The following is a 57186-nucleotide window of genomic DNA, read 5'->3' on the forward strand; positions in this document are numbered from 1 at the left end:
ATAGCGCGCACCGCAGCCGCGCCGAAAGGAAATCGACATGGGCTACTGGCTGGCGCCGCCGGGCAGCGCGAAGCAAATCGGGTTCGTGAAGCGATTCGATCCGCGCTTCTGGACCGTCAACTTCCCGCGACCGATGATGGCGTCCGTGGTGACGACCGCTCCGGACGCGCTTCGGGTGGACTGCGTCTTCTACCGCGAGGACGACCTGGCGGGGCTGATCTGGGAGGCGGAGGACCGGCACGACCATCCGCTGCTCGCTTATGAGACGGCGCGGGACTTTCGGGAGTGCCGGCTGTCGTTCCGGTGGCGGTCGGGGGGCGTGGTGCCGCTCGACGCGGTCAACGGTCCGACCTTGACGATCGAGGGGCGCGACGCGGACGGGCATCCACGCGCCTGGTATGTGCGGTTGTGGAATTACGCGGTCGGAACGCCGGAGGATGCGAGCGTCGCGATCGACTTCGCGCGCGTCGATGGCGGGTTCGTGCTGCCCGGAGAGGCGGACCCGGTCTGGGCGGGGGATGTCGACCGGATGTTCGTGTCGATGGTGCCGCCGGGCTATGACGGGGTCGACGCGGCGCTGCCCCAGGCGGCGGAGGGGTGGGTCGAGCTGACGGGGGTCGCCTGCGAAGGGCCGGGATCGGTGATCGCGATCGGCGACGCCGTGGTGCCGCCGCATGGAGCCGGGATCGCGGGGGGTTATGACGACAGCTATAATCTGACGCCCGCGCGGCTGCTGCGCCAGGCGCTGCATCTGGGCTATCGGGGCAGCCTGATCCATTATGTCGGCATGAGCCATTATTTCCGGTTGGGGCCGGACGGGATGGCGACGTTGGAGGGCGGCGCGCTGAACGTGGCGTGCGCGGCGTGGCACCGCGACTTCGCCGGGCGGGCGCGGGAGCTGGGGTACGAGCCGATCTGGTCGCTGAGCTTCGAGCTGTTCGACGCGCATTGCCCCGAGGGGTGGAAGCAGCGCGCGGCGGACGGCTCGCCCGCGCTGACGGGGTGGGTGCCGCCATCGACCCTGCTGTCGCCCGCCAATCCGCAAGCGATGGCCTATCTGCACGGCGTGGCGCGGGCGTTCCTGGCGATCGGGGAAGCGGCGGGGATCGCGCCCCGGCTCCAGATCGGCGAGCCCTGGTGGTGGGTGACGGGAGACGGGCGGCCGTGCCTGTACGACGCGGCGGCGGTGGCGGCGTTCGCGCCGGTGGCGGTGCCGAACGTGCGCGGCGCGCTGTCGACGGCGCGGCGCGCGACGCTCGACCGGGCGGGGGCGAGCCTGGCGGCCGCGACCGCGGGGCTGGTCGCGGCGGCGCGCGACGCGGCGCCGGGGTGCGAATGCCTGTTGCTCGCCTATCTGCCGAGCGTGCTCGACCCGGAGGCGCCCGAGATACGGCGCGCGAACCTGCCGATGGGATGGGCGCGGCCGGCCTTCGACGTGCTCCAGCTGGAGGATTATGACTGGGTGACGGCGGGCGACGCCGCGCGGACCGCCGCCGGCGTGGCCGAGGCGGGGGCGCGGCTGGGCTATCCGGTGGCTGAGCAGCATTACCTGTCGGGCTTCGTGCTCCGGCCCGAGGATCGCGGACAATGGGCGCCGATCGAAGCCTCGCTTGGGGCCGCGCGGAGGCGGGGCGTCGCTGCGGCGTTCGTCTGGGCGCTGCCCCAGGTGGCGCGCGACGGCTTCGTCAGATGGGATGGGGAGGACGAGATGCAGGCGTTCGACGATGTGCAATTCCCGCTGGCGCTGGGACGTGAGGTCGAGGTGGCGCCGGGCTTCTCGACGGCCGTGCTGACGGGGGCTGGCGGCGCGGAGACGCGCAACGCCGCCTGGGCGGAGGCGCGCACCACCTATGACGTGGGACCGGGAATACGGTCGGAGGCGGACATCGCGACGCTGCTCGCCTTCTTCCGGGCGCGGCTGGGGCCAGCGCGGGGATTCCGGTTGCGCGATCCGTTCGACTGGGGGGTAGCGGACGAGCTGCTGGGGGTCGGCGACGGGGTGCGGCTGCGTTTCGCGCTGGTCCGGCGCTATGGCGAGCAGGAGCGGCGGATCACGCGGCCGGTGGCGGGGAGCGTCGCGGTGCGCGTGGGCGGCGCGGCGGCGCAGGGCTTTTCGGTCGAGCCGGGCGGTGTCGTAATCCTCGACCAGGCTCCGGGCGTGGGGGTGGCGGTGCGGGCCGGGTTCCGGTTCGACGTGCCCGTGCGCTTCGCGGAGGATCGGTTGCGGGTGAGCTTGGCGACGTTCCTGGCGGGGGAGGCGGCGAGCGTGCCGCTCACCGAGATCAGGGAAGCGTAGCGGGCCGCCGACCCGGCCGGCGGGCGGCTTGGCCGACCCGTTCGACGTCACGGGGCGAGGCCGTCCTGGCTCCGGTGGGCGGGGGTGCGTGTTGAACGGGAGATGCGGCGGGGGTGGTGCGGGTGGTTTCACGGCCACCCACCCCCAGCCCCTCCCTGTTCCAGGGAGGGGAGCTAATATGGACTGGTTGCGGGAGGAGCTGACGACGCTGGCGTTCTGCTGGCGGGTGGAGCGGACGGACGGGGTGGCGATCGGGCTGACGTCGCACGACCGCGATCTGCTGGTCGACGGGCTGGTGCACCGGGCATCGCCGGGGATGACGCCCTCGGCGATCCGGCGCGAGGCGGGGCTGGACGCGGATACGAGCGATGTCGCGGGCGCGCTGAGCGCGGCGGCGATCGGGGAGGCGGACCTGCTGGCGGGGCGCTGGGACGGGGCGCGGGTGGCGCTGTTCGCGGTCGACTGGACCGACGCGGCGCGGCGCGTTGCGCTGGGCGAGGGGACGATCCGCGCGGTCGAGCTGGGCGATGACGGCTTCACCGCCGAGCTGCGCGGGCCGACCGCCGCGCTCGACCGGGCGGTGGTGGAGGAGACGAGCCCCGAATGCCGCGCCGAGCTGGGCGACCGGCGGTGCCGCGTGCCGATGGCGGGGCGGCGGCGCTTCGTGCGGGTGGTCGGGGCGGAGGGGCCGACCCTGACGGTCGATGCCGCCGAGCCGGCGGCGGACGCCTATGGCGGCGGGCGGCTGCGCTGGTTCGGGGGCGCCAATGCGGGGCTGGAGGCGGGGGTGGCGCGGTCGGCGGGCGCGACGCTGCGGCTGCGCGCGCCGCCGGCCTTCGCGGTCGAGGCGGGGGCGCTGGTCGAGTTGGTCGAGGGGTGCGCGAAGAGCCTGGCGGTGTGCGCGGGGCGGTTCGGCAATGCGGTGAATTTCCGCGGGGAGCCGTTCCTGCCGGGGATGGACCTGCTGACGCGCTATCCGGGCGCATGAGCGCGGCCGAGCGCGCCGAAGCCGCGGCGCTGGCGGCGGTGGGCGCGCGGTTCCGGCTGCATGGGCGGTGCACGGAGACCGGGCTCGATTGCGTGGGGCTGGCGGCGCTGGCGATGGCGGCGGGCGGGCATGAGCGCGCGGTGCCGACGGGCTATCGGCTGCGCGGGGGCGACCCGGAGGCGGTGCGCCGGGCGGTCGGGGCGGGGCTGGTGCCGTGCGACGGCGCGGCGCCGGGCGACCTGCTGCTCCTCCAAGCGGGGCCGGGGCAGCTGCACCTGGCGGTGCGGACGGGGCGCGGCATCGTCCATGCCGATGCGGGACTGGGGCGGGTGGTCGAGCGGCCGGGGGCGGCGCCCTGGCCGCTGCTGGGCGCGTGGCGATTGGAGGGCTGAGCGATGGCGACGGTGGTGCTGACGGCGGTGGGCGGCGCGGTGGGCGGGCCGATCGGCGCGGCGATCGGCAGCGTGATCGGGAGCGCGATCGACCAGCGGATCTTCGCGCCCAAGCGGCGCGAGGGGCCGAGGCTGACCGAGCTGGCGATCCAGACATCCTCCTATGGCACGCAGATCCCCAAGCTGTTCGGGACGATGCGCGTGGCGGGGACGGTGTTCTGGGCGACCGACCTGATCGAGCGGCGCGGGCGGTCGGGCGGCGGCAAGGGACGCGCGGCGACGACCGAGTACAGCTATTCGGCCAATTTCGCGGTGCTGCTGTCGGCCCGGCCGATCCTGGCGGTGCGGCGCATCTGGGCGGACGGCAAGCTGCTGCGCGGGGCCGCCGGCGACTGGAAGGTGCGCACGGGGTTCCGGGTGCATCCGGGCGGCGAGGACCAGGGGGTCGATCCTTTGATCGCCAGCGCGGAAGGGGCCGGCACGCCCGCGGCGCGGGGCTGCGCCTATGCCGTGTTCGAGGGGCTGGAGCTGGCGGATTACGGCAACCGCATCCCGTCGCTGACCTTCGAGGTGGTGGCGGATGCGGGCGCGGTGCGGATCGACGCGGTCGCGCGAGCGCTGGCGGAGGAGGTGGACGGCGCGGTGGGGGCGACGCTGGACGGCTTCGCCGCGTCGGGCGGGAGCGTGCGCGCGGTGCTGGAGGTGCTGGCGCGGGCGGGCGGGGCGAGCGTCGCGACGCGCGGGTCGCGGGTCGAGCTGCGCGACGCGCCGGGGCGGGTGGTCGAACTCGCCGATGCGGGCGTGGCGGCGGAAAGCCGAGCGGCGCGGCGCAAGCGGACGCTCGCCCCCGCCGACACCGTGGCACGGGTGGTGACGGTGGCGCATCATGATCCGGCGCGCGATCATCAGATCGGGGTACAGCGCGCCGCGCGGCCGGGCGGCGGCGGGCGTACCGAGGCGGTCGAGCTGGCGGCGGCGCTGGGGGCGGACGCGGCCAAGACGCTGGCCGAGGCGCTGCTGGCGCGGGGCGAGGCCGGTCGCGCGCGGCGGACGCTGTCGCTGGGCGCCGAGGGGCTGGCGGTGCGGCCGGGCGACGGGGTGCGGATCGCGGGCGAGACGGGGTTGTGGCGCGTCGCGTCGGTCGAATGCGAGCGGCTGGCGACGGCGGTCGAGCTGGTCGCGGTCGAGCCGGGCACGATGCCCGCCACGGCGAGCGCGGGGCGGGTGCTCGGGGCACCCGACCGGGTGGCGGGCGCGACGACGCTCCACGCGTTCGAGCGGCCGGCGGAGGGGGAGCGGGGCGCGGGACCGCGGCTGACGATCGTCGCGGCGGGCGCCGCGGGGTGGCGCGGCGCGGCGTTGCTTTACTCGATCGACAACGGGGCGAGCTGGATCGCGGCGGGCGCGACGGCGGCGCCGGCGGTGATCGGTACGGTCGAGGTGCCGCCGGTGACCGCGCCGGCGACGCTGGTCGACCGGCGGTCGGCGGTGGTGGTCGCGCTGGCGGCGCATATGGAGCTGGGCGATGCGGATGACGCCGCGCTCGACGCGGGCGCGAACCTGGCGTTGCTGGGCGACGAATTGGTGCAGTTCGGGCGCGCGACGCCGCTGGGCGCGGGGCGGTGGCGGCTGGAGCGGTTATGGCGCGGTCGGTTCGCGACGGAGGGTGCAGGACCGGCGCAAATGGGCGCGCGCTTCGCGTTGCTGGAGGCGGAAACAGCCCGGACGGTGGAGCTGCCCGCCGAGGCGATCGGCCGCGAGGTGCGGGTGCTGGCGTCGGGCGTGGGCGACGCGGGCGGACCGGTGGAGGCGCGAGCGTCGGTGAGCGGGCGATCGGTGCTGCCGCTCGCGCCCGTGCCGCTGCGGCCGACGCTCAGGGCGGACGGCGGGGCGCGGGTGAACTGGATCCGGCGGAGCCGGGCCGGATGGGGCTGGATCGACGGCGTCGACGTGCCGCTGGGCGAGGAACGAGCGCACTGGGACATCACGGTCGTGCGGGCGGACGGAAGCGTGCGCACGGCGACGCGCGACGAACCGGTGATCGAGATCGACTCGGCGGAGCGCGCGGACGGGGCCGTGTCGGTGACGGTGCGCCAGCTGGGCGATCGGGGCTTCGGAGCCGCGGCGATGATCGTCGTGCCGGAGCGGGATGGGTGAGGAGGAACGGATGGAGCAGGACAGGACCCCGCGACTCGGGCTGCCGTTGCTGGCGACGGGTCAGGCGCAAAAGGAACTGACGCATAACGAAGCGCTGGCGCTGCTCGACCTGGCGGTCGGGAGCGCCGTGACGGCGGTCGGCCCGAACGCGCCGCCCGCCGCGCCCGCCATCGGCCAGGCCTGGATCGTCGGAACGGCGCCGGTCGGTGACTGGATCGGTCACGCGGGGGCCGTGGCCGGATGGACGGCCGCCGGGTGGCGCTTCGTGGCGCCGTTCGAGGGGCTAAGCGTCTGGATCGTTGCCGAAAAGCTTCATGCGCGATATGTCGCCGGCGCCTGGGTCAGGGGTGAGGTGCGTGCCGAGCGGGTGCTGGTCGGCGGCGTCGCGGTGCTCGGCGCGCAGGAGCCCGCCATCGCCGGAACCGGCGGCGGGACGGTGGTCGATATGGAAGCACGCGCCGTGCTGGACCGGGTTCTCGGGGCGTTGCGCGCGCACGGCTTGATCGCGCGGTGAGGCGGCGACGACGTCGCGCCGCCGGCGGGCTGTTGCCCCGGGGCAACAGTTCGGGCTTTTGTCGCCTTGCGTCGAAACCAACCGTCCGGTAGTGGGTTTGCTCTGTCCGTAGGGACAATCTGGAAAGGGGTTTTATATGCGGAAGCTTGCCGTTCTAATGGCACTCGCCTCCACCGCGCTCGCCTCGCCCACACTCGCCCGCGACAATGCGTGGTATGTGGGCGTCGAAGGCGGCGCGATGATCGTCGAGGATCTCGATTACGACGTGACCACCGCCGCCGGCGTGCGCACGGGTGACGCGCTGACGGTCGATCACGATTACGGGTATGATGTCGACGCCGTCATCGGTTACGACTTTGGCGGTTTCCGCCTGGAGACCGAGGTCGGTTACCGCAATGCGGTCGTCGACGGCTTCACCTCGACGTTGCGGCTCCCGGTCGTCACCGGCACCGGCGCCAATTCGTCGATCGGCGCGGGCCAGTTCAGCTATGGCGGCGGGCGCACCACCGCGCTCAGCTTCATGGTCAACGGCTTGCTCGACTTCGGCCCGGATGACGGGCTGCAGGGCTTTGTCGGCGGCGGCGTCGGTGTGGCGCGCGTCAAGGCCGACAGCTATGCGCTGAACACCAATGCCGATTTCCTCGACGATTCGGACACGGTGTTCGCCTATCAGGGTCTGGCGGGCATTCGCGCGCCGCTGACCGACACGGTGGACGCGACGTTGAAGTACCGCTTCTTCAACGCCGACAACGTCAAGATCATCAACTCGGTCGGCAGCCAGAACGAAACGCGGTTCCGGTCGCACTCGATCCTGGGTGGTCTGACCTTCAACTTCGGCGAGCCGCCGGCACCCCCGCCGCCGCCGCCCCCGCCGCCCCCGGTCGAGGCTCCTCCGCCCCCGCCGGCGCCGCCCGAGCCCGTCCCTCAGTGCTCGCCCGGACCGTTCATCGTGTTCTTCGAGTGGGACAAGTCGGACATCACGCCGGAAGCGTCGTCGATCCTCGACAACGCGGTCACCCAGTACACCAATTGCGGCAACGCGCAGGTCATGCTGGCCGGCCATGCCGACAAGTCGGGTTCGGCATCGTACAATGTCGGTCTGTCGCAGCGCCGCGCCGATGCGGTCCGTGGCTATCTGACCTCGCGGTCGATCCCCGAGGGTTCGATCTCGACCGAAGCGTTCGGCGAGAGCCGTCCGCGGGTCGACACCGCCGATGGTGTGCGCGAAGTGCAGAACCGTCGCGTGGAAGTCATGTACGGACCGGGCGCGGGTCAGTAAGACCGACGCACGACGTGCAACGAGAAATGGGGAGGTCGGGAAACCGGCCTCCCTTTTTCGTCGGGTGAGGAAGCGGCCGCGATGCGACTGCTTCCTCACCCGACCGGCCGACGACCGTCCGGCCGAACCGGATCTGTCGGTCGACGGCGCGGCTTCACCGCGACGTGGGTCAGGGGTATATGGGGTCGGGCCGGAACCCACGGCCTGTCGTCGACGGCCGTTCAGCAGGTCGCATCCGCACACGCGATCGCCGTCGCGTGAATCGCGCTCGATCGTCCGACGAGTTCAGGACTCCCGCGGACGGATAGACGAGCCGGTGCGCGCTGCCGCCCCGCTCGCGACCCGAGCCGAGCGACGACGCACGCCGTCGAACCGGTAGCCGACAGCGCACAGATGTTGCGCGACGGGTCAGGCGGGCGCGTACCAAGGCATGGGCGCGGTCCAGTAGCGCAGGCGTCCGACGCCTCCCGGGTCTGCTCGCTCGCCGCCAAGCGTCACATCGGCGGCGATCACCCCCTCCTTCCCGCCGAGCCGGGCCTGGATCTCGCCCCCACCGCTCACGATCGAGGACAGGCCGGGAAAGCGTGTCGCGAATCCCGCGACTTCATGATCGCCACACATGTTGGCCATCACCACGGGGACGTCGAGCGCGCGGGCATGATCTTCTGCCAACCGCGCGAGCATCGCGTCGAACGCCGCCGCGCCGTGCGCGCCGATCGGCCAGGCAGCGGGCGGGGTGGCGGCGGCGGTCGGTTGCAGAACCAAGGCTGGCGACGCCTGCGCGAGCGTCCGCAGCGGCCCGGCGAGATAGTTCTCGTAGCAGATGCCGACGCCGATCCGGCCAATGGCGGTGTCGATCCCATGGGGGCCGCGCATGCCCCGATATCAGCGCGCTTCGACCCAGGCCGGGCGCGATTTGCGGGCCACGCCCGCGATCTCGCCCCCGGGCGTGGCGAGCAGAAAGCTGTTGGGGAGATGATCGCCCGCGGCCTCGATCAGCGTCGTGCCGAGATGCAGGCGATAGCGGCGCGCGGCATCGCACAACCAGCGGGTGAGGGGTCACCGATCGGCTCGGCTTGCGTCCAGAGGCCGGCGCTCAGCACGTAACCGTTCAACGCCAGCTCGGGCAGCAGGGCGAGCTCGGCCCCTGCGCCGCGGCGCGGGCGAGCATCGCGTCCGCCTTTTCGCGGTTGCCGTCCACGTCCCCTGGAACGCACGCCATCTGGATCGTGGATCGCGGCGGCGCGCAAGGAACGGGCTTCGCGCAGCGACTCAGCCCGCCATGCCCGCGCTCAGCGCTGCTGCGAGCCACGCCGGACGCAGCGCGTCGCCGAGCGACTCGACGCGACGATGCTCGACCATCACGCCGAGCTCGGGATAAAGCGCGCGGGTGCGGTCCCCCGGATCGGCCAGCGGCGCGACGACGAGGCGGCGGTTGACCTTGGCGCGGTGGTGCATCCGCGCGGTATTCTCCTGGCCGACATAACAGCCCTTGGTGAAGCTGACCCCGTTCAGCTCGCGCGCGTTGCATTCCAGCCAGAGCGTCTCGCCCGAGCCGAGCTCGCCCACGCCCTCGGTCACGCCGAGCGACAGGCGGTGCGCGTGCCAGCCCCGCGCGGGAGTGCCGGCGGGCGCCAGCCAGCGAAAGCCGAGTTCCGCCAGGCGAGGGTCGTGCAGGCTGCCATTGTCGTGTCGCGACCAGTGGACGCTCAGTGGGTCGCGCCCGATCGTGATCGCGCGGCGCAGGCGATAGGCGCTCAGCCGCCGGGCGAGCGCATCGGCCTGCGCGTCCTCGCAATCGACGAGGATGTCGCCGCGATCGTCCCACAGGATGAAGTCGAACAGCGCCTTGCCCTGAGGGCTCAGCAGGCCGCACCAGAGCGGGGCTTCGTGGCCGAGCAGGCCCAGATCGTTGGTGACGAGCCCCTGGAGAAAGCCGCGCAGGTCTTCCCCGCTCAGCCGCAGCACGGCGCGGTCGGGGAGCATGCCGGGACTGGGATCGATCATGGCTGCCAATCTAAGGTGCGGGCGGGCGAAACCCAAATGTCGCGGTCGCGCTCTCGCTCGGCTAGGGAGGGGTCATGACCGACCGCCTGACGATCCGCCGCCCCGACGACTGGCATGTCCATCTGCGCGACGACGCGATGCTGAAGGCCGTGGCGCCCCATACCGCCCGGACGTTCGCGCGCGCGATCGTGATGCCCAACCTGACCCCGCCCGTCACGACCATGGCGGCGGCGAAGGCGTACCGGACCCGGATCGTGGACGCGGTGCCGGCGGGGGCGGACTTCACCCCGCTGATGACCTGCTACCTGACCGACGACGCCGATACGGGGGAGATCGTGCGCGGGCACGCGGAGGGCGTATTCACCGCGTGCAAGCTTTATCCGGCGGGCGCGACCACCAATTCCGCGCATGGCGTGACGGACGTGCGCAACATCCGCGGCTTGCTGGCGGCGATGGAGCGCGCGGGGATGCCGCTGCTGGTGCATGGCGAGGTGACCGATCCGGCGGTCGACATCTTCGACCGCGAGGCGGTGTTCATCGAGCGGGTATTGACGCCTTTGCTGCGCGACTTTCCGGCGCTGCGCGTGGTGATGGAGCATATCACCACCGCCGAGGCGGCCGAGTTCGTGGCCGGCCATGGCGACACCCTGGCCGCGACGATCACGCCGCAGCATCTTCACCTCAGCCGCAACGCCTTGTTCGAAGGAGGCCTGCGCCCGCACGCCTATTGCCTGCCCGTGCTCAAGCGCGAGCGGCACCGGCTGGCGGTGCGGCGGGCCGCCACGGGCGGATCGCCCCGCTTCTTCCTGGGCACCGACAGCGCGCCGCACGAGATCGGGCGCAAGCAATCGGGATGCGGGTGCGCCGGGGTGTTCAACGCGCCGTTCGCGCTGGAAAGCTATGCGGCGGTGTTCGACGAGGAAGGCGCGCTGGACCGGCTGGAGGCGTTCGCGTCGGTCAATGGGGCGGCGTTTTACGGGTTGCCGGTGAACGAGGCGACGGTCACCCTGGTGCGGGGCGGGGCGGTGGTGCCGGCGCGGATCGGCGAGGTCGTGCCCTTCCATGCCGGGGAGCGGATGGAATGGCGGCTCGCGGTGTAGCAGGGGCATCGCGGCGAAGCCGCGACGTCGGCCGGGCTTTGGCCCGACACGGGCAAAAAACCGTGTCGTCGGTCGCCGCCGCGCTGCGCCGGCCGGGCTTGCGCGAGTTTCGCGCCACTGTGGCGCAAGCCGCGCTGCGCCTTAGAACGGCACCCATTTCTGCTTCTCGCTGAAGCGCATATAGCCGACATTCACCCCCGCGCGCCAACCCACGCCCAGGCGCACCGGGATCAGCACGACATTGCCGCGCCGCAGATAGCTCGCGGCGAACCCGCCCACCGCATATAACCGTCCCTCGGCGGCGGGGAAGCGGCGGAACAGTTCCTGGCTGTCGTGGAGATTGTAGACGAGCACGAACACCTTGTCCGCGTCGCCGCCGAAATCGAACCCGATCGACGGGCCGGTCCAATAGACGGGGCGCTGCCCCTCGACCTTGTGGGTCATCACGCCGGAGCCATAGCGCACGCCGACGACGAACGCCCCCGCCGCCTCGCGGCCCGCGATATAGGCGTTGGGCTGGCCCTGGTCCTTGAGGATGCGCTCGATCACCCCGGCGAACCCGGCGACCCCCTTGCCGAACACACCCTCGCCGGCGGCGAGCAGATCCTCGCGTCGATAGGTATCGGCCGCGCGCGTCGCCGCCTCGGGCGCGAGCGTCTGCGCGGGCGCGGTGGATGCGGGCGCAGGAGCGACCTCGGCCGTTTCCGCCTCGACCGGCTCGTCGGGGACGCTTCGGAGCGGCGCCGGGTCGCGCGCGGGCGGGCGCGGCGCGAGATCGCCGTCGACGGGCTGGTTGGGGTCGACCGTGCGGACCTGTGCCGCGGCAGGCACAGACAGCGCGAGCGCGGCCATCCCCAAATTGATCATCCAGCTTCGCATCATCCACCCCCTGAACCGCCCGAGCAGGACGTTAACCAAGGCCGGCCTTGCCGCGCAATGAACGAATGCGGTCCGGGGCTCGGATATACGCCGGGCGGTTGATCGCGCGGGTCGCCCCGGCTATAGCCCGGCGCCTGCCGTGCCTGGAGACGTGGGTGAGTGGCTGAAACCAGCGGTTTGCTAAACCGCCGTGCGGGGTAAACCCGTACCGAGGGTTCGAATCCCTCCGTCTCCGCCAACCAGCCTCAGCAAATAGCGGAAGGCCCGCAACTGCGCGGCTTTCCGCGCAGTTCCGCGCCTTTCTCACCCCGAACCGGAGTGCGGAGAGGGGTTCAGCTACGCGTCACCCTCAAGACCCGCGCCTCGTTCTCCGGGCCTACCCGCGCCAGTACGGTTTTCCCTGCCATACGCTGCAAAGCCGAGAATTACGAAAATGCGGGCTGTTTGGCGCTTATCTGAGCAGATTAGTGTCGGCATAGCAGAGGCTTAGTGGCAGCTTACGCTTTGTCGGTCGGCAGCGTAAGATCCAGGTTTCGGCAGCGAACCGCGTCGGTCCCGGCACCGTAACTACCTCTGGAGCGCAGATGAAGGTCACAGCCAGGGCGCATCTGCCCCGCGAAAGTAAACTGCCAAAGACTGCCTACCGACGAAAGTAAAGTGACTGAACCTCATACAAGATAACAAGTAAATACCCGACATGTCGCGCAATGCGTATTGACGATGTTCGCAGCACACCCTAGATCCCGATCAGAAGCAGAGGCCATTAGTTTTCGGGTAGGCTGCTTCGTGTTCACGTGGCCGCCGTGATTGGAGGTCTTGTGAATGCGAAAGTCAGTGCTCCCGGCCAACAGATCGAACCGTTCCTCAGCCCAGTGCGAGTGGGAGGAGGTTGAGCTCGCCAAGTTGTCTCCAGCAGCGCGGCGTGTGCGCACGCATCCAAGCCACAAGCGCCGAACCGTGGAAGCCAGTATCCGCGAGTACGGCATCCTTGACCCAGTCACAATCAACAGCGCGGACGTCATCGTCGACGGGCACCTGCGCGTCGAGATCGCGCGCAAGCTCGGCTTCAGGACGGTTCCAGCTATCCGCATCGCTCACCTGAGTGACGCGGAACTGCGTGCCTACGCGATAGCCGCTAACAAGCTACCGGCGGTCGCAAACTACGACGTCGACGCGCTCCGCATCGAGCTGGAAGAGATCAAGGCGGACGCGCCCGCGCTCGACCTGACGCTGACTGGCTTTACCATTGGAGAGGTGGACCGGATCGCGGGCAACCACGCGGCCACTCGCTACGACGATCTCGACGACGACGAACCGCCGCCGACGGAAATCGCGGTCGCCCGCCGTGGTGACCTATATTCGCTGGGCGAGCACCAGCTGATCTGCGGAGACAGTCTCCTGCCCGGCACGTACGAGCGGCTGCTCGGCGCCGACGAGGTTGACTGCTGCTTCACCGATCCGCCTTACAACGTGAAAGGGCGCTGTCAGACCAACGTGACAAGCGCTCCTCGGCCCTGCTAGCCGGCGGGTATGACCCGCCGATCGAGAGCCAAGCCGCCAAGTCCGTTCCGCTGCTTCAACTCGTCGCCGGAGGTGATCCGGCTGGTGGTGCTGATGTACGTGCGGTTCCCGCTGTCGCTGAGGAACGTGGAAGACCTGCTGTTCGAACGCGGGATCGACATCTGCCATGAGACGGTGCGGCTGTGGTGGAACAGGTTCGGGCCGATGTTTGCCGGCGAGATCCGCCGGCAGCGGGTCAACCGGATGCGCGGGTTCCGGCACTGGCGATGGCACCTCGACGAGATGTACGTGAAGCTGAACGGCGAAATGGTGTACCTGTGGCGAGCCGTCGACCAAGAGGGCGAAATCCTCGAAAGCTATGTGACCCGCACCAGGGACAAGGGCGCCGCGCTCGCGTTCATGAAGAAGGCGCTGAAGCGCCACGGCTCGCCCGAGCGGATCACCACCGACGGGCTGCGCAGCTATGGCGCGGCGATGAGCGAGCTCGGGAGCCGCGAGAAGCAGGAGGTCGGTCGCTGGGCCAACAATCGGGTCGAGAACTCCCACCTGCCCTTCCGACGACGAGAGCGGGCGATGACCAGGTTCAGGCAGATGAGCTCACTCCAGAAGTTCGCCTCCGTCCACGCCAACCTCCACAACCACTTCAGCCTCGAACGCCATCTCGTCGACCGACAGACCTACAAGGAACGACGCTCCGCCGCACTGGCGGAGTGGCAGGTTCTCGCGAGCTAAGCCCCGCCCCACCTGCCCGAGGTGCATCGTGGAGAGACGAGTTCGCATTAGACTGACAGCACCGCCAGTGCCGCCCTCTGTGGGCCTTCCAGAATCGCCGGAAAACGGCCGAAGAGCTGGTGCTTAGGTGCGGTGAGCGTCCGTTTCCGTCCGTCGTAATCCGTCCTTGTCCACCGCTTCCGTTGGGACACAATGGGGCTTGAGATTGCGCGGACGCGCTTGGAGTCGGATCTGCGCCGGGCGGTCATCGCGGATCGGGCCGGTCTGGTGGACGAATGCGCGGCCTGCGCTTCTGCCTCAACGCGCGATCACTCGCTCCAATCCCCCGCAGACATCGCCCACCCGCACCGGCTTCTCGTACCGCACGACACCGCGATATTGTTCCGGCAACGCTGCCGCGTCATAGCCCGTGGTGAACACGAGAGGGATGCTCCGCCGCAGAAGCGCGTCGGCGACGGGGTAGCTCGTCTCGCTGCTCAGATCGATGTCGAGCACCGCGCCGTCCACCGTCTCCGCGCCGAGCAGCTTCGGTGCCGCTCCTAGGTCGGGCACCGGGCCCAAAACGGTCGCGCCCGCGTCCTCCAGTTCCTGGCGCAGGTCGTCGGCCAGCATGTATTCGTCCTCGGCGAGCAGGATGCGGCGGTTGTCGAGAATGCGCTCAGCCATGGTCTTCGACACGGGGATGGCAGCGCGGCGACGACGGGGTGCACGTCGGGACCGAGGATTAGGACACGACCCGGTCGCCCACCACCGCCGACCGGATATTCTTCAGGGGGCGATCCATGCGCGTCAGTCCGCTCCCGCGCTCGCCCGAAAGGCGCGGGGCGAGCGCCCGGCGTGGCGGGTGAAGAAGCGCGAGAAATAGGCCGGATCGCGAAAGCCCAGCGCATAGGCGATCTCGGCGGTGCGCAGGTTCGAATAGAGCAGCGCGCGCTTGGCCTCCAGCATGACGCGCGCGTCGATCATGTCGGCGGGGGGCTGCCGCGCCACCGCCGCGCAGGCCGCGCGCAGCCGGGTGACCCCGACCCCCAGCGCGCGCGCATGGACCGCGATCGACTCGCGCCGGCGAAATCCCTGCTCGATCCGCGCGCGGAACCGCGCCACCAGCGCCGCGTCGCGGCTCGGCAGGGCACCGTCCCCGTCCTCGCCCCGTCCGCGCGCGGCGAGGACGAGCAGGCCCAGCAGCGCCGCGTCGACGGCGCCGCGATGCGCCCGCGCGACCCAGGCCAGTTCCTGTCGCAGCCGGGCCAGCCCCGCCTCGGCCTGCGCCGCTTCGTCGGGGGCGAGCGCGACCGTCGTCGCCGCGTCGAACAGCGCTCCCAGATCGGGGTCGATCCGCGCCAGCGAGCCGAGGTGCGAGGTCGCCAGCGTCAGCACCGACCCGCGCGACTCGGCCGTCCAGTCGAACCCGTGGACGATCCCCGCGGGAACCAGCAACAGGCAGGGCGCCGCAAAGGACAGCCGCCGGTCCTCCGCGCGCAGCCACCCGCCGCCCTCGCTCAAATGGAACAGGTGGTTGAGATCGGTGTGGAGGTGCGGGCGGATCGTCCATTCGCCGGGGCGCGACCGATCGTCCAGCGCTTCCAGGTGCACGAACGCGTCGGTCACCGCGCGGTGGGGCTCGCCATAAAGGTAAAAGGCAGGGATCGCGGTCGCCATGATCGGGGTCCGGCAGAAGGAAGCGCGACGGATCGTCCAACTTTTCCACCGCCCTGTCCATTCCCCTTGCGACGGGCACCGACGAGAGGCTCAGGCCGCAGCGTCCGATCGGGCGCACGCGATCGTGAAAGGAGCCCGAAGCTGCGCACGCAAATCGCCATCGTCGGAGCGGGACCCGCCGGCATGTGCCTCGCGCTCCTGCTGCACGCGCACGACGTCGACGTCGTCGTGCTGGAACGTCGCGACCGTGCCTATGTCGAGGGGCGGGTGCGCGCGGGGGTGCTCGAACAGGGCAGCGTCGAACTGCTCGCGCGCCTCGGGGTCGACGCGCGGCTCAAACGCGAGGGGCTGGTCCATGGAGGCATCAAGCTCTCGCAGGGGGGCGAGACCTTTCACGTCGACCTGACCGCGCTGACCGGGCGCAGCGTCACCGTCTATGGTCAGCAGCAGGTCATGGCCGACCTGTTCGACGCCGCCGAGGCGCGCGGCCTCCCCATCGAATGGAACGCCGCCGAGGTCGCGCTCCACGACATCGAGGGCGAGCATCCGTCGGTATCGTGGACCAGGGACGGCACGGCCGCCGCGCTCGACTGCGACTTCATCATCGGTTGCGACGGGTTTCACGGCGTCAGCCGCGCGAGCATCCCCGCCTCGGTGCTGCGCACGTATGAACGGGTCTACCCGTTCGGCTGGCTGGGCATCCTGGCCGATGTGCCGCCGGCGGATCACGAACTCATCTATGCCGGCCATGATCACGGCTTCGCGCTGGCGTCGATGCGGTCGCCGACGCGCAGCCGCTATTACATCCAATGCGCGCTCGACGAGGACATCGCCGCCTGGCCCGACGATCGCTTCTGGGATGAATTGTGTCTGCGCCTCGGCCCCGAGGCGGGCGAACGCGTGGTGCGCGGCCCCGCCTTCGAGAAATCGATCGCCCCGCTGCGCAGCTTCGTCGGCGAGCCGATGCGCCACGGCCGCCTGCTCCTCGCCGGCGATGCCGCGCATATCGTGCCGCCGACCGGCGCCAAGGGCATGAACCTGGCGCTCTCGGACGTCGCGATGCTGGCGGAGGCCTTGCTCCACCGCTACGGGACGGGCAGCATGACGGGTATCGACGGCTATTCGGCGCGCGCGCTGGCCCGGATATGGAAGGCGGAGCGGTTCAGCTGGTGGTTCACCGCGCTGACCCACCGTTTTCCGGAAACGGACGGCTTCTCGCGCCGGATACAGATGGCCGAGCTGGACTATCTGAAGGGCTCGCGCGCCGCCCAGGCGATGCTGGCCGAGAATTATGTCGGCCTACCGATGGAGTGACGATGAAGAGCAAGATCTATCCGACACCGGCCGCCGCGCTCGACGGCGCCCTGTTCGACGGCATGACGATCATGTCGGGCGGCTTCGGCCTGTCGGGCAATCCCGAAAGCCTGATCCCGGAGGTGCGCGCGTCGGGCGTGCGCGACCTGACGGTGATCTCGAACAATGCGGGCGCCGACGGCTTCGGGCTGTGGATGCTGCTGGAAAGCCGCCAGATCGCCAAGATGATCTCCAGCTATGTGGGCGAGAACAAGTTGTTCGAGCAGCAATATCTGGGCGGCGAGCTCCAACTCGAACTCACCCCCCAGGGGACGCTGGCCGAGCGTATCCGCGCGGGGGGCGCGGGCATTCCCGCCTTCTACACCAAGACCGGGGTCGGCACGGTCGTCGCCGAGGGCAAGCCCGTCGAGACCTTCGACGGCGAGGAATATGTGCGCGAGACCTGGCTGCGTGCCGATGTCGCGATCATCAAGGCGTGGCGCGCGGACCCGGCGGGCAATCTGATGTTCCGCAAGACCGCGCGCAACTTCAACCCCAACATGGCGACCGCGGCCAGGCTGACCGTCGTCGAGGTCGAGGAGATCGTCGAGGCGGGGGCTTTCGACCCCGACTGCATCCATGTGCCCGGCATCTATATCGACCGCGTCGTGTTGAGCACGGTCAACGAGAAGCGGATCGAGAAGCTGACCGTCCGCGAAAGGGAGAAGAACTGATGGGCTGGACCCGCGACCAAATGGCGGCGCGCGCCGCGCGCGAGCTGGAGGACGGCTTCTACGTCAATCTGGGCATCGGCATCCCGACGCTCGTCGCCAACCATATCCCCGACGGCGTCGACGTGACGCTCCAGTCGGAGAACGGGATGCTCGGCATGGGGCCCTTTCCCTATGCGGACGAGGCCGATCCCGACCTCATCAATGCGGGCAAGCAGACGATCACCGCGCTGCCTACATCGAGCTTCTTCTCCTCGGCGGACAGTTTCGCGATGATCCGGGGCGGGCATATCGACCTGACCGTGCTCGGCGCGATGGAGGTGTCGGCGGCGGGGGACATCGCCAACTGGACGATTCCGGGCAAGATGGTGAAGGGCATGGGCGGCGCGATGGACCTGGTCGCCGGGGTCAAGCGCGTGGTCGTCGTCATGGACCATGCCAACAAGGCGGGCGAGCCCAAGATCCTGACCGAATGCACCCTGCCGTTGACCGGCAAGGCGGTGGTCGACCTGATCATCACCGACCTGTGCGTGCTCGCCTGCGACAAAAAGGCGGGCGGGCTCACCCTGCTCGAACTTGCGCCCGGCGTGACGGTCGAGGAGGTGGTCGCCAAGACCGCCGCGCCGATCGATACCGGGCGGATGGCGGTCGCGTGACCGGGGTCCGGGGCTATGCGCGCGAGGATGCGGGGGCGCCGCCCGCGCATTTTCCCGATTATCGGTCCACCGTGGCGCGCAGTCCGCGCCAGCCGCTGGTCTGCATCCCCGCCACGCTGACCGAGACGACCGGCCCGGCCGATTGGGACCGGCTGATGGTCGGCCCGTCCGCGATCGACCTGACCGCGCAGCACCGCGCCGCGCCGCAGGGTCAGCGCATCATTGTCACCGGCCGCGTGCTCGACGAACATCGCCGCCCCGTGCCGCGCACCGTGATCGAGATATGGCAGGCCAATGCCGCCGGACGCTATATCCACTCGGCCGATACGTGGAACGCGCCGCTCGACCCCAATTTCACCGGGGCGGGTAATGTCGTCACCGATGACGACGGACGATATCGCTTCGTCACCGTGCGACCGGGCGCCTATCCCTGGGGCAATCACCATAATGCGTGGCGGCCCGCCCATATTCATCTGTCGCTGCTCGGCCCCGCCTTCGCGACGCGGCTGGTGACGCAGATGTATTTTCCCGACGACCCGCTGATCGAGATCGATCCGATCGCCAATGCGGTGCCCATGCCCTATCGCCAGCGCCTGGTCGGCCGTTTCGACATCCGCTCGACCCAGCCCGCCTGGGCGCTGGGCTATCTGTTCGACATTGTGCTCAAGGGCCGGGACCAGACCCCGTTCGAGGCGGGCGACCATGACCGTTGAGGTCGCGCTGGAGCAGCGGGAGTCGGCCCCCCGCCAGGACAATCAGGACCCCGCGCTGTTCGGCCAGACGCCCTCGCAGACGGTCGGCCCCTTCTTCCATTACGGCCTGCCCTGGAAGGGCGGGGCGGACCTGGTCGGCAAGTCCGACATGGGCGCGCGCCCCGACCTGTTCGGCGAGGAGCATTACCTGCTCAACCTGTCTGCGCCCTCGGGGACGCCGACCGGCGAGGTGATCGAGATCGCGGGCCATGTCTATGATGCGGCGGGCGAGCCGATCGTCGATGCCATGATCGAGATCTGGCAGGCCAACGCCGCCGGGCGTTATGCCAGCGCCGACGACATACGCGCCGATGTCGCCATCGATCCGCATTTCGTGGGCTTCGGCCGCGCCTCGGTCGATGCCGATGGCGTGTACCGCTTCCGCACGATCCGGCCGGGCCGGGTGCCGGGGCCGGGCGACACGTTTCAGGCGCCGCACATCGCCGTGTCGGTGATGGGGCGCGGAATACTCAAGCGTTTGGCGACACGATTGTATTTCGGCGATGGGGAGGGGAACGACAGCGATCCCGTGCTCGCGCTGATCCCCCCGGAACGCCGCGATACGCTGATCGCCCATCGCCGTGACGGCCGCTGGTGGTTCGATATCCACCTGCAGGGCGAGAACGAAACGGTCTTCTTCGACCTGTGACCGACCTGCTGCGGACCCGCCCGGTCGCGACGCCCGCCATGCTCGCGCTGTTCGACGATGCCGCGACGATCGCCCATGCGCTGGCCTTCGAGACCGCGCTCGCGCGCGCTGAGGCGGCGGAGGGGCTGATCGACGGAGCGTCGGCCGAGGCGATCGCGCGGGCGTGCGAGACGATCGCCATCGATCCGGCGGCACTGGCCGACGACGCCGCGCTCGCGGGGACGCTCGCCATCCCGCTGGTCGCCCGGCTGCGCGCCGCGGTCGGCGGGGATGCGGCGGCGCTGGTCCATCGCGGCGCGACCAGCCAGGACCTTGCCGACACGATCATGGCGATGCAGCTGCGCCGCGCCGCCGCGTCGCTGGCGGGCGACCTCGCGCGGATCGACGCCGGGTTGACCGCGCTTGCCGAGCGTCATGCGGCGATGCCCGCCATCGGCCGCACCCTGCTCCAGGACGCGCTGCCGATCGGCTTCGGGCTGCGCATCGCCCATTGGCGCGCGGGGATCGTCGAGCCGGCGGCGCGCGTCGAGCGCGAGGTGGGGGCCCATGCCCGGCTCCAGTTCGGGGGCGCGGCGGGAACGCGCGCCGGGCTGGACGGCCGGGGCGCGGCGGTGGCGGCACGGATGGCGGCCCTGCTCGATCTCGCGCCCGCCGAGCCCTGGCATGCGCGGCGCGGCGGGGTGGCGGGCATCGCCGGCGCCGTCGCGATCCTGGTCGGCGCGCTCGCCAAGATGGCGCGCGACGTGTCGCTGTTGGCGCAGAACGCGGTGGGCGAGGCGCGCGAGCCGGTCGTCGCCGGACGCGGGGGCTCGTCGGCGATGGCGCACAAGCGCAACCCGACCGGCTGTCAGGTCGCGCTGTCCGCCGCCGCGCGTGCGCCCGGGCTCGCGGCATCGGTCATCGGTGGAATGGCGCAGGAGGAGGAACGCGGGCTCGGCGGCTGGCAGGCCGAGGGACCCGTGCTCGCCGATCTGTTCCTGCTCGCCGGGGGCAGCGCCGCCGCGATGGCGATCGTGGCCGAGGGGCTTGAGGTGGACGAGGCCGCGATCGCCCGCAATCTCGATGCGGCGGGTGTCGGCGACGATATCGGCGAAAGCGCCGCGCTGACCGCCGCGCTGCTCGCCGTCCATATGGGAAAAGACTGATGCCTTTCGCGTCGAGCGGCGATGTCCGCCTCTACTGGAAGCTGGAGGGGGAAGCCGACCGGCCTGTCCTGGTGCTGCTCAACTCGATCGGCACCGACATGGCGCTGTGGGACCGGGCGGTGCCGCACCTGCTCCCCGCCTTCCGGTTGCTGCGCATCGACACGCGCGGGCACGGGGCGTCGGACGTGCCGGGCGGTGACTATGATCTCCCGACCCTCGCCGCCGATGTCGCGGCGGTGATGGACGCCGCCGGCATTCCTCAGGCGGCGGTCGCGGGCGTGTCGCTGGGCGGGATGATCGCGATGCAGCTTGCGCTCGACCGGCCCGACCGCGTCTCGGCGTTGATCCCGGTCTGCACCTCGGCGGCGCTCGATCCCGCCGCGTGGCGCGATCGCATCGCGGCCGTGCGCGCGGGCGGCACCGCCGCGATCGCCGATCTGGCCATGGGGCGCTTCCTTTCCCCCGACTTCGTCGCCGCCCAGCCCGCGATCGCGGCGAGCATCCGGGCCGGGCTGATCGCGATGAACGCGGACGGTTATGCGGGCGCGGGCGCCGCGATCCGCCACATGGCGATCCTCGACCGCCTTTTGTCGCTGCGGGTGCCGACGCTGGTCGTCGCCGGCGACCGCGATCTCTCCACGCCGTTTCAGGGGCATGGCGATCGGATCGCCGCCGCCGTGCCCGGCGCGCGGACCGTCCACCTCGCCGCCGCGCATCTGGCGCCGGTCGAGGCGCCGGCCGAGCTCGCGGCCGCGATCCGCCGGTTCCTGCTGCCGGACGACGCGCGCGAGGCCGGCGACGCGCTGTTCGAGGCCGGGCTGCGCAACCGCCGCCGCGTCCTGGGCGACGCCTGGGTCGACAAGTCGCTGGCGAACCGCACGCCCTTCAACGCCGATTTCCAGGCGATGATCACCCGCATCGCCTGGCAGGAGATATGGGGCCGCCCGGGCCTGGACGATCGCACCCGGCGGCTGCTGGTGCTGGCCATCACCGCCAGCCTGGGCCGGTGGGAGGAGTTCGCGCTCCACGTCCGCGCCGGGCTGACGCGCCGCGGCTTCACCCAAGGCGAGCTGAAGGAGGTGCTGATGCAGACCGCCATCTATGCGGGCGTCCCCGCCGCCAACACCGCCTTCGCCGAGGCGGGGCGGATCATCGACGAGCTGGAGCGGGACGACTAAAGGCGGGGAGCCATTCGGGCCGGGCGGAACCGTTCAATCCGCGCGGAGCGCCTCCGCCGGCCGGACGCGCAGCGTCGCCAAATTGCCGAGCACGCCCACGATCATCGTCATCGCGCTCGCCGCCGCCAGCGTCGCCGCGACCGCCCCGGCATCGGGCGCGAAGGGCAACTCGAACACGCGGGTGACGACGAACCAGCCCGCGCCGAGACCGACCGCCAGCGCCACCCCGGCGAGCAGCAGCGACAACAGTCCATATTCGACCGCCTGCGCGCCGAGCACCTGCGCGCGGGTGGCGCCGAGCAGCTTCAGGATCACCGCATCGGCCCGTCTGGCCCGCGCGGAGGCGGCGACCGCGCCGACGAGCACCGCGATCCCCGCCGCGATCGTCGCCGCCGCCGCGATGCGGATCGCGAAGGCGATGCGGCCCAGCAGCTCGCCGATCTGCCCGATCACGTCGCCCACCCGCACCAGCGTCACCGACGGCAGCGCGTCGGCGACGACCCGCGCCACCGCGCCGTCGCGCCCCGCGGGCGAATAGACCGAGGCGAGCAGCCCGTGCGGTGCCTCCTCGATCAGGCCGGGGGAGAAGACGATCGCGAAGTTGAGGCCCAACCCGCCCCAGTCGATGGTGCGGAGCGCCGCGATCCGGGCGGGCACCTCGACGCCCAGCACCAGCACGGTGATCTCGTCGCCGATCCTCAGCCCCAGCGCCTGCGCGGCGCGGTCCTCCAGCGACACGAGCGGCGGGCCGCGGTAGTCGGCGGGCCACCAGCGTCCCGCGCTCACCGCGTTGCGCGGCGGGACGGTCGCGGCCCAGGTGATGGTCCGGTCGCCGCGCAGCACCCAGGCACCCTCGGGCAGATCGCCCATCTCGTCGACGCGCCGGCCCTTCAGCGCCACGATCGACCCGCGCAGCGACGGGGTGACCTCGATCCGGCTCGCCCCCGCCGCCCGCGTCACCGCCGCGCGGAACGCGGGCGCGTCGTCGGGCGGCAGGTCGAGCGCGAAGAAGCGCGGCGCCTTGGCGGGCGCGGTCGATCGCATCGCATCGCCCAGCGATGAATTCACCGCCGCCAGCGCGACGAAGATCGAGAAGCCCAGGCCCAGCGCCACGACCAGCCGATCGGTCTGGGCGCCGGGCCGGTGGAGGTTGGCCAGCCCCAGCCGCAACAGCGTGCCGCGCGGGCGCGGCGCCCGCGCGGCCGACCAGCGAACGCCAAGCCCGACCAGCCACAAGGCGAGGATCAGCGCGGCCACGCCGCCGACGAACCACGCCGCCAACCGCCGATCGCTCGCGGTCAGCACCGCCAGCGCGACCAGCGCCGTGGCCAGCATCGCCATCGCGCCGAGCGTCCGGCGCGGAGGCAGCCGCCGTGTCGCGACCGCGTCGCGGAGCAGCATGGCGGCGGGCACCGCGCGCGCGCGGGCCAGCGCGGGCAGAGCGAACAACAAGGTCACGATCACGCCCAGCGCGCCGGCGAGCCCGAGCGGCGCGGGATAGATCCCCGCCCGCGGCGCGATCGGCAGCGCGTCGCCCGCCAGGGCGGTGACGATCGCCGGGGTCACCGCGCCGACCAGCAGCCCCGCCCCGATGCCGACGCCCGCCACCAGCGCCAATTCGAGCAGGAAGGTGGTCGCGATCAGCCCCGACCGTGCGCCGAGCACCTTCAGCGTCGCGATGACGCGCGTCTTGCCCGCCAGATAGGCCGACACGCCGCTGCCCACGCCGACTCCCGCGATGGCCAGCGCCGCCAGCCCGACCAGCAGCAGGAACTGACCAAGCTGGCCGATCCCGCGCCGCAACCCGCCGCCCGCGTCCTCCGACGTGCGCGACGACCAGCCCGCGTCGCGAAACCGCCGCTCGACCGCCTCGCCCAGCCGCTTCGCCTCCCCCGGTTGCGCAAGCGCGACGCGGTAGCGGCTGGCGTAAAGGCTGCCCGGCTGGACCAGCCCCGTGCGGTCGAGCGCGGGCAGGTCGACCAGCACGCGCGGCCCCAGGCTGAATCCCTCGCCCAACGCGTCGGGCTCCGTCGCGATCACCCCGGCGACGCGGAAGCGCGCGGCGCCGATACGCAAGGAGTCGCCGACGCGCAGCCTCAGCCTGTCGGCCAGGGCGCGCGCGACGATCACCCCGTCACCGCGCGGTCGCGGCGAGAGGGCGCCGGGCTCGACCGCGAATTGTCCCACCAGCGGCCAGCGCGCATCCACGCCCTTCAGGTCGATCAGCGCGGGCGGAGCGCTCTCGGGTTCGGCCATGGCGCGCATCGACACCGACTCGGACATCGTGCCGAACCCGGTGAACGCGGCGGCCTCCTCGACGGTGGCGCGGCGCTGCGACACGCGCAGTTCCAGGTCGCCGCCCAGCAAGGTTCGCCCCTGCGTCGCGAGCGCGGCCAGCATGCTCGCCGACACGCTGCCGATCCCGGCCAGCGCGGCGGTGCCCAGGAACAGGCACAATCCCAGCAACACCAGCCCCCGGCCGCTCCGCCGCAGGTCGCGGAGCGCCAGCGTCCAGGCGAGCTTCACGCGGTGCCCGAGCCGGTTGAGCGATCCGACACGATCCGCCCGTCGCCTAGCGTGACGACGCGCGCGCACCGCGCGGCGAGGTTCGGGTCGTGGGTGATGACGAACAGCGTCGACCCGGCGTCGCGACCGCGCGCGAAGATCAGGTTCATCACCTCCGCCCCGGTCGCCGTGTCGAGATTGCCCGTCGGCTCGTCGGCGAACAGCAGAGACGGGCGCGGCGCCAGCGCCCGCGCGACCGCGACGCGCTGTTGCTCGCCGCCCGACAATTGGGCGGGATAATGGGTCAGCCGGTGCCCCAGCCCGACCGCGCGGAGCTCCGCCTCCGCCCGGTCCCAGGCACCCCGCGCGCCGCCGAGTTCCAGCGGCACCGCGACATTCTCCAGCGCGGTCATCGTCGGGAGCAGGTGAAAGGCCTGGAGCACGATGCCGATGCGCCCGCGCCGTGCCACCGCCAGCGCGTCCTCGTCCAGCGCGGCGAAGTCGAGCCCGGTCACCTCGACCGAGCCGCCGGTCGGGCGTTCCAGCCCGGACAGCACCGCCATCAGCGACGATTTGCCCGATCCCGACGGCCCCAGCAACGCCACCGTCTCCCCCGCCGCGACCGCCAGCGTAACCCCGCGCAGCACCTCCACGCTCGCGGGCGGGCGGCCCAGCGTCAGCGTGACGTTGCGCGCGTCGATGACGCTGCTACCTGCGGGCGATGATGAAGTCGGGGAGGTCACTGGCGATGCGATATGGTGCATGGGGCTGGCTTGTCCACTTGGCGGCGTTGTTCCTGCTGCCGGGCGCGGCCCATGCCTCGCCCGAGCGCCCGCTGATCTGGGCGCTGGGGGACAGCCTGTTCGCGGGCTACGGCCTGCCGCCCCGTGACGGCTTCGCGCCCCGGCTCCAGGCCGCGCTCCGCCGCGCGGGGGTGGCGGCGGAGGTGCGCAACGGGGGCGTGTCGGGCGACACGGCGGCGCAGGGCCGCGCGCGGCTGCTCTGGGGGCTGCGCGGACTGAAGGCGCGGCCCGACCTCGTGATGGTGGAACTGGGAGCCAACGACATGCTCCGGGGGCTGCCCCCGGCTCAGCTCGAGAGCAATCTCGACCGCATCATCGTCGAACTCAAGCGGCGGGGGATTCCCGTGCTGCTGGTGGGAATGCGCGCGACGGGCAATCTCGGCCCCGATTATCGCCGCCGCTTCGACGGGATCTATCCGCGCGTCGCCCGCCGCCACGACGTGCCGCTCTACCCCTTTCTGGGCGAGGGAATCGCGGGAAACCGTGCGCTGTTTCAGCGCGACGGGCTGCATCCGAACGCGCGCGGGGTCGCCCTGGTCGTCGCGCGGATGCTGCCGGTCGTGCGCCGCGCGCTGCCGCGATGACCCGTATCAACACGCCCGGCGACCATGTCCTGATCGTGGGCGGCGGGTTTTCAGGGACGTTGCTGGCGATCAACCTGTTGCGCCATGACGGTCCGCGCGCGACGCTGGTCGAGCGGCGCCCGGGCCAGGTCGCGCGCGGGGTGGCCTATAGCGCCGCGCATCCCAGCCACCTGCTCAATGTCCGCGCGGGGAACATGAGCGCGCTGCCCGACGAGCCCGATCATTTCGTCCGCTGGCTGGAGGCGCGCGGCGAGGGCAAAGACGGGGGCAAAGACGGGGGCGGACGCGCCAGCTTCGTGCCGCGCACCACCTATGGCGCCTATCTGCGTGCGCTGCTCGACGCCGCCCGCGCCGGGGCGCCGGATCGGTTGACCCTCGTCGAGGGGGAAGGGGTCGACTTGCGCGAGGAGGCCGGGGGCGTCGTGCTGACGCTCGACACCGGCGAGGCGATCGCGGGCGATGCGGGCGTGCTCGCGGTCGGCAACCTGCCCCCGCACGACCCGCCCGGTCTCGGCGCGCAGACGCTGCCGCCCGCCTGCTACAGCCCCGATCCCTGGGCCGCCGATATCGGCGCGGGGCTAGGCGACGACGACACCGCGGTCCTGATCGGCACCGGGCTGACCGCGGTCGACGCCGCGCTGCTGCTCGACGCGGGCGGGTTCCGGGGGCGCATCCTCGCGCTGTCGCGTCGGGGGCTGGCGCCGCATCGCCACCAGGACGGCCTGCCGCACTGCGCCCCCGTGCTGGAGCGGCCGGCGGGGCCGCTGTCGGGGGTCGTCGCGCATCTGCGCCGGCGCGCGGCGGACGCGGGCTGGCGCACCGCGGTCGACGAATTGCGCCCGATGACGCACATCATGTGGGGTGCCGCGACCGAGGCGGAGCGCGCGCGCTTCCTGCGCCATGCGCGACCCTATTGGGACATCCACCGTCACCGCCTCGCCCCCTCCGTCGCCGATCGCATCGACGCGCTGCTGGGCGACGGGCGGCTGCGCTTCGCCGGGGGCAAGCCGGTCGGGGTGACGGTGCACGACCGGGGCGTGACGCTGCGCTGGCGTCCGCGCGGAACAGCGGACGTGGTGGAGACGCGGGCGGCACGGATCGTCAACTGCACCGGGCCGCAGGGCGACCTGCTCCGCTCGCGCGAGCCGCTGCTGCGCCGGCTGCTCGACACGGGCGCGATCCGTCCCGATCCGCTCAGGCTGGGGCTCGACGTCGACGCCCAGTCGCGGGTGATGGGGCGCGACGGCGCCGCGTCCGACCGTCTCCACGCGATCGGCCCGATGACGCGAGGCGGGGTGTGGGAGATCGTCGCGGTGCCCGATATCAGGTGGCAGGCCTGGAATCTGGCGAGACGGCTTTCCAACGCGCAGTGGGTAGGCGGGGAGGGGCTGTAAGCCCATCCCCGCCCGGTCGGCTTGGGCCCGGCCACGACCGACGGCGCGGCCATGCCGCGACGCCCGCTACGCCACCCGTGCCGCTTTCGGCAGCTCGGCGGGCCAGCGATCGGGTTCGAGCACCGGCAGCCGGTCGAACTCGGCCGCGCTCAGCCGCGTCGTGATCCCCTCGGCCCCCAGCTCAACCGCCTGTGGATCAAGTGGGTGGAGCGCCTCGCCGACCCCGCCGACGCCGCCGCGGCTCGCGACCAGATAGATCAATCTTCCGTCGTCGCGGCTCATCATCGTATCCACGACATTGCCCAATTTATCGCCGTCGCCGTCGCTGATCGTCGCGCCGATTAGCGAACACGCCGAGACCAGGGCCGGCCCCGGCGTCCGCTCCGACCGCTTCATCGCGCGCCGGCTGCCGTCGCCGAAGCGCGCCTGGCGCCCCAGCCAGCGCCAGATGCCGACCAGGTTGACGACCGTGAGGAACGCGTTGGAGATGAGCAGTCCCTGCTGTCCCTGCTGAATGCCCAGGATCGACCAGCAGATCGACCCGACGGTGAACACCACGAACCCCCAGCCGGTCACCCGCGCCCCCAGATTGGCGGCGGTCATCATCGCGGCGATCATGGTCGCGGCGGGGGCGAGATAGCTGGGCAAGTCTTCCATCACGCCCCCAACGTGACCCGTGCCGCGCGCGTTCCCTTGACGACCCTAACCTCCATTTAATCCCTTGATCGTAGCCACGCATCTCCGCCCCCGTTCCGCTCACGAAAGCCGCCCGTCCTTGGACCAGTCCTTCACCGCGTTCCTGCCCTCGTCAGACGGGGAGGTCGTGCTCGATCCGGTTTCGCTCGCGGTCGTGCCGGCGGGCGGAACCGCCGCGGAAGCGATTCTGGACGCGTTGCCCGTGGCGCTGTTCACGACCGATGCCGAGGGCCGGCTCCGATTCTACAACGCCGCCGCCGCCCGGCTCTGGGGGCGGCGGCCACCGCTTGGCGAGTCGCTGGCCGATCAGGATGCGGTGCTCGCCACCGTATTGCGCGATGGTCGGCCCGCCCATGGGATCAAGGCGGTGGCGAGCCATGCCGACGGGTCGTGCACTCCCTTCGCGCCCCATGTCTCACCGCTGTTCGACGAGGCGGGCCACATCACGGGGACCCTGACCGTCCTCCACGACCTCAGCGATCGCGAGCGCCTCGAAGCCTTGCTGCGTGAAAGCGAGCAGCATTACCGCCACACGGTCGACCTGGCCGCGCAGATTCCCTGGACCGCGGACGCCCATGGGCAGATCACCGAATTGTCCGGACGCTGGCTGGAACTGACCGGCCTGACCCCGGACGCGGCACTCGCGGGCGGCTGGCAGGCGGTGGCGCACCCCGACGATCTGCCCGGCCTGCTCGCCAGCGTCCGTCGGGCGTCGGAAGGAAACAACATTTTCGCCGCCCGCTTCCGCATCCGCGCGCGCGACGGCGGTTTCCGCTGGGTCGCATCCAGCGCCCGCGCGCGCTGCGACGAGACGGGAGCGGTGGTCCGCTGGTACGGTACGCTGGAGGACGTCCACGACCGGGTGACGGCCGAACAGGCGCGCGCCGCCGGCGAGGAACGGCTTCGTCTGGCGCTCCGCACCACCGGCCTGGGCGTGTGGGATTACGACGTTCGCTCGGGCCGGCGCGAATGGTCGGACGAACTCAAGGCGATATTGGGCCTTTCGGTCGATACCTCCGCCGGGACCGAGCTCTATTGGTCGCTCGTCCATCCCGACGATCGTGCGCAGGTCATCGCGCGGTACGGCGCGTCGCTGCGGGGCGAACTCGACCACAGGTTCCACGGCGAGTATCGCATCCTGCGCGCGAGCGACGGCGCCGAACGCTGGATCGCGACCGAGGGGCACCTCCACCGCGATGAACATGGCCGTCCCGTCCGCGTGGTCGTCACCGTGCGCGACGTGACCGATGCGCGCCTCGTCCAGGCGCGCGTGCTCTGGGCGGCGCAGCACGACGTGATGACCGGTCTCGGCAACCGCGCGCTGTTCGGCGAGCGGCTCGCCGCCTGCGTCGCGCGCGGCGACCCCTTCGGCGTGCTGCTCTTCGACCTGGATCATCTGAAGCACGTCAACGACACGATCGGCCATGACGGCGGCGACGCGGTGATCAAGGGAGTCGCCGGACGCCTGGTCGCGGCGGCCGCCTCGCCCGACGATGTGGCCCGGTTGGGCGGCGACGAGTTCGGGTTGATCCTGCCCGGCGTCCGCTCCCGCGCGGCGCTGGCGGAGGCGGCGGAGAATCTTCGCGGCCGTCTGGCCGAACCGCTCGTCGTGGAGGGACGCGGGCTCGACACCCATGCCAGCATCGGCGCCGCGCTTTATCCCGATCATGGCGGAGCCGCCGGCGCGTTGCTCAAGAGCGCCGATGTGGCGCTCTATGCCGCCAAGTCCGAGGGCCGCGGCCGGGCTATCCTGTACGATCGCCGGATGCGGGCGGGCGTGGCCCGGCGGGCCGGCATGCTGAAGCGCGCGCGCATGGCGCTGGCCGCGGACCGGATCGTGCCGCATTATCAACCGAAGATCGATCTGGCGACGGGTCTCGTGTCGGGGTTCGAGGCGTTGCTGCGCTGGCATGACGCGTCGGGGCGCCTGCGCGGCCCCGCCGACCTGGAGGCCGCGTTCGACGATTACGAGATCGCCGCCGAACTGTCCGACCGGATGCTCGCGCGCGTCGTCGCCGACATGGCGGGATGGCGGGCGGCGGGCATTCCGTTCGGTCGGATGGCGATCAACATCTCCAACGCCGAATTCGTCCGCGGCGATCTCGTCACCCGCGTGCTCGACCGGCTCGCCGGAGCGGGGCTGTCCACCGACGCGCTCGAGCTGGAGCTGACCGAGACGGTGCTGCTCGGCAAGCGCGCCGATGCGGTGGGGGACACGTTGCGCCAGCTGGCGGGGGCCGGCATCCGCATCGCGCTCGACGATTTCGGCACCGGCTTCGCCTCGCTGGTCCATCTCCGGCGCTTTCCGATCCACGTCATCAAGATCGACCGCAGCTTCACCGACGGGCTGGGCGGCGACGCGGGCGCCGCCGCGATCGTGCGCGCGCTGCTGGGCCTGTCGCGCGACCTGGGGCTGGAGACGGTGGCGGAGGGCGTCGAGACCTCGACCCAGTTCAGATGGCTCCGCGCGGAGGGCTGCACATTGGGCCAGGGTTATCTGTTCGGCCGCGCCCAGCCCGCCGCGCTGGTGCCGCCCATGCTGCGCCAGGCGGGGACCGGTGCCCAGGCGGTCGGCTGCTAGGCGCCACGCCCGACTCCCGACCCGCCCCCGCGTCTAGCGCGGGTCGGGTTGGCAGCCGAGCAGCGGGTCGAAGCGCGCGGTCCGGCTGGTGAGGAGCGGCACCGAGGCGGTCACCGCACGCCGCGCGGGATCGTCCGCCAGGCGGATCGGCTCCATACCCGGCTCGAAATCCGCATGGCAGCTTTCGATCGGACGATGGCCGATATAGCGGCACGCGCAGCCCACCCGCGCCGCATAGCCGACGCCGAGTTCGAGCTGGGGTCGCACACGGTCCGCATAGACCGCCGCCCCGCCGACCGCGGCGAGCAGCGCCACCGCCGATCCGATCCCGAGCGCCCGACTTGCTTTCATCGGGGGGCAGCCTAGGCTGCGCCCATGCGCAAGGGAAGGGTGCTCCTCGCGGCCATGCTCGGCCTGCTCGCCACCGGGTCGCGCGCCGACCCAGTGGCGAGCCCCGACCCCGTGCTCGATCCGTTCTTCGCGGCCGAACAGGGCGACACCCGCGCCGTCCTGATCCTCGATGACGGCCGCGTCGTCGCCAGGCGCTATGGGCCGGGTTATTCCGACGCCAACCGCTTTATCAGCTGGTCGATGAACAAGACGCTGACCGCGATGCTGGTGGGCGCGCTCGTCGCCGATGGCCGTCTTCGCCTCGACGCGCCCGCGCCCGTCGCCGAATGGCGCGGGGCAGGCGATGCGCGCGGGGAGATCACGCTGCGCCACCTGCTCACCATGTCGTCGGGCCTGCGCCATATCGAGGTGGGCGAGCCGATCGAGCATAGCGACACCAACCAGGTGCTGTTCGTCGGCGGCACGAGGGACATGGCCGCGCGCGCCATCGCGCGGCCCCTGGAATCCCGGCCGGGCGAGAAGTTCGAGTACAGCTCGCTCACCTCGATCATCCTGGCGGAGATCGTCACGCGCACGCTGACCCCCAGTCGCGACCCCCGGACGCGCGCCGAGGCCTATCGCCGGTTCGCGACCGCGCGCGTGCTGGCGCCGGCAGGCATCCGTAGCGCCTTTCTGGAGTTCGACGGGGCGGGCACGCAGGTCGGCGGATCGCTGCTCCACATGACGCTGCCCGATTGGGGCCGGTTCGGGACGCTGCTGCTCGACGGGCGCGGCCTGGCGGGCCTGCCCGTGGTCGCGCCCGACTGGCTCGCCTTCATGAAGACATCGGCGGCCACCAATCCCGGCTATGGCGGCCAGACCTGGCTCAACCGCGCCCGCGCCGGCCTCACGCCGATGTTTCCCGGCGCCCCCGCCACCGTCGCCAGCGCGGAAGGGCATCTGGGCCAGCACGTCACCGTCTCGCCCGACAGCGGCACCGGCCGGGGCGTCGTGATCGTTCGACTAGGCAATACACGGGAGACCGGATCGCGCGTCGGCCACCGCCTGATCGGGCGGACGCTCGCCCGCCATTTCGCTCGCGGGGGACCCCGATCATGACCGATGTGCGCAACAACGAGGCCGAGCAGCGTTACGAGCTGGAGGTAGACGGCCGGATCGCCATCGCCGCCTATCGAATGGAAGAGGGCGCGTTCGCGTTCGTCCACACGGCCGTGCCCGACGAGCTGGAGGGACAGGGCGTCGGTAGCCGTCTGGTCGCGGGCGCGCTCGACGATGTGCGGGCGCGGGGGCTGACGATCCGGTCCCGGTGCAGCTTCGTCGCCGCCTATGTCGAACGTCATCCCGAGACGCGGGACCTGCTGGCCCGGTGATCCGCGCCTTCTTCCCCATCCTGCTGATCGTCGCGGCGCCGGGTGCCGCGCGTGACGCGGCCCCCACGACCACCGCCGAACACGCCCGCCGCGCGGCCCATGCGCGGGCGGTGACGATCACCCGCGACGATTGGGGCATCGCGCATATCGAGGGGCGCACCGACGCCGATGCGGTGTTCGGGATGATCTACGCCCAGGCGGAGGATGATTTCCCCCGGATCGAGGCCAATTACCTCGCCGCGCTCGGCCGCACGGCGGAGGCGGAGGGGCCCGGCGCGATCTGGGCCGATCTGCGCGCGCGGCTGTGGAACGACCCGGCCGAGCTCCGGCGCGATCATGCGCGCAGCCCCGCCTGGCTCCGGCGGCTGACGACCGCCTGGGCCGATGGGCTGAACCATTATCTGGCGACGCACCAGCAGGTCCGCCCGCGCGTCCTCGGCCGGTTCGAACCCTGGATGGCGCTGGCCTTCACCGAAGGCAGCATCGGCGGCGATGTCGAGCGGGTGCCGTTGTCGCAGCTCCGATCCTTCTACGGCCGCCGCGCGGTCGCCTGGACCCCGCGCGAGCGCGGCCTCGTCGCGGCCGAGCCCGGCGGCTCGAACGGCATCGCCATCGGCCCGCGCCTCAGCGCCAGTGGGCATCCGCTGCTCCTCATCAACCCGCATACCAGCTTCTTCTTCCGCGCCGAGCAGCAGGTGACGAGCGGGGAGGGGCTGAACGCCTATGGCGCGGCGACCTGGGGTCAGTTCTTCATCTACCAGGGCTGGAACGCGACCGCCGGCTGGATGCACACCACGAGTGGCGTCGACGCGGTGGACGAATTCGCCGAGACGATCGTGCGCCGGGGCGACCGCGCCTTCTACCGCCATGGCGCCGCCGAGCGCCTCGTCGAGGTCCGGCCGGTCACGATCCGCTTTCGGGGCGCGGACGGCAGGATCGCGGAGCGGCGTTTCGCCACCTATCGCACCCATCACGGCCCGATCACCCGCGCCGAGGATGGCCGCTGGATCGCCACCGCGCTGATGCACCGGCCCGTCGCCGCGCTGGAACAGAGCTATCTGCGCACCAAGGCGCGCGATTTCGGCGCGTTCGTGCGGGTCGCGCGGCGCCGGGCCAATTCGTCGAACAACACCTTGTTCGCCGACGCGCGCGGGACCACCGCGCTGCTGCTGCCGCAATTCGTTCCCCGGCGCGACGCGCGCTTCGACTATGCCAGGCCGGTCGACGGCAGCGACCCCGCCGCCGACTGGCGCGGGCTCCACCCGCTCGCCGAGCTGCCCCAGGTCGTCGATCCGCGCACCGGCTGGGTGGTCAACACCAACAACCATCCCTGGAGCGCCGCCGGCCCCGATTCGCCCAGCGCCGCCGCCTATCCGCGCTACATGGACGGGTTCGGCGAGAATCCGCGCGGCCTCCACGCGCTGACCCTGCTCGGCCGCGCCAAGGCGGTGACGTTGCCCGACCTGATCGATTTGGCTTATGATCCGGCGCTCCCCGCCTTCGACATCCTGCTGCCCGCGCTGTTCGCCGCGCATGACGCGCTGCCTCCGGCCGATCCGCGCCGCGCGCGGCTCGCCGCGCCAATCGCGGCGTTGCGCGGCTGGGACCGGCGCTGGTCCGCCGCCTCGACCGAGACCGCGCTCGCCGTGTTCTGGGCGGAGGCGCTCTGGGCCGCGACGACCGCGCCGAACCCGCCCGCCGGGCTCGCCCGCTACGAACTGGCGGCGCGCGCGCCCGCCGCCGTCCAGCTCGCCGCGCTCGATGCGGCCGTCGCGCGGCTGACCCGTGACTTCGGCGGCTGGCGCACACCCTGGGGCGAGATCAACCGGTTCCAGCGACTGACCGGCGACCGCGTCCAGCCGTTCAGCGACGCCGCGCCCAGCATCCCCGTGCCCTTTACCTCGGCGCAATGGGGGTCGCTCGCGGCGTTCGGGGCGAAGAGCTGGCCGGGCACCAAGCGCTATTACGGCACGCTCGGCAACAGCTTCGTCGCCGCGGTCGAGTTCGGTCCGCGGGTCGCCGCCCGGGCGGTGTCGGCGGGCGGCCAGAGCGGCGATCCGCGCTCGCCCCATTTCACCGATCAGGCGCGGCGTTACGCGGGCGGGCGGCTACGCCCCGTCTATTTCCATCCCGACGAGCTCAAGGGCCATGTCGAACGCCGCTACCGACCCGGCGAGTGAAGCGCGTGGAGCGCCGCGACCAGCCGGTCGACCTCGTCCGCGCTGTTATAATGGCACAAGCCGACTCGCACGAGCCCGCCCGCCTCTTTCAATCCCAATCGCCGGATCGCTTCCACCGCATAGAAATGCCCCGACCAGGCGAAGATGCCCCGCGCGGCCAGATGCGCCGCCACCACGTGCGGCGGGTGGCCCGCGATCGTGAAGGCGAAGGTCGGCACGCGCCCCTCGACCCCCGCCGGCCCGAACAGCGTCAGCCCCGGCACGCCCGCCAGCCCGTCCAGCATCCGCGCGCTCAGCCCTTCCTCATAGGCGGCGATCCCGCGCATCGCCGCGCCCAGCCGTTCGCGCCGTCCGTTCGCGCCGGGTGACAGCCGCTCGCCCAGCCATTCCAGATAGTCGATCGACCCCAGCACCCCGGCCTGCCCCTCGAAGGAGGGCGTGCCCGTCTCGAACCGGTGCGCGGGCGGGTCGATCGACGCGGGGCGGACCTTGTACGCCTCCAGCATGCGCATCAGCGCGGCGCGGCCCCAGAGCACGCCCTGATGCGGCCCGAACAATTTATACGGCGAACAGGCGAGCAGGTCGCAGCCCAGCGCACGGACATCGACCGGCCCATGCGGCGCGAGCTGGACCGCGTCGACGAAGACCAGCGCCGCCGACCGCGCCCGCACGATCCGCACGATCCCGGCGACGTCGTTGACCGTGCCCAGCGCGTTGCTCGCCCCGCCGACCGCCACCAGCCGGGTCCGCGCGCCGAGCAGGCCGGGCAGCGCGTCCAGGTCGAGGCGGCCGGTCACGGGATCGAAGTCGATCCACCGGACCGTCATCGCGCGGTCCGCCGCGACCTGGAGCCAGGGCGCGACGTTCGCGTCATGGTCGAGCCGCGTCACCACCAGCTCGTCGCCTTCGTCCCAGCCGCGCGCCAGGGCGCGGCCGACCGCCAGCGTCAGCGTCGTCATGTTGGCGCCGAACGCGATCTCGCCCGGCTCGCCGCCCAGCAGGTCGGCCATCGCCGCATGGGCGGCGTCGCTGAGCGCGTCGGTGTCGCGCGAGGTGGCAAAGCAGCCGCCCGCATTGGCCGTCCCCGTCTCCAGATGCGCGACCATGCGCGCGATCGCGGGGGCGCAGACCTGGGTGCCGCCCGGCGCGTCGAAATAGATCCGGCCGGGGACGGAAAGCGCGGGAAAACGCGCGCGCACGGCGTCGAGGGGAAAGTCCATGCGCGTCTTATGCCGGGGCCGGGGGTCCCCCGCCACCTTCGCGTCCGCTCGGGGCATTTGGGCAAGGGCTCGCCACCCGACCGGGTTTTTCCGACCGCGATGCGACCGCGCGGGCCCGTCGTCCGTTTCCCGACCCGACAACGCCCAAAGGAGTGCGATCCCCATGCCCGTGACCGTGATCTACAAGACCAGCGCCACCGCCACCGGCGGCCGCGACGGCGCCGCGCGTTCCGACGACGGATCGGTCGACGTCAAGCTCGTCGTGCCCGAGGAGATGGGTGGCCCGGGTGGCGCGGGCGCCAATCCGGAAAAGCTGTTCGCGGCGGGCTATTCGGCCTGCTTCCTGGGCGCGATGAAGGCAGTGTCGGCCAAGGAGGGCGTCAAGGTTCCTGCCGACGCCACCGTCACAGCCGAGATCGGCTTTGGCCCGCGATCGGAGGGCGGGTACGGCATCACCGCCGACCTGACGATCGACCTGCCGGGCGTCGACCGCGCCGATGCGGAGCGGCTGGTCCAGGCCGCGCACGTCGTCTGTCCCTATTCCAACGCCACGCGGGGCAATGTCGATGTCGGCCTGACGATAGCCTGATGTTCGGCGGATCGCGGGGTCGCGCCGACCCCGCGATCCGTCCCGCTTGCACGCCCGAACCGGCTGGTTTAACGAAGCGGGCACGGCGCGCGGGTGTAGCTCAATGGCAGAGCAGAAGCTTCCCAAGCTTACGACGAGGGTTCGATTCCCTTCACCCGCTCCATCATCGCCGTGAATGGCCGGATGTCGGCGCGACCGATGTCGAGCGCGGTCGCGGTTGCCGATCACCTTATCACCTCGATGAAATTGCCGCGGCCATTCGGGTCGGGGACAAGCACGATGCGGTGGATGAGGGCGCGCGGGGCGGGCTGTGGCCGGGTTCTTGCTGCTGGACCGGCGAGCACGGTTCGCGATCGCTCGACCCGACATCCGAGCCGCGGGCAGCGATGGCGGGATGTCGGGCGACGAGCGGAACGGCTTCGCCTTTCGGATCACCGCCGCCGCGCCGTTGCGATCGTCGCGCACCTTGTGAAGAGAATAGCCGATGAAGCGTATCGCCCCGATCGTCGTCCTGCTCGCGCCCGCCATGCCCGGATTCGCGCAGGAAACGGCGCCGGACATCGTCGTGACGGGTCGCGGGCTGGACGAGCGACTGGGTGACCGGGCGTTCGATATCGTGCGCGTCGACCGCGAGCGGATCGCGCAGAATGCCGCCAACCGGCTGGAGAACGTGCTCGCCGATGTTGCCGGGGTGCAGCAGTTCCGCCGCTCGGATTCGCGCAGCGCCAATCCGACCAGCCAGGGCATCTCGCTGCGCGGGATCGGCGGCAACGCGTCGAGCCGGGCACTGCTCCTCCTCGACGGCGTACCCCAGGCCGATCCGTTCGGCGGCTGGGTGGCGTTCCCGGCCTATGCCACGGGCCGGCTGGGCGAGGTGCGCGTGACGCGCGGCGGGGGCAGCGGCTATCTGGGCGCGGGTGCGCTGGCGGGCACCGTGGAGCTGGAAAGCGCCACCCCCGCCCAACTCGGAAGCGTCGAGGTCGCGGGCGCTTACGGCAGCCGCGACTCGGTCGAGGCGCAGGCGGCGGCGACGCTGGAGCGGGAGCGCGGGTTCGCGACCTTGTCGGGGGCCTATGCACGGGGCGACGGCTTCGTGCCGATCGTCGCCGAACGCCGGGGCCCCGCCGACCGGCCCGCGCCCTATGAGCAGCTGTCCGCGGCGGTGCGCGGGGTCGTCGAGGTCGCGCCCGCGACCGAGCTCCAGGCCAATGTCACCGCCTTTTCCGACCGGCGCGAGCGCGGGACCGCGTTCACCGCGAACCGGAGCGAGGCCGCGGACGCCAGCCTGCGCGTGGTCGGGCGCGGTCGCTGGGGCTGGTCGGCCCTGGCCTATCTCCAGACCCGCGCCTTCGCGTCGAGCTTCGCCGCGGTCGATGCGACCCGGACCAACGCCACGCAGACGCTGGATCAATATAACACCCCCGCGACGGGGCTGGGCGCGCGGATCGAATTGCGGCCGCCGCTGGGCGAGGGCGTGGACCTGCGCCTGGGCGCGGACTGGCGCGACGTCGACGGTCGGACGCAGGAGAATTACACCTTCGTCGACGCCGCGCCCACCCGGCGCCGGCTGGCGGGGGGCGAGAACCGAACGGTCGGGGTCTTCGTCGATGGCGGCGTCGAGCTTGGCCGCGTCACGCTGACATTGGGCGGTCGGCTCGACCGGTGGCGGATCGCGGACGGGTTCCTCGACGAACGGACGCTCGCCACGGGCGCCGTGCTCACGGACCGGCGCTTCGGCGATCGGTCCGGGGAGGAAGCGACCGGCCGGGCGGGCGTGGCGTGGCGCGCGGCGGATGCGGTCACGCTGCGGGCCGCCGCCTATCGCGGGTGGCGGCTGCCGACGCTGAACGAGCTCTACCGACCCTTCCGCGTCGGCCCCGACGCGGTCGCCGCCAATGCCGAGCTCGCACCCGAGCGGCTGGACGGCATCGAGGCGGGGGTGGCGCTGGCGCCGACCCGCGGCGTCACGCTGTCGGCGACGCTGTTCCACAACCGCCTGGAGAACGCGATCGCCAACGTCACCGCGGACGCCGGGCCGGGCAATTTTCCCGGCGTCGGCTTCGTCGCGGCGGGCGGCATCTACCGCGTCCGGCGCAATCTGGACCTGATCCGCTCGACCGGGCTGGAGATCGACGCCGCCGCGACGATGGGGCCGGTCTTCGCGCGCGCCTCGTGGAGCCATGTCGACCCGCGGGTCGCGGCGTCGGGCGCCGCCGGGGCGCTGGACGGGCTGCGCCCCGCGCAGACGCCGCGCGATCTGGTGAGCGGCACGATCGGCTGGCGCGGGGGCAGAGGCCTGGTCTCCGCCACGCTGCGCCACGCGGCCGGGCAGTATGAGGACGACCAGAACACCCGCCGGCTCGCCCCGGCGACGACGCTGGACGCGTTCGCCAGCCTGCCGATCACGCGCGCGCTGGCGCTGGAAGCGCGCGGGGAGAATCTGTTCGACGAGCGCGTCGAGGCCGGGATCACGGGCGCCGACCTGGTCGAGCGCGCGGCCCCGCGCACGATCTGGCTCGGGTTGAGATTGCGGACCGGGTGACGCCGATCCACCGATCCCTCACCCTCGCGAGCGATGACGGTGACGACGCGGCTTTCAACGCGCGCGGCCGGTGCTATCCTCCGACGGGACGGAGCGACCGCTCCAAGCGCTCAGGAGGCGTATGACCGAGCTGGTATATCCCGTGGGGCGGGCGGCGGAGGGAGCGAGGGTGACGCGCGCCGATCATGATCGGCGCTGCGCCGAGGCGGTCGCCGATCCGCAAGCCTATTGGGCGGCGGAGGGCCGCTGCGTCGACTGGATCAGGCCCTATACCCAGGTCAAGGACGTGTCGTTCGACGAAGCCGATTTCCGCATCCGCTGGTATGCGGACGGCGAGCTCAACCTGTCGTACAACTGCCTCGACCGGCATCTGGCGACGCGCGGCGACCAGGTGGCGATCGTCTGGGAAGGCGACGAGCCGGGCGACAGCGCCCAAGTCACCTATCGCGAGCTCCACGCCGAGGTCTGCCGCTTCGCCAACGTGCTGAAGGATCAGGGCGTCCGCCGGGGCGACCGGGTGACGGTCTACCTGCCGATGATCGTCGAGGCCGCCGTCGCGATGCTGGCCTGCGCCCGGATCGGCGCGATCCATTCGGTGGTGTTCGGCGGCTTTTCGCCCGATGCGCTCGCCGGCCGCATCATCGACTGCGATTCGAGGCTGGTCGTCACCGCCGATCAGGGCTGTCGCGGGGGCAAGCGCGTGCCGCTCAAGGCCAATGTCGACCAGGCATTGGACCGCTGCCCGGGCGTGGAGCGCGTGATCGTGGTGCGCCGGACGGGCGACGACGCGGCGATGACGCCGGGCCGCGACCTCTGGTATCACGATCTGGTCGCGGCCGCCGCGCCCGACTGCGCGCCCGAGCCGATGGGGGCGGAGGACCCGTTGTTCATCCTCTACACCTCCGGCTCGACCGGCAAGCCCAAGGGCGTGCTCCACACGACGGGCGGCTATGCGGTATGGACCACCAGCACGTTTCGCGACGTGTTCGATTACCGCGCGGGGGAGATATTCTGGTGCACCGCCGATGTCGGCTGGGTCACCGGGCACAGTTATGTGGTTTACGGTCCGCTGTCGAACGGCGCGACGACGGTGATGTTCGACGGCGTGCCCCATTATCCCGACCATGGCCGGCTGTGGCGCATCGTCGACGATCTGGGCGTCAACATCCTCTATACCGCCCCGACCGCGATCCGCGCGCTGATGCGCGAGGGCGACGAATGGGTCACCGCCAGCTCGCGCGCGTCGCTCCGGCTGCTCGGCTCGGTCGGGGAGCCGATCAATCCCGAAGCCTGGCAATGGTATCACCGCGTCGTGGGCGAGCGGCGCTGCCCGATCGTCGACACCTGGTGGCAGACCGAGACGGGGGGCATCCTCATCTCGCCCCTGCCGGGCGCGACCGACCTCAAGCCCGGCTCCGCGACCAGGCCGCTGCCGGGCATCCTGCCGGTGCTCGTCGATGCCGAAGGCCGCGAACTCTACGGCGCTATCGACGGCAATCTGTGCATCGCCGATAGCTGGCCGGGCCAGGCGCGCACGCTGTGGGGCGATCACGACCGCTTTTTCCAGACCTATTTCTCGACCTATCCGGGCCGGTATTTCACCGGCGACGGATGCCGCCGCGACGCCGACGGCTATTACTGGATCACCGGGCGGGTGGACGACGTGATCAACGTGTCGGGTCACCGCATGGGCACCGCCGAGGTCGAGTCGGCCCTGGTCTCGCACGTCAAGGTCGCAGAGGCGGCGGTGGTGGGCATGCCGCATGCGGTGAAGGGGCAGGGCATCTACGCCTATGTGACGTTGAACGCCGGCGAAACCCCGTCCGACGCGCTTCGCGCCGAGCTCGGTCTATGGGTCCGCCGCGAGATCGGCCCGATCGCCGCGCCCGACGCGCTTCAGTTCGCGCCGGCGCTTCCCAAGACCCGGTCGGGCAAGATCATGCGCCGTATCCTGCGCAAGATCGCGGAAGGCGACACGTCGAACCTGGGCGACATCTCGACGCTCGCCGATCCGGGCGTCGTGGCGCGGCTTGTCGCCGACCGGGTGACGTAAGCGCGCTTCGGGGCGTGCGGCGGCGCCCGGCGCACACGGTGCGTGTTCCGGCCGGCTCGACGGCCCTGTTGCCGCCCGCGCCCGCTTCGCCCAAGATCGCGCCGAACAGTCGGGGATACGGCATGATCGAACGTCTGAAGGCGCTGCTGGCACGCGGACCGGCGGATCCGCGGCCGGAGGCCGAGCCGCCGCGTCCGCGCGCGGTCGAGGTCGGCTGGCTGCTCGACACCGACAAGGCGCGCTTCATCTGGCCCGAACCGCGCCGCGTGAAGCGCGCCGATCCGGCGCCGACGCACGCCAAGTCGGTGAATTACTGCCCCTCCGTGCTCGATCACGAGGCGCGGATGTTCGAGGTGACCTGCCCGATCGACGTGCGCCTGGGCTTTCGCCGCGACGACAAGGGCATGCCCGTGCTCGTCAACGCCGATGGCGACCGTTCCTCGATCCGGTCCAAGCACCTGAACGCGATGCTGGCTTTGGTGAACCAGCGCGAATGGCGCCACCCGGATCGGCCGGTCGTCCAGATCATCACCCCCTATGTGTTCGTCAGCGACGAGCCGGTGTTCATGACGCAGATGCCGCCGATCAGCCATTATCAGCCCGATCCATGGCCGGGCACGATGATCGGCGGGCGGTTGCCGATCCATATCTGGCCCCGCCAGATGATGTGGGCGTTCGAATGGTACGACACGTCCCGCGAGCTGGTGCTCAGGCGCGGCGAGCCCTGGTTCTATGTACGGTTCGAGACGCATGATCCGGGGCGCCCCGTCCGGCTGTTCGAGGCGGAGCGGACCCCCGAACTCGACGAGCATATGAAAGGCATGAGCGCGGTCGCGAACTATGTCGATCGCACCTATTCGCTGCTCAAGGTGGCGAGCGCGCGGCGCCCGGCTTCCCTGCTCAAGCGCAAATCGTCCGCACAGGTGGACGATGCGGCCGGGTGACCGGGAACGGCACATCCCGGTCCGCGCGTAATCATGCGGACGCAGGGACGGGCGCTGATTTTCACAACGCGGCCGGTAATCGCTTGCCAGCATCGGCGGTGGACGCCTAGCCGCGCACGGTGAGGTTTCAGTCGAGCCAGGGGGATTCAGCTTGCGCATTACCATGATCGGGTCGGGCTATGTGGGCCTGGTATCGGGCGCGTGCTTCGCGGACTTCGGCCACGAGATCTGCTGCGTCGACAAGGATGCGTCGAAGATCGACCGGCTGCTTGCCGGCAAAATGCCGATCTATGAACCCGGGCTGGAACAACTGGTCGGGCGCAACGTCGCGGCGGGGCGGCTGCGCTTCACCACCGACCTGCGTGAAGGCATTGACGGGGCCGACGCGATCTTCATCGCGGTGGGCACGCCGTCCAGGCGTGGCGACGGCCATGCCGATCTGAGCTATGTCTACGCCGCCGCCAAGGAGATCGGCGAGGCGATCACCGGCTATACGGTGATCGTCACCAAATCCACGGTGCCGGTCGGCACGGGCGACGAGGTCGAGCGCATCATCCGCGCGGCGAATCCGGAGGCGGCGTTCGGCGTCGTGTCCAACCCCGAATTCCTGCGCGAAGGCGCCGCGATCGAGGATTTCAAGCGCCCCGACCGCATCGTCATCGGGTCGGAAGACAGCCGCGCGACCGAGGTCATGCGCCAGGTCTACCGCCCGCTCTCGCTCAACGCCGCGCCGATCCTGGTCACCGGCCGCCGCACCGCCGAGCTGATCAAATATGCCGGCAACGCGTTCCTCGCGACCAAGATCACCTTCATCAACGAGATCGCCGATCTGTGCGAAAAAGTGGGCGCGGACGTCCAGGACGTGTCGCGCGGGATCGGGCTCGACAACCGCATCGGCAAGAAATTCCTTCATGCCGGGCCGGGTTACGGTGGGTCGTGCTTTCCGAAGGACACGCTGGCGCTCCTCAAGACCAGCCAGGATTACGACGCGCCGCAGCGGATCGTCGAGGCGGTGGTCGCGGTCAACGACAACCGCAAGCGCGCCATGGGCCGCAAGATCATCGCGGCGATGGGGGGCGAGGTGCGCGGCAAGACGGTCGCGGTGCTGGGGCTGACCTTCAAGCCCAACACCGACGACATGCGCGACTCGCCGGCGATCTCCGTCATCCAGACGCTCCAGGACGCGGGCGCGACCGTGAAGGCCTATGATCCCGAAGGTCATGAGCAGGCCCGGCCGATGCTCCCCGACATCCAGTATTGCGAGGGACCATATCAGGCGATCGAGGGCGCGGACGCCCTGGCGATCGTGACGGAGTGGGACGCGTTCCGCGCGCTCGATTTCGCGCGCGTCAAGTCGCTCCTGAAATCGCCGGTGCTGGTCGACCTGCGCAACATCTACAACCGCGAGGAGGTCGAAGCGGCGGGCTTCAGCTATACGGGGATCGGGCGGTAGCGAGCGACGTTTCGGGGTTGCCGCCGAACGGACGCGAAGCGAAGAGCCGCCCAAGCATCGCAAGATCGGAGCGCATGTGACAGGAGGCATGACATACTCGTCGACCTTTTCGCGACCAACGAACGCCCCGACTATGCGGTCTGCGTGATCGGGGCGGGCGCGGCCGGACTGGCGCTCGTCGACGTGCTCGGTCGCGCCGGCCTGCGCGTCCTGCTGGTCGATACCGGCTCGGCCAGACCGAGCGACCGCCATCAGGAACTCAACCGGGCGAAGGTGACGGGGCTCCCCTACGACTCCACGGGATCCCGCGCCCGCGCGTTCGGCGGGACGTTGCACCTTTGGGCGGGACGGTGCGGCACGCTGGATCCCATAGATTTCGAGCGGCGCGACTGGGTGGCCGACAGCGGCTGGCCGATCGGCCCGGCGGACCTGAAGCGCCATTACGACGGTGCGCTCGCGTTTCTCGGTCACCCCGCGCCCGATTATTTCGACCGGTCGCCGGAAGCGTTCTCCGCGCCGTCGATAGCCGCCGCGCCGGGGTTGGAGATCAAGGACTTCCTGGTGACCGATCATGTTGATGGCCGGTTCTGCGCTGCCCGTCGACGCCGGCTGGCCGCCACGGCGTGCGTCGACGTCGCGGAAAGCGTGACGGCACAGGAACTGGTGGTCGACGAGCATGGGCGGGTGACCGGGTTGCGGTGCTGCGACAGTCGCGATCCCGGGCGCGAGGTGCTGATCTCGGCAGACCGATTCGTGGTGTGCGCGGGTGGTCTGGAGACCCCGCGCCTGCTCCTCGCGTCCCGGGCGCGGCAGGCGACCGGGCTGGGCAACGGCCGCGATCTCGTGGGCCGTTATTTCAGCGATCATCCGCGCCTGCGCAGCGCCGGGTTTCAACTGCCGCCCGAGCTCCGGCGCGATCCGACGTTCGTCCTGCGCCGTCGGAAGACCAAGAAGAGTCAGATCGGCCTGCGCTTCGCCGACACGCTTCAGCGCCGTCACGGTTTATCGAACCATTGCGTGATGTTCGGGCGCCGCGCGGGCGACATCGAGGCGCTCGCGACGACGATCCAGTCGACCCGCAATCGGTCCAAGGCCGCATCGGGCCCGCGCGCGATATGGCGGCGCATACCGACGGGACCGCGGCGCGTGCTCGCCGGCGCGCTCGCGTTCGACCGGTCGCGCACGTTCGTCCTGACATCCAAGATCGAGCTCCGGCCCAATCGCGACAGTCGGCTGACGATCGGGGCCGATCGCGACCGGCTCGGCATGCCCCGCATCGAGATCGACTGGCGGATCGCGTCAGAGGACCGGGAGGGCCTTCGACGGTATTTCGCGCTGTTGGGGACGGAGCTCCGGTCGCTGGGACTGGTCGAGCGGTCGCCGGATTTCCCCGACCCGGACCGAAACGAGTCGTACCGCGATTCGTCCCACCCGCTCGGCACGACCCGCATGGGCGCGACCGCGCGGGAGGGCGTCGTCGATGCCGACCTTCGCGTCTTCTCGACGAGCAACCTGTATCTGTGCGGGAGCAGCGTGTTTCCGACGGGGGGCAACGTGAACCCGACGCTGACGATCATCGCGCTGGCGTTGCGACTGGCGGAACATCTATTGCGATCGGGCGTCGCGGGCGCGCAGGCCCAGGTGGCGGGAAGCGACACGACCATAGGAGAGCTGGCTTGAGCATGCGTACAGACCCCGTCCTCGTCACCGGCGCGGCCGGGTTCATCGGCCACGCGGTCGCGCACCGGTTGCTGGAGCGTGGCGAGCGGGTGATCGGCGTCGACATCCTCAACGACTATTACGATCCGGCGCTGAAGGAGGCGCGGTTGTCGACCTTCAACGGCCGGGCCGAATTCTCGTTCGAGCGCGCCGACATCGCCGATGCCGAGCGGATCGCCGCGATCGTGAACGGGGCGGGGGTGAAACGCATCGTCCACCTCGCCGCCCAGGCGGGGGTCCGGTACAGCCTGGAAAACCCGTTCGCCTATCAGCGCTCCAACCTCCAGGGCCATCTCTCGCTGCTCGAGGCGAGCCGGCACGCGCCGGATTTCGAGCATCTCGTCTATGCCTCGTCCAGCTCGGTCTATGGCGACAAGCCGATGGGGGGCGAGGGCTTCACCGAGGACGAGGCGGCGACCGCACCCGTGTCGCTCTACGCGGCGACCAAGCGGTCGTGCGAATTGATGAGCCACAGCTATGCCCATCTGTACAAATTCCCGCAGACGGGGCTGCGCTTCTTCACGGTCTATGGCCCCTGGGGGCGCCCCGACATGGCGATTTTCGGCTTCACGCAGAAGATTCTCTCCGGCCAGTCGATCGAGGTGTACGGCGAAGGCCGGATGGCGCGCGATTTCACCTATATCGACGACATCGTCGACGGGGTGGTGGGCGCGCTCGACCACCCGCCCACACCCGGCGAGCACCGGGTGCTCAACATCGGCGACAGCCATCCGGTCGGGCTGATGGACATGATCCGCTCGCTCGAGCGCGCCTTGGGGCGGGAAGCCGACAAGGTCATGCGCCCCATGCAGCCGGGCGACGTGACCGCGACCTATGCCGACGTGTCCAAGCTCCACGCGCTGACCGGCTACCAACCGCGCGTGATGCTCGACGAAGGGATCACGCGGTTCGTGGAATGGTACCGGGACTTCTACCGGGTGTGAGCGCGAGACGGTCGAGCCGCAGCAGCGTGAAGAGCCGCATCAGCCAGCGATAGACGATCCGGCGAAATCGCCATTCCGCGATCTTCGACGCCGCTACCGCGAGCGACAGCGTGAACGCCAGCGCGACCGCGACGGCGGCGTCGATGCCCAGCATGGGCGCGGTATAGCGTATCGCGGACAGCCCGATGATCTGATGGAACAGATACCAGGAATAGCTGTAATCGCCGAGTTTCCTGAAAATCCAGCTGCGAAGCGCGAGGCCGTCGACGGCGAGCAGAGCCGAGAACGCCATCGCGAAGTAGATCGTCGCCATGAGGTCGAAATTCGGGTTGCTCGCGATCTTCAGGCCCGACTGGGCGATCGCCATCACGATGTTCACCGTCAGCAGGTCCCGCGATCCTCCCGTGTATAGAAGAACGCCGATCGCGAAGAACGGTAGATATTGCGCCACGAACACGCCGTTGAGGAGTTGTGCGGCGGCGAGCGCCACGGGCGTTCCGATCAGGTGGAACGCCATTTCCGCGAAGGCCAGCACGAACGCGAACAGCGCGAACACTCGCCCGAAGCCCAGCGGGCTCGCCCAGGCGAGCACGCCGATCCACAGGTAGAATTTCAGCTCGACCAGGATCGACCAATAGGCGCCGTCCACCCATTCGAACCCGAGATCTTCCAAAAAGAAGATCGTTCCGATCAGGTCGAGCAGGCCGCGCCGCTCGGTGAAGAACGGCTTGGGGCCGTAGGCGACCGCCGGTGGCGGAACGAACTGGAGAAAGGTGAAGGTGACGAGCGCGGCGAGGACGAACAGCGGCCAGATGCGCGAGACCCGCTTGGCATAGAAGCTCGCCAGGCTTGGACATCCTTTGATCGAAGCGGCGATCAGGAAGCCGGAGATGATGAAGAAGACGAGCACCCCCAGCTTGCCCGAGTAGAAGGGCAGACTCGGCGGAGCGGATGCTCCGAGCGCGGTGTAGGGCACACGGTCGGTCAGATGATAATAAACCACAAGCGAGACGGCGATCCCGCGCCAGACCTGGATGAAATCGTCCTTGTCATGGCCGCCGATCGGAACCGGTGGTGCCGGATCAATGCCCGGCGCCATAGGTATGGACATCTCGTCGAATACTCCATCGCGGCGACACCATCGTCTCGCCCTTTCCATATGATCGCTCGTGCCGTGACTGCGCGCGCAACCCCAAAGCCGGCGTATCGCGATCGTCAGGGTTGCCGCCCGTGGCCGCCGAACGATGTGCGCGATCAGGCGCCCCGCCCGACAAGGCCGAACAGCTTGCGCCGCGCCGTTCGCGCCCAGGCGGGTATGGCCGCAAGCATGGCATAATGCACGACCGTGCGCAGGAAGCCGGCGCGATCACCGGTCGCGGCGTGGTGCGCCACCTGGGCGGCGCAGCTGTACATCAGCTGATTGGCGCGTCGCCGGACGGTGATGTTGCCGGGGCCGTAATGACGCCGGACCAGCGCCGCCGGAACCGCGGCGAAGCGGTATCCGGCGCGCAGGGCGGTCAGGTACAACGCATAATCCTGCGCATTGACGAAGGTCTCGTCATAGCCGCCGATCGCCGCGACGCGGGCGCGTCGGAACGCCAGGGAGGGATGGAGCAGGACGTTGTGCCGAAGCAGTGCCGCTCGAATTTCCCCGTCCTCGGTGGGACAGCGGATCGCATAGCTCGGCCCCGTCTCGGCGACGCCCTCGCCCCAGGTCGCGACCAGATCGGCGCCCGTGCGCTCGAAGCAGTCGAGCTGGCGGGCGAAGCGGGTGGGCAGCGATTCGTCGTCGTCATCGGCGCGGAAAACGATGTCCGCTTCGGTCGCCGCCATGGCGACGTTGAGCGACCGGGTGATGCCGAGATTGCGGTCGTTGAAAAGGAAGCGGACGCCGGGCCACGCCGAACGGAGCATGGCGCGTTCGGCTTCGTTCAACGCGCGGTCGACCACGACGATCACCTCATCCGCGGGCATCGTCTGGGCGAACAACGAGGGGAGGTGGCGATCCCAGCCCGGATCGGCGAGGGTCGGCATGATCGCGGCCGTGCGCATGCGCTCAGGCCACCGGCTCGGCGAAGGCGCGGCGCCAGCTACGCCCCGATGCGGCGCGAGCGGAGCGCTCACCGCCGACGCCCGGCGACCGCGAGGCCAGGAACAGCGCCGCAGGAAGAATGAAGAAGATCAGGAAGTCGCCCTGCATCGGACCGTCATTGTGATAGAAGATATGCACCAGATACGGCACGAAGCCCAACCAGAGCCACGCCTGGACGCGGTTCCGCGGCAGGATGAACGCCGCGATCCCGACGATCAGCACGCCATATTTGGCCATCACGTTGAGATAATAATTGTGGATCGCCCATTGCCGATACGTCAGCGGGTTGTCCATATAGATGGAACGATGCGCGAACGACGCCCAATGCTCGACACTGTCGAAGGTCAGACCGTAACCGATAGGGCGTTGCCCGATCAGGAACCAGCCAAAGGCCCGCAAGGTCGCGCGTCCCGCCGAGGAACCATCTTCCGTTTCGGCCACCCGGACACCCGCCTGGCTTAGATCGTCGAGCAGCAGCGGCAGGGCGATCGCGGCGAGCAGCAGCAGCGGAAGCGCGATCAGCACCAGCCTGGGGGCGGTGATCAGGCCATAAATGATCAGAAACAACAGCATGCCCAAGAGCGGCGATCGGTTGCCCGTCACGGCCGCCAGCGCCACGAGCAGGCAGGTGATCCCGACCAAGGTCCAGTCGAGCCGCCGCGCGTCGACGCCTGCCCTGGCGAAACGGAGAAAGGTCGACGCCGCCAGGGCAAGGCATGTCTGCGTCCCGAAATGGACCGGCGAGAAGGAGAGCCCGAGGGCCCGTTCGCGTGATACATACCAGTGTTGGGTCAGCACGGGATCGCGCATCAGGCGGCCGATCGCGGCGCGGGCCTCCCAGGCCGGATCGACACCCAGTACCTGGCCGAGCGCGACCACGGCACTAAGCGCATAGGCGCCCAGGAAGCAGCCGAGCACCGGCCCGACGCCGAAATGCAGCACCAGGGCATAGGCGATCACCGCCGACATGATCGCCTGGACATGGATTTCGATGACCTGCTGCGCGAGGTCGGCCGGCGGTGCGGAGGCGAGGATGCTCACCACCACGCCGAGCGTCGCGACCGCGGCCACTACCGCGATCAGCCGCCACGAGCGCCCGACAGCGTCGCGAAAACGTCCGGCGTCGGCAAGCGCCAAGCAGGCACCCGAAGCCAGCAACGTCGCGATGCGGATCGGCAACGGCCCGATGGATAGGCGAACCGCGGCAATCGACAATATCGCGGTGACCGCGAACAGCGCGAGGGCGCACCAGTGAAGCGGGCCGGGCCGCGCGTCTGGGTTCTGCATCACGACCGCGCGTCCGGCTGAAAGGCGAGCGAATCGGCGCGAACCGGGATCTTCCCGCCGCCCCGGATGCCGAAGGTGGAACGCCGATAAGTGCGCGTGGTCCAGCGAAGGAGCGGTTTTTCGAGCAGGTAAAAGACGATCACGGATACCGCGATGGCGGCAAGGGCCGTGACGATCGCGAACAGTCCGCCGAGTTCGAGCCCAAGCTCGATAAAGGCGATCAGCATCGCGTTCACGACGAACGGGTGCGACAGATACAAGGCGTAGGACGCGTCGCCGAGCAATGGCAGCGTGCCGTGCGTCAGCGCCCGGGGCGGCGAACGCCAGAGCAGCAGCGCATAGACGAGCAGGATCGCGGGAACGCCGCGCAGGACCAGTCGCAGCCACGGGTCCGGGTCCTGCGTACGCGCGACCGTCGCCGACCACAGGGCCACCCCCAGGATCATCGCGATCGCGACCGGGGTGCCATGGCGAGGAAGCCGACCGTGCCAATGCGCCAGCGCCAGACCCGCGGCGAAGAGCAGCAGGATGGGACCGCACAGAAAGGCGAGCGCTGGGGGAAGCGGCACCAGGGCGCCCACCAGCGTCAGGGCCGCGAGGATCACGGTCGTCCACAGGAACCGACGCGCGGTCAGGGCGAGGACGAGCGCGAACAACGTGTAGAAGAAGAACTCGTAATTGAGCGTCCAGCCCTGGCCCAGTAACGGCCGCGCCGACTGCTCGCCGTCGCGGACATAAGGAATGAACAGGAGCGAGCGGACCAGTTCGTCCGCGCGGACTGAGCCTTGGGCGACGCGCGATGCCATCAGCGCGACGACGAGCGCCATCAGCAGGGTAAAGAACCAGTAGAGCGGCGCGATCCGCAACACGCGTTTGATCAGGAAGTCGGCCGCGGCCCTGGCGGTGCGCGGGACGGAGCCGGAGATGAACAGCATGATGAAGCCGCTGATCACGAAGAAGATGTCGACCCCGCCGCCCCAGGGAAGATCATAGGTCCACCCGCCGAAACCGCTGCCATGCTGGCGCATCTCCATCAGCACATGTCCGTAGAGCACCACGGCGGCGGCGAAGAAGCGCAGGCTTTGAAGTTGCTGGATGCGCCCGGACGGCGATGCTTGGGTCATCGGGCCTGCTCCTCGGCTGGACCGCGCGTCAATGGCAGACCCGCCGCCACTGCGCAATCGATCCGCTCCGCCGGCTCAGCCGAGAAAGCGCACCGTCAGGAAGGCATAGGCGGCCGCGAGCGACAGCGGGCCGAGCAGGCGGGACGCTTCCGCGACCGCGCGCTGGACCGCATCGGGGCCGTGTTCCGGCAGCAGGCTCGTCGCCATGTCGATGCGGGTCGCGAAGCTCGCCTGGATCGTCTCGTGGAGCGCCGCGACGGGGCCTCCCGCGGTGAACGCCTGCGGCTCGACACCGGGCGCGGCCGACCGGAGCGTTGCGGGCTTGGCGAGCGGCTGGTTCATCGCGACTGTCCTTTTGCGGAAGGCCAAGGTATCGGGCAGCCGCGTTAACAAAGCCTTGTCGCCGCATGGGGCACACTCGACGCCAGGCTGCCGAAAAGGGGCACGAGGTTGAAGAACAGGATCTTCGTCGTCGGCGCGCGGGGTATTCCCGACGTGGAGGGCGGCGCCGAGAAGAATGCGGAGCGCTTGTTTCCGCTTCTCGTCCGGCGCGGGTGGGACGTGACGCTGGGTGGGCTCGCGAGCAACGTACGCGGTGCCGATTATCGCGGCGTGAAGCTGGTCGGCGCCCCCGATTCGCGCATCCTTCGGACCGACAAGCTCGTCTATTACGCCCATGCGCTGCGGCTCGCGCGCAGGCTCCGCCCCGATCTGGTCCATATGCAGGGGCTGGGCTCCGCGATCCTGCTGCTCGCCTACAAGGCGATGGGGGCCAAGACGGTCGTGCGCTACGGGTCGGCGGATTACCTGTTGCCCAAATGGGGCGCGGTCGGGCGGGCGGGGTTTCTGCTGGCGGAATATCAGCTTCGCTTCGCCGATGCGGTGATCGCGGTGACGCCCGCGCTCGCGGATCGGCTGAAGGGGCGGGGCATCTCCGGAAACGTCCATGTGATCGCCAACGCGACCGATACCGATGCCGATTTCGTCGACGAGGTCGCGCCGGTACTGCCGGCCGGGCGATACATCCTGGCGGTCGGGCGGGTCACCCAGCAGAAGAACGTCCACCGGCTCGTCCAAGGCTTCAACCTTTATGCCGCGACGCGCCCGGACGTGACGTTGGCGATCGCGGGGGGTGTCGACGACCCGGCCTATATGGAGCTGGTCCGCCCGCATCTGAATGACCGCGTCAAGCTCCTCGGCCGCCTGCCGCGCTCCACGCTGGGGCCGCTCTACCGGGGCGCGCATTGCTATGTGAACAGCTCGATCCACGAGGGCAGTTCGAACGCGGTGCTGGAGGCGATCAGCTGGAACGCGCCCGTGGTGCTGAGCGGCATCCCGGAAAATCGCGATTTCGGGATCGACGATCGGCATTATTTCGATCCGGAGGATCCCCAGGCGATCGCCGACGCCTTTGCGCGGGTGGACGCCCACCGCGATGCTTTTGTCGCCGACCGGGCCCGCTTTCCGACCTGGGACGGCGTCGCCGACCGGACGGCCGCCATCTACCGCCAGCTCGGCCTCGAGCCCGCGGACGGCTGACATGCGGATCCTGACGGTCTTCCTGTCGGCGGGAAAGTCGCTCTGCTGGTGGGATGAGGAAGGCGTGTTCTCGCGCGAGATCCTCGTCTACCGCGAATTGCTGCGCGCGGGCGCGTTCGATCGCGTGCGCTTCTTCTCCTATGATGCGCGCGACCGCGACTTCATCGCGGCGCGCGCGCGGAACGAGCCGCTGTACGAGCGCATCGACATCCTCGCTCCGCGCCGGGGAAGGGGCGCCGCAAATTGGGCGATACGAGGCGTTCTGGCGCATCGTCGCGCCATCGCCGAAAGCGCGATGCTCAAGACCAACCAGATATCCGGCGCCTGGGCGGCGATCCTGGCGTCGCGGCTGACGGGACGGCCGCTGGTGCTGCGCTTGGGCTATGTGCTGTCGCGCCGCTTCGCGCTGAACCACGAGCGCGGCAAGGCGTTGGCCGCCCGAACCGTCGAATGGGCCGGAGCACGCCGGGCCGCGCGGGTGATCGTCACGTCGAAGGACGCCGCCGACCATTTCGGGCGGGATAAGGCCGTCGCGAGCAAGGTCCGGCTGCTGCCGACCTATGTCGATGTCGACACGTTCATCGCCCAGGAACATCATGATTTCGACGCGCCGCTGATCGCCGTCGGGCGGATGCGACCGCAAAAGAATTTGGCGGCCCTGCTCCGGGCCTGTGCGCTGGCCGGCGCGGACCTGGTGCTGGTCGGGCGCGGCGAGGGTGAGGCGGAACTGCGCGACCTTGCCGCCGAACTGCCGATCCGGGTCGAGTTCGCGGGACAGATCGACAATGTCGCGCTCGCGCACCGGCTGGGACATCATGCGATGTTCGTGCTGCCCAGCCTGCACGAAGGATTGCCCAAGGTGTTGATCGAGGCGATGGCGTCGGGGTTGATCTGCGTCGCGTCGCGCATTCCCGGCGTGACCGATCTGATCGAGGACGAGGTGACGGGCTATCTGATCGACGGCTTCTCGCCCGAGGATATCGCGCGAGCGATCACGCGGGCGAAGAAGGCGCGCGACCCGAGCGTCGGGGCGCGGGCGCGCGCGCTGATCGAGGCGCGCTTCGGACTGCGCGGCTATGCCGCGGCCGAGGCTGCGGTCTACGCGGAGATCGCGTGACCGCCGTTTTTCGCGGACGCCGGGCGGGCCTGCTCGACTGGCTTGCGCGCGGGCCGTTCGCGATGGCGGCGGCGGCGCTCCAGGGGAGCATGAACTATGCGATCGTGCTGTATCTCAGCTTCGGCGCCAGCCTGGCCGCGACGGGCGCGTACCGGACGCTTTTTTCCTGTTACAGCCTCCTCGCGCTCGCCTCGATGTTCGAATCGAACAAGGTCTTCCTGCGCGCGGTGGTGGACGACGACCGCGACGCGAGCACCGCGGTGTTCGCCAACCGCGTGGTATTCGGCTTCGCCGCGTTCGGCGTCGTGCTGGCGGCCTGGGCCGTCGACCGGGTGCTGGCGGGCGGTTGGGTTCCCGATGCGCTGGTCGCGATCGCGCTGATCTCGGCGTTCATCTACCCCTTCGATTCCTACATCGCCGATCTGCAGGCGGGGAGGCGGTTCCAGCGGCTTTTCCTGGTGGAGACGGTGAAATACGGCGCGGCGCTGGCGGGCTTCGTCGCGCTGTTCGCGGCCGGCGCCGGAGTCGAAGGCGCGGTGCTGGGGCAACTCGCCGTGATGGGTGGGTGCAACATCCTGTTCTTTTTCGTCCATTCGCGCAAACGCGTCGCGTTCGGCGCGATCCCGGGGCGGTGGTGGGCGATGCTGCGCAGCCCGGCCGCGGGCCAGGCGCGGACCTACAGCTTTGCCAACATGTTTCCCGCCTCGCTGGAACATGTCGACAAATTGCTGGTCGGACAGGTGTTCGGACTCACGTTCCTGGGGATCTATACGCTCAGCTATTCGACGGGCCGGTTCCTGTACAACACGCTGAAACCGGCGCTCTATATCTATTATCGGCGTTTCGTCGACCGGATGCCGGGCTGGCCGATGCTGCGCCGGGTATCGGCGGCGTTCACGGTGCTGGGGCTGGTCTGCGCGGCGTCGTTCCTGATCGCGCTCGAATTCCTGCCCGTGATGGCGCGATTCCGCGATGGGCGGTGGGTGACCGTGATCCTGTTCCTGGGATACGGCCCGGGTATCCTCCACGCGATCTACTCCCAGGCCTTCGCGCTCAACAAGGAGTCGGTGGCGAGCCATTCGTTCAAGGCCCATGCGCTGGCGACCGGCGCGTCCGTGATCCTTCTCGCCGCGGCCTTGCTCTCGCCGCCCGTCATGGCATTGGTCCTGCTCGGGTTGCAGTATCCGTTGCGGGACGGGCTCTCGGTTCTGCTGATGGACCGCTACCGCCGCCGGGGAGGCGGATCGGCACGGCCCCGGAAATAGCGCTGTCCTACAGCTTTTCGGCGAACATATAGGAAACGTCGCCGTCCGGCGACTCGGGCGGCCTCGTTCTCGAAGCGGAGCTTCCGGTCCATGTCCGATCCCCAGCATTATGCCGATAGCGCGATCGCGCCCTCGCGCGCACCGTTCGCGATCATCCCCAGCGACACCGAGCGTCTGCCGGCCGCGACCAAGGCGATCTATGTCGGAACGGGTGGCACCGTGGTGCTGCGCGGCGTCGACGCGACGAACGACGTGACCTATCGCAACGTGGCGAGCGGCAATTACCTGGTCGTCTGCGCCAGCCATGTGCGCGCGAGCGGAACGACCGCGGGCGACCTGGTCGGCGAAGCCTGATGCGCGGGCATGGTCATGCCGCGGGGCGGCGCGCTCGCCGGCCGCTTGCCGGCCTGCCGGTTCCGCCATCCCCGGCATCGATGCTTTTGCCCTTGTCGGCGCCGTTCACGCTCGCCGACAACAGTTATGGCGCGCAGGTCGGCGCGATCGACGTGTCGCAATGGACATGGATGGGAATGGGGTGTCGGGGATCGCCGACGCTCGGCCTGGTTCAGGCGCGCGGCGGCGATCGGTTGTCGCACCTGATCGATCGCATCGCGCCCGTGAAATCCTGTTCCACCAACGGCGTCGCCCTGATCATGAACGTGGAAAACGATCTGTCGGACGCGGCGATCAGCCCCGACGCGGCAGGTGGGGACGTGCTGCTCGCCCGCCTCGACGCGGTGATCGGCGAGGTCCGGGTGTCGGGCGGCAAGGTCGCGATCGCGAAACAGGCCGGCACCAATTCGGCGATCGGCACGAAAGCGCCGGCGGTGGCGCGGTATAATGAGGGGCTGGCGATGCGCGTCGCGCCCGACCTGGTGCTGCTGGATGACGGTGCGGCCTTTGATCCGCAGGACGCGACGCAGTCTTCGGACGGGGTTCACCCCAACCGGGCGGGATCGGCGCGCGCCCTCGGGTCGGCACGAGGGTCGGCGCTTGCCGCGTTGTTCGACCGCGCGGGCATCTTCGACGGCGGCGGGCAATTGCCCGGTAATTTCAACACGAACTGGAACATGGGGACCTTGGGCGTCCTCACGAACAACTCGGGGGCGACCGCCTCGCGGACGGCGGGATTCCTGCGCTCGCGGCCGGAGGTTCCGTGTCAGATCCTTTCGCTGTCGGGCAGCGTCACCGCCGATCCGGCGGGCGCGGCGGCCACCGGCGATGTGCAGTTGCGTTTCGCGACGCCCCATCCGGCGGGCACCGCGACCACGGGCAAGAGCCCGATCTGTTTCGCCTTTGTCGAGATCAGCGACGCCGCCGGGGGCGACCCGGTGGGCCTCGCCTCGCTCGGCCTCCATTGCGGACAGTCGACCGGCTTCGGCAAGACCTATAATCCCGCGCACGGACCATGGGGCGGCGGGAGCGCCTATGTCGGCCCGATCGGCACCGCGAGACCGCGTCAGATCGCGGTGCAGTCGCTCGCGCTCAACACGGACCTGGTCATCCGCGGGATGCAAAGGAGCGGAGTCGATGTCGAGGTCCGGATCGCATGGCTGAACGTGGTCTATACCGACGAAGCCGCCTATGGCCCGGCCGCCAATGCCTCGGCCGTCTTCACCACCGGGCGACCGGTCCTGTTCGCGCTGCCGACCACGACGCCCGCCGCCGGGCCGCTGGCGGTCGGCGCCACGCTCGGCATCGGTTCCGTGCCGGCGACGATCGTCGGGGGCGGGCTGACACGCCGCTTTCACGTGATTCGGGGAGGGACGACGGAGGTCGGCGCGATCGCTCCCGCGACGGCCGCCGCGGGGTCGACGGCCTATATGATACAGGCCGCCGATAGCGGGAGCGCGCTGGCGGTCCGGTCGACTGCCGGCAACGACCGGGGCGGCGAGGTGCGGGTGTCGTCCGGCGCGCTGACGGTAACCTAGCGGGCGCGACGTTGCCGAAATATCGCGACTGTCGCCAAAGTCGGCATTGCAAACGAACATGGTGAACATCATGGTGGTCGCTTGGAATTCGTGAACCGGACCGGCGCCAGCGCGACGGAAGCCAGGGCGGGTGGGGAGAGTGCCGGTCGTGAACGTCATAACAAGCCAGGGTGACGACGGTGGCGCCCCCGCCGATTGGGCGGTCGCTACCATGCCGCTTGGCGACACTCTGTCGCGTTGGTGTTCCAGGATCCTGGGATATGTCGCCCTGGCCGCGGCCTGCGCCGGCGTGCTCAGCCTGTTTTTTTAACTGTTCGCGGCAGCCTTCATCTGCGCCCAGCCTTATCTTTCGCGTGAGATCATAAAGCGATAGCAGCACTCACCAGGGTTTGTGGACTGTTCTTTGATCGGATACGACGCGGACCAAGCGCATCGTTTCGCGACAACGACCGAACTCGGCGCATAATTGTAAATATTCGTCGCCGCGCCTGCTCGAAATGATAAGATGTTTTCGGTAGTCTCCGCGCCGGGACGTCGTGCCGCTCATGGCATCGTTTCTGGTGAATGGGGGCAGGAGTTTTTCATTGCCGAACGGCGCGATCGACATGGTGGGACAGCGGCTTTCGATGCCGGCCGAAGCGGTGCCCAGACGGCCGCGGGGTTCGGGCGCGCTCGATACGCAGGTGGTCCGCTCGCTGGTCTACCTGTCACAGGCCGCGCTGGACCTGCTCGCGCTCGGGCTGGGCTTCACGATAGCGGATTATCTGCGCCACGGTGTCGTGGGCGTTACGGTCGACGCGACATTGTTCGCGGTCGGCGGGCCGATATTCCTGCTCGTCAGCTTCTATTCGGGGGTTTATTCCTATGAGACCGCGATGTCCGCCGGACGCGCGGTCGGTCGGATGGCGACCGCCCTCGCCGTGACGCTGGCCCTCAATCTTCTGGTGGTCTTCGCCGCGAAGGAGTCCGCGGACA

52 protein-coding genes and 2 tRNA genes (1 of these 54 only partly in view) are annotated in these 57186 nt (G+C 70.3%); 38 read left to right on the top strand and 16 right to left on the bottom strand.

Annotation, left to right across the window (positions count from 1 at the left end; translation table 11 throughout):
- The first annotated feature begins 37 nt into the window (after positions 1–37).
- The 6 genes from VF592_RS02110 to VF592_RS02135 all read left to right on the top strand — a co-directional run bounded on the left by VF592_RS02110 (position 38) and on the right by VF592_RS02135 (position 7626).
- Positions 38–2296: a DUF2460 domain-containing protein gene (locus VF592_RS02110; RefSeq protein WP_331003947.1), complete on the top strand. Its 2259-nt coding sequence runs from the start codon at positions 38–40 to the stop codon at positions 2294–2296.
- A gap of 178 nt (positions 2297–2474) precedes the next feature.
- Positions 2475–3284, top strand: a complete 810-nt coding sequence (locus tag VF592_RS02115; protein WP_331003948.1) for a DUF2163 domain-containing protein — start codon at positions 2475–2477, stop codon at positions 3282–3284.
- A complete protein-coding gene (locus tag VF592_RS02120; RefSeq protein WP_331003949.1) occupies positions 3281–3676 on the top strand; it encodes a peptidoglycan endopeptidase in 396 nt (131 codons plus the stop codon). The genes VF592_RS02115 and VF592_RS02120 overlap by 4 nt, the downstream gene beginning before the upstream one ends.
- A 3-nt stretch (positions 3677–3679) precedes the next feature.
- Complete coding sequence (locus VF592_RS02125; RefSeq protein ID WP_331003950.1) at positions 3680–5833, top strand: phage tail protein; 2154 nt, start codon at positions 3680–3682, stop codon at positions 5831–5833.
- A gap of 10 nt (positions 5834–5843) precedes the next feature.
- A complete protein-coding gene (locus tag VF592_RS02130) occupies positions 5844–6347 on the top strand; it encodes a DUF2793 domain-containing protein (RefSeq protein ID WP_331003951.1) in 504 nt (167 codons plus the stop codon).
- Positions 6348–6483: 136 nt separating this feature from the next.
- On the top strand, positions 6484–7626 hold the full coding sequence (locus VF592_RS02135) for an OmpA family protein (RefSeq protein ID WP_331003952.1): 1143 nt from the start codon (positions 6484–6486) through the stop codon (positions 7624–7626).
- A 408-nt stretch (positions 7627–8034) separates the two neighbouring features.
- Here the strand turns inward: VF592_RS02135 and VF592_RS02140 are convergent, their stop codons facing one another.
- From VF592_RS02140 to VF592_RS02150, 3 genes are all read right to left on the bottom strand, one after another.
- Complete coding sequence (locus VF592_RS02140) at positions 8035–8502, bottom strand: nitrilase-related carbon-nitrogen hydrolase (RefSeq protein WP_331003953.1); 468 nt, start codon at positions 8500–8502, stop codon at positions 8035–8037.
- 9 nt (positions 8503–8511) lie between these two features.
- Complete coding sequence (locus VF592_RS02145; RefSeq protein WP_331003954.1) at positions 8512–8670, bottom strand: hypothetical protein; 159 nt, start codon at positions 8668–8670, stop codon at positions 8512–8514.
- Positions 8671–8898: 228 nt separating this feature from the next.
- Positions 8899–9633, bottom strand: a complete 735-nt coding sequence (locus tag VF592_RS02150) for a folate-binding protein (protein WP_331003955.1) — start codon at positions 9631–9633, stop codon at positions 8899–8901.
- Between the two features lie 74 nt (positions 9634–9707).
- On the opposite strand from VF592_RS02150, the gene pyrC reads away from it, so the two are divergent.
- Positions 9708–10733 (top strand): dihydroorotase, encoded by a 1026-nt coding sequence (pyrC, locus tag VF592_RS02155; RefSeq protein WP_331003956.1) that lies wholly within the window; start codon positions 9708–9710, stop codon positions 10731–10733.
- A gap of 141 nt (positions 10734–10874) precedes the next feature.
- Here pyrC and VF592_RS02160 read toward each other — a convergent pair whose 3' ends face one another.
- Entirely contained in the window at positions 10875–11600 is a 726-nt protein-coding gene (locus VF592_RS02160) for a DUF1134 domain-containing protein (RefSeq protein ID WP_331003957.1), read from the bottom strand.
- A gap of 157 nt (positions 11601–11757) precedes the next feature.
- Between VF592_RS02160 and VF592_RS02165 the strand changes: the two genes are divergently transcribed.
- From VF592_RS02165 to VF592_RS02175, 3 genes are all read left to right on the top strand, one after another.
- Positions 11758–11850: transfer RNA gene (locus VF592_RS02165), tRNA-Ser, on the top strand.
- Positions 11851–12434: 584 nt separating this feature from the next.
- Positions 12435–13133 carry a ParB/Srx family N-terminal domain-containing protein gene (locus tag VF592_RS02170; protein WP_331003958.1) on the top strand — a complete coding sequence of 233 codons (699 nt, stop codon included), beginning with the start codon at positions 12435–12437 and terminating at the stop codon, positions 13131–13133.
- A 9-nt stretch (positions 13134–13142) separates the two neighbouring features.
- On the top strand, positions 13143–13865 hold the full coding sequence (locus tag VF592_RS02175) for an IS6 family transposase (protein ID WP_331003959.1): 723 nt from the start codon (positions 13143–13145) through the stop codon (positions 13863–13865).
- Between the two features lie 297 nt (positions 13866–14162).
- On the opposite strand, the gene VF592_RS02180 is transcribed toward VF592_RS02175, so the two are convergent.
- Together VF592_RS02180 and VF592_RS02185 are read right to left on the bottom strand one after the other, a co-directional pair.
- Positions 14163–14531: a response regulator gene (locus VF592_RS02180; protein WP_331003960.1), complete on the bottom strand. Its 369-nt coding sequence runs from the start codon at positions 14529–14531 to the stop codon at positions 14163–14165.
- Between the two features lie 123 nt (positions 14532–14654).
- Positions 14655–15524 (bottom strand): helix-turn-helix domain-containing protein, encoded by an 870-nt coding sequence (locus tag VF592_RS02185; RefSeq protein ID WP_331003961.1) that lies wholly within the window; start codon positions 15522–15524, stop codon positions 14655–14657.
- 141 nt (positions 15525–15665) lie between these two features.
- Here VF592_RS02185 and pobA point away from each other — a divergent pair, with 141 nt between their 5' ends.
- The 7 genes from pobA to pcaD are packed head-to-tail and all read left to right on the top strand — an operon-like array spanning position 15666 to position 21928.
- Positions 15666–16838 (top strand): 4-hydroxybenzoate 3-monooxygenase, encoded by a 1173-nt coding sequence (gene pobA, locus VF592_RS02190; RefSeq protein ID WP_331004043.1) that lies wholly within the window; start codon positions 15666–15668, stop codon positions 16836–16838.
- 2 nt (positions 16839–16840) lie between these two features.
- Positions 16841–17551, top strand: a complete 711-nt coding sequence (locus VF592_RS02195; RefSeq protein ID WP_331003962.1) for a CoA transferase subunit A — start codon at positions 16841–16843, stop codon at positions 17549–17551.
- A complete protein-coding gene (locus VF592_RS02200; protein WP_331003963.1) occupies positions 17551–18204 on the top strand; it encodes a 3-oxoacid CoA-transferase subunit B in 654 nt (217 codons plus the stop codon). Before VF592_RS02195 ends, VF592_RS02200 begins: the two co-directional genes overlap by 1 nt.
- Complete coding sequence (gene pcaH / locus VF592_RS02205; protein WP_331003964.1) at positions 18201–18917, top strand: protocatechuate 3,4-dioxygenase subunit beta; 717 nt, start codon at positions 18201–18203, stop codon at positions 18915–18917. Before VF592_RS02200 ends, pcaH begins: the two co-directional genes overlap by 4 nt.
- Positions 18907–19605: a protocatechuate 3,4-dioxygenase subunit alpha gene (gene pcaG / locus VF592_RS02210; protein ID WP_331003965.1), complete on the top strand. Its 699-nt coding sequence runs from the start codon at positions 18907–18909 to the stop codon at positions 19603–19605. Before pcaH ends, pcaG begins: the two co-directional genes overlap by 11 nt.
- Entirely contained in the window at positions 19602–20750 is a 1149-nt protein-coding gene (locus VF592_RS02215; protein ID WP_331003966.1) for a lyase family protein, read from the top strand. The genes pcaG and VF592_RS02215 overlap by 4 nt, the downstream gene beginning before the upstream one ends.
- Positions 20750–21928: a 3-oxoadipate enol-lactonase gene (gene pcaD / locus VF592_RS02220; RefSeq protein ID WP_331003967.1), complete on the top strand. Its 1179-nt coding sequence runs from the start codon at positions 20750–20752 to the stop codon at positions 21926–21928. Before VF592_RS02215 ends, pcaD begins: the two co-directional genes overlap by 1 nt.
- 33 nt (positions 21929–21961) lie before the next feature.
- Here the strand turns inward: pcaD and VF592_RS02225 are convergent, their stop codons facing one another.
- Together VF592_RS02225 and VF592_RS02230 are read right to left on the bottom strand one after the other, a co-directional pair.
- Entirely contained in the window at positions 21962–24454 is a 2493-nt protein-coding gene (locus VF592_RS02225; RefSeq protein WP_331003968.1) for an ABC transporter permease, read from the bottom strand.
- A complete protein-coding gene (locus VF592_RS02230) occupies positions 24451–25197 on the bottom strand; it encodes an ABC transporter ATP-binding protein (protein ID WP_331003969.1) in 747 nt (248 codons plus the stop codon). Before VF592_RS02230 ends, VF592_RS02225 begins: the two co-directional genes overlap by 4 nt.
- Here VF592_RS02230 and VF592_RS02235 point away from each other — a divergent pair.
- Entirely contained in the window at positions 25182–25820 is a 639-nt protein-coding gene (locus VF592_RS02235) for an arylesterase (protein WP_331003970.1), read from the top strand. The genes VF592_RS02230 and VF592_RS02235 overlap by 16 nt on opposite strands.
- On the top strand, positions 25817–27214 hold the full coding sequence (locus VF592_RS02240; RefSeq protein WP_331003971.1) for an FAD/NAD(P)-binding protein: 1398 nt from the start codon (positions 25817–25819) through the stop codon (positions 27212–27214). Before VF592_RS02235 ends, VF592_RS02240 begins: the two co-directional genes overlap by 4 nt.
- A 66-nt stretch (positions 27215–27280) precedes the next feature.
- Here the strand turns inward: VF592_RS02240 and VF592_RS02245 are convergent, their stop codons facing one another.
- Entirely contained in the window at positions 27281–27871 is a 591-nt protein-coding gene (locus VF592_RS02245) for a PRC-barrel domain-containing protein (RefSeq protein WP_331003972.1), read from the bottom strand.
- Between the two features lie 118 nt (positions 27872–27989).
- On the opposite strand from VF592_RS02245, the gene VF592_RS02250 reads away from it, so the two are divergent.
- Positions 27990–30491, top strand: a complete 2502-nt coding sequence (locus VF592_RS02250) for a sensor domain-containing protein (protein ID WP_331003973.1) — start codon at positions 27990–27992, stop codon at positions 30489–30491.
- Between the two features lie 33 nt (positions 30492–30524).
- Here VF592_RS02250 and VF592_RS02255 read toward each other — a convergent pair whose 3' ends face one another.
- Entirely contained in the window at positions 30525–30842 is a 318-nt protein-coding gene (locus tag VF592_RS02255) for a hypothetical protein (protein ID WP_331003974.1), read from the bottom strand.
- Between the two features lie 24 nt (positions 30843–30866).
- Here VF592_RS02255 and VF592_RS02260 point away from each other — a divergent pair, with 24 nt between their 5' ends.
- From VF592_RS02260 to VF592_RS02270, 3 genes are read left to right on the top strand one after another with little or no spacing between them, the layout of a single operon-like run.
- Positions 30867–31940 (top strand): serine hydrolase, encoded by a 1074-nt coding sequence (locus VF592_RS02260; RefSeq protein WP_331003975.1) that lies wholly within the window; start codon positions 30867–30869, stop codon positions 31938–31940.
- Positions 31937–32212, top strand: coding sequence for a GNAT family N-acetyltransferase (locus tag VF592_RS02265; protein WP_331003976.1), 276 nt, complete (start codon positions 31937–31939; stop codon positions 32210–32212). The genes VF592_RS02260 and VF592_RS02265 overlap by 4 nt, the downstream gene beginning before the upstream one ends.
- A complete protein-coding gene (locus VF592_RS02270; RefSeq protein WP_414714139.1) occupies positions 32212–34392 on the top strand; it encodes a penicillin acylase family protein in 2181 nt (726 codons plus the stop codon). The genes VF592_RS02265 and VF592_RS02270 overlap by 1 nt, the downstream gene beginning before the upstream one ends.
- On the opposite strand, the gene VF592_RS02275 is transcribed toward VF592_RS02270, so the two are convergent.
- Complete coding sequence (locus tag VF592_RS02275; protein WP_331003978.1) at positions 34374–35612, bottom strand: cysteine desulfurase-like protein; 1239 nt, start codon at positions 35610–35612, stop codon at positions 34374–34376. The two genes, VF592_RS02270 and VF592_RS02275, sit on opposite strands and share 19 nt — an antisense overlap.
- 163 nt (positions 35613–35775) lie before the next feature.
- Between VF592_RS02275 and VF592_RS02280 the strand changes: the two genes are divergently transcribed.
- The 9 genes from VF592_RS02280 (at position 35776) to VF592_RS02320 (ending at position 45856) form a co-directional block, all read left to right on the top strand.
- Positions 35776–36201, top strand: a complete 426-nt coding sequence (locus VF592_RS02280; protein ID WP_331003979.1) for an organic hydroperoxide resistance protein — start codon at positions 35776–35778, stop codon at positions 36199–36201.
- An 89-nt stretch (positions 36202–36290) separates the two neighbouring features.
- A tRNA-Gly gene (locus VF592_RS02285) sits at positions 36291–36364 on the top strand.
- 147 nt (positions 36365–36511) lie between these two features.
- Positions 36512–36673, top strand: a complete 162-nt coding sequence (locus VF592_RS02290) for a hypothetical protein (protein ID WP_331003980.1) — start codon at positions 36512–36514, stop codon at positions 36671–36673.
- A gap of 12 nt (positions 36674–36685) precedes the next feature.
- A complete protein-coding gene (locus tag VF592_RS02295) occupies positions 36686–38743 on the top strand; it encodes a TonB-dependent receptor (RefSeq protein WP_414714137.1) in 2058 nt (685 codons plus the stop codon).
- 121 nt (positions 38744–38864) lie between these two features.
- On the top strand, positions 38865–40796 hold the full coding sequence (gene acs, locus VF592_RS02300; protein ID WP_331003981.1) for an acetate--CoA ligase: 1932 nt from the start codon (positions 38865–38867) through the stop codon (positions 40794–40796).
- A 122-nt stretch (positions 40797–40918) separates the two neighbouring features.
- A complete protein-coding gene (locus VF592_RS02305; protein ID WP_331003982.1) occupies positions 40919–41740 on the top strand; it encodes a hypothetical protein in 822 nt (273 codons plus the stop codon).
- Positions 41741–41891: 151 nt separating this feature from the next.
- Positions 41892–43193, top strand: a complete 1302-nt coding sequence (locus VF592_RS02310; protein ID WP_331003983.1) for a UDP-glucose/GDP-mannose dehydrogenase family protein — start codon at positions 41892–41894, stop codon at positions 43191–43193.
- Between the two features lie 144 nt (positions 43194–43337).
- On the top strand, positions 43338–44873 hold the full coding sequence (locus VF592_RS02315) for a GMC oxidoreductase (RefSeq protein ID WP_331003984.1): 1536 nt from the start codon (positions 43338–43340) through the stop codon (positions 44871–44873).
- Between the two features lie 2 nt (positions 44874–44875).
- Entirely contained in the window at positions 44876–45856 is a 981-nt protein-coding gene (locus tag VF592_RS02320; protein WP_331004045.1) for an SDR family NAD(P)-dependent oxidoreductase, read from the top strand.
- On the opposite strand, the gene VF592_RS02325 is transcribed toward VF592_RS02320, so the two are convergent.
- From VF592_RS02325 to VF592_RS02345, 5 genes are all read right to left on the bottom strand, one after another.
- Positions 45813–46967 carry an acyltransferase gene (locus VF592_RS02325; RefSeq protein WP_331003985.1) on the bottom strand — a complete coding sequence of 385 codons (1155 nt, stop codon included), beginning with the start codon at positions 46965–46967 and terminating at the stop codon, positions 45813–45815. The two genes, VF592_RS02320 and VF592_RS02325, sit on opposite strands and share 44 nt — an antisense overlap.
- Positions 46968–47110: 143 nt before the next feature.
- Positions 47111–47908, bottom strand: coding sequence for a glycosyltransferase (locus VF592_RS02330; protein WP_331003986.1), 798 nt, complete (start codon positions 47906–47908; stop codon positions 47111–47113).
- 4 nt (positions 47909–47912) lie between these two features.
- Positions 47913–49235 carry an O-antigen ligase family protein gene (locus VF592_RS02335; RefSeq protein WP_331003987.1) on the bottom strand — a complete coding sequence of 441 codons (1323 nt, stop codon included), beginning with the start codon at positions 49233–49235 and terminating at the stop codon, positions 47913–47915.
- Positions 49235–50359: an acyltransferase gene (locus VF592_RS02340; protein WP_331003988.1), complete on the bottom strand. Its 1125-nt coding sequence runs from the start codon at positions 50357–50359 to the stop codon at positions 49235–49237. The genes VF592_RS02335 and VF592_RS02340 overlap by 1 nt, the downstream gene beginning before the upstream one ends.
- A 75-nt stretch (positions 50360–50434) precedes the next feature.
- Positions 50435–50701: a hypothetical protein gene (locus VF592_RS02345; protein WP_331003989.1), complete on the bottom strand. Its 267-nt coding sequence runs from the start codon at positions 50699–50701 to the stop codon at positions 50435–50437.
- Positions 50702–50809: 108 nt separating this feature from the next.
- On the opposite strand from VF592_RS02345, the gene VF592_RS02350 reads away from it, so the two are divergent.
- The 6 genes from VF592_RS02350 to VF592_RS02375 form a co-directional block, all read left to right on the top strand.
- Positions 50810–51898: a glycosyltransferase family 4 protein gene (locus VF592_RS02350; protein WP_331003990.1), complete on the top strand. Its 1089-nt coding sequence runs from the start codon at positions 50810–50812 to the stop codon at positions 51896–51898.
- 1 nt (position 51899) lies between these two features.
- The gene (locus VF592_RS02355) at positions 51900–53015 is read left to right on the top strand and encodes a glycosyltransferase family 4 protein (RefSeq protein ID WP_331003991.1); all 1116 of its coding nucleotides are present in this window, start codon (positions 51900–51902) and stop codon (positions 53013–53015) included.
- The gene (locus VF592_RS02360) at positions 53012–54280 is read left to right on the top strand and encodes an oligosaccharide flippase family protein (RefSeq protein ID WP_331003992.1); all 1269 of its coding nucleotides are present in this window, start codon (positions 53012–53014) and stop codon (positions 54278–54280) included. The genes VF592_RS02355 and VF592_RS02360 overlap by 4 nt, the downstream gene beginning before the upstream one ends.
- A gap of 90 nt (positions 54281–54370) precedes the next feature.
- Positions 54371–54634, top strand: coding sequence for a spike base protein, RCAP_Rcc01079 family (locus VF592_RS02365; protein ID WP_331003993.1), 264 nt, complete (start codon positions 54371–54373; stop codon positions 54632–54634).
- Between the two features lie 80 nt (positions 54635–54714).
- On the top strand, positions 54715–56211 hold the full coding sequence (locus VF592_RS02370) for a hypothetical protein (protein WP_331003994.1): 1497 nt from the start codon (positions 54715–54717) through the stop codon (positions 56209–56211).
- A 584-nt stretch (positions 56212–56795) separates the two neighbouring features.
- Positions 56796–57186 carry the 5' end (the start) of a sugar transferase gene (locus VF592_RS02375; RefSeq protein ID WP_331003995.1) on the top strand. It continues 1028 nt past the right edge of the window, so 391 of the gene's 1419 nt are visible here — the first part of the coding sequence; the start codon lies at positions 56796–56798; the stop codon falls past the right edge of the window.

Source organism: Sphingomonas sp. (assembly GCF_036388435.1).
In the GTDB taxonomy this organism is placed as follows: domain Bacteria; phylum Pseudomonadota; class Alphaproteobacteria; order Sphingomonadales; family Sphingomonadaceae; genus Sphingomonas.

Bases quoted from the DNA above. Each gene is read 5' to 3' on its own strand.
- VF592_RS02125 (WP_331003950.1), top strand. From the start codon at position 3,680: ATGGCGACGGTGGTGCTGACGGCGGTGGGCGGCGCGGTGGGCGGGCCG.
- VF592_RS02330 (WP_331003986.1), bottom strand. From the start codon at position 47,908: ATGCGCACGGCCGCGATCATGCCGACCCTCGCCGATCCGGGCTGGGAT.
- VF592_RS02140 (WP_331003953.1), bottom strand. From the start codon at position 8,502: ATGCGCGGCCCCCATGGGATCGACACCGCCATTGGCCGGATCGGCGTC.
- VF592_RS02305 (WP_331003982.1), top strand. From the start codon at position 40,919: ATGATCGAACGTCTGAAGGCGCTGCTGGCACGCGGACCGGCGGATCCG.
- VF592_RS02115 (WP_331003948.1), top strand. From the start codon at position 2,475: ATGGACTGGTTGCGGGAGGAGCTGACGACGCTGGCGTTCTGCTGGCGG.
- VF592_RS02180 (WP_331003960.1), bottom strand. From the start codon at position 14,531: ATGGCTGAGCGCATTCTCGACAACCGCCGCATCCTGCTCGCCGAGGAC.
- pyrC (WP_331003956.1), top strand. From the start codon at position 9,708: ATGACCGACCGCCTGACGATCCGCCGCCCCGACGACTGGCATGTCCAT.
- VF592_RS02345 (WP_331003989.1), bottom strand. From the start codon at position 50,701: ATGAACCAGCCGCTCGCCAAGCCCGCAACGCTCCGGTCGGCCGCGCCC.
- VF592_RS02265 (WP_331003976.1), top strand. From the start codon at position 31,937: ATGACCGATGTGCGCAACAACGAGGCCGAGCAGCGTTACGAGCTGGAG.
- VF592_RS02365 (WP_331003993.1), top strand. From the start codon at position 54,371: ATGTCCGATCCCCAGCATTATGCCGATAGCGCGATCGCGCCCTCGCGC.
- pcaD (WP_331003967.1), top strand. From the start codon at position 20,750: ATGCCTTTCGCGTCGAGCGGCGATGTCCGCCTCTACTGGAAGCTGGAG.
- acs (WP_331003981.1), top strand. From the start codon at position 38,865: ATGACCGAGCTGGTATATCCCGTGGGGCGGGCGGCGGAGGGAGCGAGG.
- VF592_RS02135 (WP_331003952.1), top strand. From the start codon at position 6,484: ATGCGGAAGCTTGCCGTTCTAATGGCACTCGCCTCCACCGCGCTCGCC.
- VF592_RS02335 (WP_331003987.1), bottom strand. From the start codon at position 49,235: ATGCAGAACCCAGACGCGCGGCCCGGCCCGCTTCACTGGTGCGCCCTC.
- VF592_RS02280 (WP_331003979.1), top strand. From the start codon at position 35,776: ATGCCCGTGACCGTGATCTACAAGACCAGCGCCACCGCCACCGGCGGC.
- VF592_RS02255 (WP_331003974.1), bottom strand. From the start codon at position 30,842: ATGAAAGCAAGTCGGGCGCTCGGGATCGGATCGGCGGTGGCGCTGCTC.
- VF592_RS02370 (WP_331003994.1), top strand. From the start codon at position 54,715: ATGCTTTTGCCCTTGTCGGCGCCGTTCACGCTCGCCGACAACAGTTAT.
- VF592_RS02320 (WP_331004045.1), top strand. From the start codon at position 44,876: ATGCGTACAGACCCCGTCCTCGTCACCGGCGCGGCCGGGTTCATCGGC.
- VF592_RS02230 (WP_331003969.1), bottom strand. From the start codon at position 25,197: ATGCACCATATCGCATCGCCAGTGACCTCCCCGACTTCATCATCGCCC.
- VF592_RS02150 (WP_331003955.1), bottom strand. From the start codon at position 9,633: ATGATCGATCCCAGTCCCGGCATGCTCCCCGACCGCGCCGTGCTGCGG.
- VF592_RS02200 (WP_331003963.1), top strand. From the start codon at position 17,551: ATGGGCTGGACCCGCGACCAAATGGCGGCGCGCGCCGCGCGCGAGCTG.
- VF592_RS02325 (WP_331003985.1), bottom strand. From the start codon at position 46,967: ATGTCCATACCTATGGCGCCGGGCATTGATCCGGCACCACCGGTTCCG.
- VF592_RS02195 (WP_331003962.1), top strand. From the start codon at position 16,841: ATGAAGAGCAAGATCTATCCGACACCGGCCGCCGCGCTCGACGGCGCC.
- VF592_RS02245 (WP_331003972.1), bottom strand. From the start codon at position 27,871: ATGGAAGACTTGCCCAGCTATCTCGCCCCCGCCGCGACCATGATCGCC.
- VF592_RS02355 (WP_331003991.1), top strand. From the start codon at position 51,900: ATGCGGATCCTGACGGTCTTCCTGTCGGCGGGAAAGTCGCTCTGCTGG.
- VF592_RS02120 (WP_331003949.1), top strand. From the start codon at position 3,281: ATGAGCGCGGCCGAGCGCGCCGAAGCCGCGGCGCTGGCGGCGGTGGGC.
- VF592_RS02170 (WP_331003958.1), top strand. From the start codon at position 12,435: ATGCGAAAGTCAGTGCTCCCGGCCAACAGATCGAACCGTTCCTCAGCC.
- VF592_RS02185 (WP_331003961.1), bottom strand. From the start codon at position 15,524: ATGGCGACCGCGATCCCTGCCTTTTACCTTTATGGCGAGCCCCACCGC.
- VF592_RS02160 (WP_331003957.1), bottom strand. From the start codon at position 11,600: ATGATCAATTTGGGGATGGCCGCGCTCGCGCTGTCTGTGCCTGCCGCG.
- VF592_RS02275 (WP_331003978.1), bottom strand. From the start codon at position 35,612: ATGGACTTTCCCCTCGACGCCGTGCGCGCGCGTTTTCCCGCGCTTTCC.
- VF592_RS02295 (WP_414714137.1), top strand. From the start codon at position 36,686: ATGAAGCGTATCGCCCCGATCGTCGTCCTGCTCGCGCCCGCCATGCCC.
- VF592_RS02260 (WP_331003975.1), top strand. From the start codon at position 30,867: ATGCGCAAGGGAAGGGTGCTCCTCGCGGCCATGCTCGGCCTGCTCGCC.
- VF592_RS02235 (WP_331003970.1), top strand. From the start codon at position 25,182: ATGCGATATGGTGCATGGGGCTGGCTTGTCCACTTGGCGGCGTTGTTC.
- VF592_RS02340 (WP_331003988.1), bottom strand. From the start codon at position 50,359: ATGACCCAAGCATCGCCGTCCGGGCGCATCCAGCAACTTCAAAGCCTG.
- pcaG (WP_331003965.1), top strand. From the start codon at position 18,907: ATGACCGTTGAGGTCGCGCTGGAGCAGCGGGAGTCGGCCCCCCGCCAG.
- VF592_RS02110 (WP_331003947.1), top strand. From the start codon at position 38: ATGGGCTACTGGCTGGCGCCGCCGGGCAGCGCGAAGCAAATCGGGTTC.
- VF592_RS02240 (WP_331003971.1), top strand. From the start codon at position 25,817: ATGACCCGTATCAACACGCCCGGCGACCATGTCCTGATCGTGGGCGGC.
- VF592_RS02175 (WP_331003959.1), top strand. From the start codon at position 13,143: ATGACCCGCCGATCGAGAGCCAAGCCGCCAAGTCCGTTCCGCTGCTTC.
- VF592_RS02130 (WP_331003951.1), top strand. From the start codon at position 5,844: ATGGAGCAGGACAGGACCCCGCGACTCGGGCTGCCGTTGCTGGCGACG.